Origin of the sequence: Achromobacter arsenitoxydans SY8 (genome assembly GCF_000236785.1) — a bacterium.
GTDB classification, from domain to species: domain Bacteria; phylum Pseudomonadota; class Gammaproteobacteria; order Burkholderiales; family Burkholderiaceae_B; genus Achromobacter; species Achromobacter arsenitoxydans.
Window position 1 is genome coordinate 1 of sequence record NZ_AGUF01000060.1, and the last position, 47,398, is coordinate 47,398.

The window sequence follows — 47,398 nt, forward strand, 5'->3', positions numbered from 1 at the left end:
GAAGCTGCGCTTGGGCGTGAGGGTGGGCAGCGGCTGGGCAGGTTCGGGCGACTGGACGCGCGAACCGGTCGCCGATCCTGGCGACTGCGCGTGCGCGGCGCCCGCTGCGGCAGCGGCCAATGCCGCGGCCACAAGCACGCGGGAGAAGCTGTCGATTCGAGGGCGAATGGAACTCTGGCGCATGGCTTTCCTGAAAAATCGAAGTCAGCAGGGATCGTACCGCGACCGGCAGCCGAAATCGAACCGCCCCGGGGACGCGCCGGTCCGCGCTATCCCGCGCGCGGCGCGAAATCGGCGGGCGGCGCGCGCAGCACCCGCCGGCACAGCACGATCGCGACCAGGCTGAACAGCGCGAAGCCGCCCATCTGGCCCAGCATCACGCCCTGGGGCCCGCCATAGTGCGCACCCAGCCAGACGAAGGGCACTGTGCCCACCGTGGCGCGCAGCCAGCCGATGACGGTGGAATACGTGGCGTATCCCAGGTTATTGAAGACGGAGATGGACACGAAGAACAGGCTGTTCAGCGCCCACGCGAAGCTGCCATATCGGCAGAAGAAAATGACCAGGTCGCGGCCGGGCCCGGTCACCTGGAAGAGGTCCGGCATCCACGGCGCCAGCACCGCCAGCACCGCCGCCGCCGAAAAGCCGTACAGCAGCGCCCAGCGCATGGTCAGGGCCGCGGTCTGCTGCACGCGGTCCCATTGGCCCGCGCCCAGGTTCTGGCCCAATATTGGCCCGATGGCGCCGGGCAGTACGAAGAACAGCGAATAGGCCAGCTGCAGCAGCCGGTCCACCACCGTCGCGCCCGCCAGCACGCTGGGACCGAAGCTGGAATACGTGGACACGGTGAAGATCACCGACGCGGGCGTGGCCAGCGTGGTCAGCGCCGCAGGCAAAGCGATGTTTCCGATTGCGGCCAGGTGTTCGCGCAGGTCCCGCCTGGCCGGCCAAGCCACCAGCCGATGCTTGCGGAACACTAGCCAGCCTCCTAGCGCCAACGTGGCCACGCGCCCCACCCCGCCGGCCCAGGCGATGCCCTCCATGCCGCCGTCCAGCACGAAGATGACCAAGGGGTCCAGCACGGCGACGGTCGCCGTCCCCGCCAGCAGCACCCACATGGATTGGCGGCCCTGGCCCGCCGCGCGCAGCAGGTTCGACAGCATCATGCCCACCCCCATGACCACGGTGAACGGCGTCGTGATGAGAACATACGACAGCAGGTGCCCGCGCACGTCCTCGGCCAGCCCGATCGCCGCAGTGAACGGACCGATGGCCGCCAGAAACAGCGCGCCGGACGCCGCCGCGGCTGCCGCCATCAGGATCAGCGACGCCCCGGCCAGCGTCCTGGCGCGCGCCGCATCCTGCGCGCCCAGCGCGCGCGACACCAGGGCCGCGCCGCCCACCGTCACGCCGATGCAGATCGACGTGATGGTGAATTGCGTCATGGAACCGAAGCCCACCGCGCCCAGCACGGCCTCGTCCTGGAGCGTGCCCAGGTACAGCAGCGACAGGAACTCCACGGCGAACACGGCCAGCATGCTCGCCCAGCCGGTCAGGATCATTTCCAGCACATGGCCGCCCAGGGGGCCAGACACGAAGCGGGCGTGTTGCGCGGGCGCGTTCAAGGCAGGGGTGTCTATTGCGCGGCGGGCGGCGTCTCCCGCAACTGCCGCAGCCGTTCGATGGACAGTTCGTAGCCCTGTGCGGCGGCGGCCTCGTGCCAGCGCAGCGCTTCCTTCATGTCCGAGAATTCCATGATGGTTCCCTGCATGTACTGGGCGCTCGGGTTGCCGCGCTTGGCATCGGCCAGCAGCGCCCGGTCGGCCTCGCGGTCAAGACGCGGCGATTCGCCGTAGATATGAACGTCTTCGCCCACGGGCGTGCCGCCCAGGTCGCGCAGCGAGCGCGGGGTCCGGTCAAACAGCTGACGCCAGAATAAGGCCGTCAGGGCCACGAACAGCGCGAAGAACAGGGTCCAGATGAAAAGTCGCTTGGCGGTCATGCTGCAGTTTCTCTTTAGCGTAAAACGCGGGCGAGCCCGCGGGATTCAGGGATGGTCGGCCGCGGGGGCAAACCAGTATTGGGCCTGACTGCTGTCGTTGGTGTACCAGGGCAGCAGCATGCCGATGGTGTCGGATTCGCGCTGGACGGTCACCAGCAGGCCGCCCGACTCCTTGCGCAGGATCGCGACGTGGCGCCGCACGCCCGTCGATTCGTGCTGCCGCCAGTCATGGCGCACGCTGACCCACAGCCGGCCCTGCGTGCAGCCGGCCTCGCGGCGGAGCGCGTCGCCGGGCCGCCGCAAGCTCTCGTCCTCCGGAGCCCCATCCGCGGCGGCCAGCAGCGGCAGGCGCCCGGCGGCGCGCGCCCCTTGGCCGTCCAGCGCCAGCACATCCCATCCGTCGGCGGCCCGGGAAAAGGCGACGGTGGCGGCCGGCGAAGAGCGCCATGCCGGCTCGGACGTGGCGCGCAGGCCCGGCAGGTCCAGCGGATATAAAAGAAAGTCGTGCAGGTCCTTGAGCAGCGCGGCCTGCGGGTCGCCTTCGCGGCGCTCGCCCTGGGCGCGGTAGACGCCGGCAAGGTCCGGGCATTGCGCCAAATCCGACGGCAGCGCCACCAGCGTCCCGTCCTTGAATGGGGGCCACTTCACGGAGACCTCGTCCACCCGCGACACGCCGCAGGCGGCCAGCGCAGCGCACGCCAGCGCGGCCGCGGCATAGCGGATAGCGCGCCCCGCGCGCGGCGCCTCTGGAATCATGGCTGTTTCTCCCGTTGCAGGCCGCGCCGCCCCCGCGCGCGCAGCCTGGCGACGAACTATATCCGAATCCCGCGATTGCGTTGCCAAGCGCCGGGACGCGGAGAATAATCAGCACATCGCCCCCGTCTCCCGCGCCATGACTCCCTTCCGAGGCAAACTCCGCATCCGGCACCTGGAAATCGTGCTGACCGTCGCCGAACTGGGCAACCTGTCCAAGGCGGCGGCCCAGCTGCACAGCACGCAATCGGGGCTGTCCCGCGCCATCGCCGAAATCGAGGAACTGGTGGGCGCGCGGCTGTTCGAGCGCACTGCCAAGGGCACCACCTGCACCCCGCTGGGCGAAGCCATGTGCCGCCATGCGCGCCAGCTGCTTACCGGCTTTCGCAAAGCCGAGGTCGATCTGGCCGCGGTGTCGCGCGGCGATGAAGGCAGCTTGGCCGTGGGCTGCTTTTCGATGTTCGCGGGCTGGCCGCTGGCCGAGGCAGCGCGCGCCTACCGCCAGGCCTATCCGCGCGTCACGCTCACCATCGAGATCGGCTCGCACGAACGGCTGATCGAAGACCTGGACGCCGGCGCGCTGGACGTGCTGATCAGCCGCTTCACGTCCGCCGTCAATCCGCAGATCTATCGGTCTACCACCTTGCTCGAAGATCCCGTGGTGCTGGCCTGCGCCACGCACCATCCGCTGGCCGGACTGCCCGGCGCGACGCTGGCCGATTACGTCGCCTACCCCTGGATCACCGCGCTGCCCGGCAGCCGCATTCGCGGCGAACTCGAAAACTCCCTGCGCCAGGCCGGCCTGCCGATTCCGGATATGATCGGCGCCCTGTCGCTGGAGTTCGGCCGCGAAATGCTGCTGGGCGGACAGTACCTGTGGATGCTGCCCGGCAGCGTCGCGGCCGTGCGCCAGGCGCGCGGCGAACTCGCCATCCTGCCCGCCCGGCCCGCGCTGCGCAGATCGCCCCTTGCCGCGATCTGGCGCCGCGACCGTCCCAGCACCCGGCAGGCGCGCGCCTTCGCGGACCACCTTGAACAAACCATCCAGGCGGACGGGATCGCCCTGGCCGCCTGAACCCGCAACACCTGAAGAATCGGAGCACCCATGTACGACTGGCTCAACGCATTGCCCAAAGCGGAACTGCACCTGCACCTGGAGGGTTCGCTCGAACCCGAGCTGCTGTTCCGGCTGGCTCAGCGCAACGGCGTCGCCCTGCCGTGGCCCGACATTGATGCCCTGCGCGGCGCCTACAACTATCACAACCTGCAGGAATTCCTGGACCTCTACTACATGGGCGCGGATGTGCTGCGCACCGAGCGGGACTTCTACGACCTGACCTGGGCCTATCTGCAAAAGTGCCGCGAGCAGAACGTGGTGCACACGGAACCCTTCTTCGATCCGCAGACCCACACCGACCGCGGCGTGCCGTTCGAGGTCGTGGTGAACGGCATCAGCCAGGCGCTGGAAGACGGCCGCAAGCAGCTGGGCGTAACCAGCGGCCTGATTCTCAGCTTTCTGCGCCATCTTCCTGAAGAACAGGCGATGCGCACCCTGGAGGCCGCGCTGCCCTACCGCGATGCGTTCATCGCCGTGGGCCTGGACAGCAGCGAACAGGGCTTTCCGCCACGCCTGTTCCAGCGCGTGTTCGACCGCGCGCGCGCCGAAGGCCTGCCCGCCGTGGCCCATGCGGGCGAGGAAGGCCCGCCCGAATACATCTGGGAGGCGCTGGACCTGTTGAAGGTGCTGCGCATCGACCACGGCGTGCGCGCCGCCGAAGACCCCGAACTGATCGCGCGCCTGATCGACGAACAGATCCCGCTGACCGTCTGTCCGCTGTCCAACACCCGCCTGCGCGTGTTCGACCACATGCGCGACCACAACATCCTGTCGCTGTTGGACGCGGGTGTGAAGGTCACCGTCAATTCCGACGACCCGGCGTACTTCGGCGGCTACGTCAACGAGAACTTCCACGCGCTCTACGAGCACCTGGGCATGTCGCAGGCGCAGGCGCAGGCCCTGGCGGACAACAGCCTGGACGCGCGCATCGCAAAGTAGGCCTGCCTGCCCGTTGATCGCGGCCATGCGCGTTGCGCATGGCTTCGTTCAAAACCGGAATGCCCGGCGCGCCCCAATCCTCCCTACCATAGTCTGCGTCCGGCGGCCGCTGCGTCCGCCGCGGCCGGACGGCAGACAACGATACAAGGGGCAGGACATGAGTGAACGCGTGAAGGCGGCCCTGCGGGCCGGCACGCTGACCGGCGTGCGCGACGGCGGCGTGTGCCGCTACAGCGCCATACCCTATGCGCAGGCGCCTATGGGCAGCCTGCGCTTCGCGCCGCCGGAACCCGCGGCGTGGCGCGGCGAACTCGACGCGACGCGGCCGGGCCCGGTCGCGCCGCAACTGCCGTCGCGCCTGCGCGGCGCCATGGGCGACTTCAGCGCCGACCAATCCGAAGACTGCCTGCACCTGACCGTATGGACGCCCGCGGCCGACGGCAAGCAGCGTCCGGTCGTGGTGTGGCTGCACGGCGGCGCCTGGCAAAGCGGCGGCGGCGCGCTGGACTGGTACGACGGCGCCCGCCTCGCGCAGTGCGGCGACATCGTGGTCGTGGCCGTCAACTACCGGCTGGCCGCCCTGGGCTGGCTGTACGTTCCCGGACAGGCGGCCAACGCCGGCCTGCTCGACCAGGAGGCCGCGATCGACTGGGTGCTGGACAACATCCAGGACCTGGGCGGCGATCCTGAACGGATCACGGTCATGGGGCAGTCCGCCGGCGCGTCATCTATCTGCGCCATGCTGGCGCGCAAGCCGCGCTTTTCTCGCGCCATTCTGCAGAGCGCCGCGTTGGGCCGGGGCTTTCGCACCGCGCAGCAGGCCGACACGCTGGGCCAGGCCTTTCTGCAGGCGGCCGGGGCCGACTCGCTTCAGGCCGCCCGCCGACTGCCCGTGACCGCGCTGCTGGCCGCCCAGCAGGCGCCCGAGGTGATGCAGGCCCTGCGCGCGGAAGGCAGCAGCCGCAGCCTCTTTGCCCCCGTGCTCGACGGCCAGGTGCTGCCGAACGACATCGCGCCCGCGATGCTGAAGGCAGCGGGCCGCGCCGATGTGCTGGTCTGCTACACGCGCGACGAGATGGCCGCTTTTCCCGACCATGGCACCGGCGCCGCCAGCCAGGAGATGGGCGACTCGGTGTTCGGCGCGCCGTCGCGCCTGTGGGCCAGGCAGGCCATCGCCCAAGGCCGCGACGCCTGGCTTGCGCGATTCGACGTGACGCCGACCGACCGCTTCGGGGCCTGCCACTGCATCGAGCTGCCGTTCGTGTTCGACACCTTGCAGGCGTTTGCCGGCGCGCCCATGCTGGCCGGCCTGCCGCCCGCGCAGGGCGAACAGCTTGCGCGGCAGACGCAGCGGGCGTGGATCTCGTTCATCCGGGGAGACGGCCCAGACTGGCCCGCCGCGCCGCACATGCAGATCCTGGCCTGAGCCGTTAATGCGCGCCCTCGCGCGCGCCGGCGCGCACGGACCTGCCGTGCGCGACCGCACACCAACAATACAAGGGGAATTCCATGTTCAAGCAAACCGCAATCGCCTTGGCGCTGCTGATGCCGCTGGCCGCCACCGCCGCCTTTCCCGACAAGCCGGTCAAGATCATCGTATCCAACCCGCCAGGCGGTCCGGTGGACGTGATGTTGCGCGTGCTGGCCAGCAAGCTCGGCGCCGCCTGGGGCCAGCCCGTGGTGGTGGAAAACAAGCCGGGCGCGTCGGGCATCATCAGCACCGGCGCGCTGGTCAAATCCGCGCCCGACGGCTATACGCTGGGCATGGTGGTGGCGTCGTCGGTCACCATCGTGCCCTTCGCGGTGGACAGCCTGCCGTTCGATACGCAGAAAGACCTGCAGCCCATTTCGCTGGTGGCGCGCACGCCTTTCATCTTCATCGTGCCCAAGGACAGTCCGCTCAAGACCTGGGAGGACTTCGTGCGCGAGAGCCGCGCGCGCAACCTGAGCGTGGGCTCGTTCTCCATCGGCACCGCCTTTCACCTGGTCTGGGAGCAGACGGCGCGGCGCGCGGGCATCAAGGCGCTGTACGTGCCCTCGTCGTCGTCCGGCAAAACGCAGAACGACCTGATCGGCGGCCAGCTGGACGTGGGCCTGGACGCGCCGTCCAGCTCCAAGGGCCTGATCGACAGCGGCCGCCTGCGCGCCCTGGCGATCACCAGCCCGCAACGCTTCGGCGGCCTGCCCGCCACGCCCACGCTAAAGGAGTCCGGCCTGGACTATGCCCCGCAGCCGTGGATCGGACTGATGGGGCCGGCGGGCATGCCCCAGGATCGCGTGGCGCTGATCCAGAAATCCGTCTCGGACATCCTCAAGGATCCGGCGATGAAGGCGCAGATGGAGACGCTGGGCATGATCCCGATCGGCAGCTCGCCGGAGGAGCTGGCGGCCACCATCGAGGCGGACCGCGCCGAGATGGGACCGCTGATCAAGGAGCTGGGCATCAAGTTGCAATAGCGCGCTTCGGCGTCTCGGCGGCCGGCCCTGTTGCGGCGCCGGCCGCAGCTTAAATTCCACGCAAAGTAAGCGCAGGAAACAGCAACGACGCGGCCCGGGCGCTCGGGTAAGATCCTCATCAATAACAGGTTAACAACCAAGAGGAGGAGACATGCCCCAACGTAAATTCCTGTTCCGCCTGGCGCCGCTGGCCCTGGCCGCCCATCTGGCCATGTCCGGCGCGGCCGCCGCGCAAGGCGCGCCCGGCACCCAAGGCGCGGTGCAGCCCGCGGCGGACCCGGCCCTGGCCGCGCAGATCGACCAGCGCGCCAAGGCCATCGAAGACAAGCTCATCGCTTGGCGCCGCGACATCCACCAGCATCCCGAACTCGGCAACCAGGAACACCGCACGTCCAAGCTGGTGGCGGACCACCTGCGCGCCCTGGGCATGGACGTGAAGACGGGCGTCGCGGGCACCGGCGTGGTGGCCGTGCTCAAGGGCGGCAAGCCAGGCCCCGTGGTGGCGCTGCGCGCCGACATGGACGCCCTGCCGGTGAAGGAACAGGTGGACGTGCCGTTCGCGTCCAAGGCCAAGGGCACGTACCTGGGCAAGGAAGTGGACGTGATGCACGCCTGCGGCCACGACACCCACACGGCCATCCTGATGGCGACGGCCGAAGTGCTGGCCGGCATGAAGGACCAGTTGCCCGGCACCGTGAAATTCATCTTCCAGCCGGCCGAGGAAAGCCCCGCGGATTTCGAACCCTACGGCAAGAAGATCTGGGGCGCCAAGATGATGGTCCAGGAAGGCGTGCTGGACAACCCCAAGGTGGACGCCATCTTCGGCCTGCACGTGTCCAGCGCCTATCCGGCGGGCTGGCTGGCATGGCGCGGCGGCCCGGCCATGGCCGCCGCCGACCAGTTCTGGATCGACGTCACCGGCAAGCAGACCCACGGCGCACGTCCCTGGTCTGGCATTGATCCCATTGTGGTCAGTTCGCAGATCATTCTGGGCCTGCAGACCATCCCCAGCCGCCAGATCAACAGCATGCTGGAACCCGCGGTGATCACGGTGGGCGCCATCCACGGCGGCAACCGCATGAACATCGTGCCGGACAGCGTCGCCATGACGGGCACCATCCGCACCTACGACGAAGGCATGAAGAAGGACATCCACCAGCGCATCGCCCGCACCGCCGACATGATCGCGCAGAGCGCGGGCGCCAAGGCCGACGTGCGGGTGGTGGAGCTCTATAACGCCACCGTCAATCCGCCGGCGCTAGCCGAGCAAATGGGCCCCACGCTGCGCCGCGTCGCGGGCGAAGGCAACTACGGCCTGCAGCCCAAGTCCACGGCGTCCGAGGACTTTTCCTTCTACCAGGAAAAAGTGCCCGGCATGTTCTTCTACCTGGGCGTAACGCCCAAGGGCACGGACGTCGACAAGGCTGCCCCCAACCATTCGCCGCGCTTCTACGTCGACGAATCGGGTCTGATCAACGGCGTGCGCGCGCTGTCGAATCTGACCCTCGACTACATGGCAAAGGCGCAGAAAGGCGGCTAGATCCACAGCCCCGCCGCGCCGTGCGGCGGGCTGTGGGCGCGGATCCGCTTCCAGGCTTCGGGTGAAATCCGGATCGTGGAACGCTACGACGGCCAGGAATTCGCGCTGGCGTAAAAGCCGTCGTGGTACGAGACTACACCCCGCGCCGGCTGCGTGAACACCAAGGCCATGAAGTACTCGGGCGGCACGCCGGGATACGTCAGCGCGGGTTCCTGCGCAAAGCCAAAGCGCCTGTAATAGCCCGGCTCTCCCATCACCACGCAACCCGCCGCGCCCATCGCCTTGAGCCGCGACAGGCCGTCGCGGATCAGCGCTGCGCCGATGCCGCGGCCCTGACGCGCCGGCGCCACGGACACCGGTCCCAATCCATACCAGCCCGGCGTTCCATCGCTGACCGCAACGGGCGAGAACGCGACATGCCCGGCCACGTCGCCATCCACGCGCGCCACCAGCGACAAGGCCAGCGCGCCCCCCGCGCGCAGCGCATCAATGATGTAGCCCTCGGTCTGCTGGCTGTGGGGATGGTTCTGGAACGCCGCCTGCGTCACGGCGAAAATGGCGTCGCGGTCATCGGGCGTTTCGGGGCAGATCTGCATGGGCGGGTTCCGGGCGGCGTCTTGCGGGTGCACCCAGTGTAGCCGCGGCCCTGCGGGCATTCCGCATTGACGCGTGGGCATGCGCTGGCTACAGTGGCCGGCAGCTTGCGCGGCGCCATCGCCGCGCCGCTTTTCCGAACCGCCCGCACGGCTTGCGCGTGCCCAACCTTCCGGATTCCCATGAACAGCTACCGTGTCGGCATCGCCGGCTTCGGCGCCATCGGCCAAGCCGTGGCGCAATCCCTGGACGCCGGCCTGCCCGGCCTGACGCTCGCCGCGGTTGCGGTGCGCGACCCCAACGCGCCACCCGCATTCGCCTGGACCAACGGCGCGCCCAAATTCACCACCATCGGCGAACTGGCCGAGCATTGCGACGTGGTCGTCGAATGCGCGCCCGCGGCCGTGTTCCGCGACATCGCAGAACCCGTGCTGCGCGCCGGCAAGAAAATGGTGGTGCTCAGTTCCGGCGCACTGTTGCGCCACGAAGACCTGATCGACGTGGCCCGCCAGCATGGCGGCCAGATCGTGGTGCCGTCGGGCGCCATCCTGGGGCTGGACGCCATCACCGCGGCCGCCGAAGGCGTCATCCATTCGGTCACCATGATCACCCGCAAGCCGGTGCGCGGCCTGCTGGGCGCGCCTTACCTCACTGACAACAACATCGACATCGAAGGCATCACCGAACCGCGCCTGATCTTCCGCGGATCGCCGCGCGAAGCCGCGGTCGGTTTCCCGGCCAACCTCAATGTGGCGGTCAGCGTGTCGCTGGCCGGCATCGGCCCCGACCGCACCACGTTGGAAATCTGGGCAGATCCTTCGCTCGAACGCAATCTGCACCGCGTCGAAGTCGTGTCCGATTCGGCCTCGTTCTCGATGGAAATCCAGAACATCCCGTCGGCCAATCCCAAGACCGGCCGCATTACGGCGCAAAGCGTGGTGGCGGCGCTGCGCAAGATGAGCGGGCCGCTGCGCGTCGGCACCTGAATCCGCACAGGGCCGCCATGCGCGGTCCGCCGGGCGGCCCTGCGCGGGGCCGAGTTCCGGCCGAAGCCGCGCTACGCGGCTTCGCGCCGCAGCGGATCCGCACGGCGCCCCGCCCCCATTGGCCCCATCTTCCACCCGCCCGCGCCGTCCAGGTCCAGGCGGTGCGTATGGAACGCATCCAGCGTGCTGCGGTGGCCCACGCTGACCAGCATGCTGTCCGGCAAGGCGTCGCGCAACAGGCTATAGAGCATGTGCTCCAGGCCCTCGTCCGTAGCCGAGGTCGCCTCATCCAGGAATACGACCGCAGGCCGGTTGTACAGCACGCGCGCGAACGCGACGCGCTGCTGCTCTCCCAGCGACAGCACGCGCGACCAGTCCTGCACCTCGTCCAGCCTGCCGGCCAGATGGCCCAGGTTCACCTGGCGTAGCGCGTCGGCCAGCCGCGCATCTTCCTCCGGCTGCGCCAGACCCGGATAGGCCACCGCGCCGCGCAGGTCGCCCAGGGGCAGATACGGGCGCTGCGACAAGAACAATGCCGCATCGCCCAGCGGACGCCGCACGGCGCCGTCGGCATACGGCCACAGGCCCGCCAGCGCGCGTAGCAGGGTTGTCTTGCCGCTGCCCGAAGGACCCTTGATCAGCAGCGCCTGCCCCGGGAGCAAGCGCAGGTTCAGATCACACAGCAGCCGCGCGCCATCCGGCCGCGACACGCTCAGGCCCGCGATATCCAGGCCGCGAGCCCCGGCTTCGGTTTGCACGGAGGGCAAGGCGCGCGCGGCTTCGTTGGCGTCCAGGAAGCCGTTCAGGCGATCCAGCGTGGCGCGGTACTGCGCAAAGGCGTCATAAGAGCTGCGGAAGAACGACAGCGAATCCTGCACCTGCCCGAAGGCCTGCGAGGTCTGCATGACGTCGCCCAGCTTGATCGCGCCGCTGAAAAATCGCGGCGCTTGCAGGATGAACGGGAACACCACCGCGATCTGGCTGACCGACAGGTTGAACCCGTCGAACTTCAGGCCCCGGTACACGCGCGCCCACAAGTTGGCGATGTAGGCCGTGAACCGCGTCCACAAGGTGGCGCGCTCTACCTCTTCGCCTCGGTAGAACGCCACGTTCTCGGCATTTTCGCGCAGGCGCACCAGCGCATAGCGGAAGTTCGCCGTCAGGCGTTCGGACAGGAAATTCAACTTGATCAGCGGCCGCCCGATCTTGAACGCCAGCCACGTCGCGACGATGACGTATAGGTAGACCATAAACACCATGGCGCGGGGAATCTCAACGCCGCCGACCGCCAGCGGGCCAGACAGGCCCCACAGGATGATGGTGAACGCCACCAGCGACACGATCGCGCTGAGCGCGCCGATGGCCAGCGTGCGCGACCCGGTCACGAATTGGGCAATGTCCTGTTCGATGCGCTGGTCGGGGTTGTCGACCGGCTCCTGCAGAAAATGGCCGCGGTAATAGGCTCCCGCCCCCAGCCAGTCGCGCGTCAGGCGCTCGTTGAGCCACACGCGCCAATGGATGTCGAAGGCCTGGCCCGCGTAGCTGTCGGCCAGGCTGCGCACCACATGCACCGTGGCCAGCACCGCGAAGATTCCCAGGAAACGCCAGAACGCCGTCTGGTCCAGTGCCTGCAGCGAACTGTAAAAGCCGTTGTACCAGAACGAAAACAGCACGGTCATGCGCACCGCGAACATCGCCAGGAACAGCAGCAGGGCCAGCGTGAGCAACGGCCGCCAGCTGCGGCGGGGCGTCAGGTACGGCCACGCCAGCCGCCAGAACTTGCGCCCCCAGTCGGTGCAGCGGGCCAGCACGAAGGCGGCCAGGGCCATCGCCAAGGCGGACAGGGCGAATGCGCGCGCCATCCAGAGGGCGCTTTCCGCAAGCTGCTGCTGCCAATTCAGATCCATGGGCCGGGAACCTCGCAAAGACGTTCCTGGTTAGACGGGACGGCAACCCCAAGTTCCGGCGAAAAACGGCCCTTAAGCCTGGCTTAAGGATATTTGCGGGATGTTGAATGCAGATTGAAAGAAGATGACCTAATCAATCTGTCCCCAGGTCCAGGTTGGCGAACAGATCCGCCAGCGTCGGCACGCTGCGGGCCGGCCAGATCGCGCTCAGGTCGAAGCTGGGCAGACGCTCGCCGTCGCGCACCTCGCAGAAGCGTACGCCGCGAAAGTCCATGGACCGGATCCAGCTGGGCAGCAAGGCCACGCCGCAACCGCCCGCCACGCAGGACAGCACCGTGAGCGTGCGGTTGGCCTCCTGCGCCACGTGGGCGTCATGGCCGCCCTTGCGCATGGCGTCCAGAATCCCCGCATAAAACGCCGGCAACTGCGCCTGCGGATACATCACCAGGCCCGCCTGCGCGATCTGCGCCATCGACACCTGGCCATCGGCGCCGACGTCGAATTCGTCGGGCACCGCCGCCACCAGGCGATCGCGCAACAGCTGGCGTTCCCGCATGCGCCCGCCCACCGCCACGGGCGTATGCATCAGGCCGATGTCGATTTCTCCGGTCTGCAGCGCTTCGGCCTGCTCGGCATTGCTCATCTCGCGCAAGATGATGCGCACGCCGGGCGCCTGCCGGCGCATTTCACGCAGCGCGCGCGGCAGGGTGTCGAACAGCGCCGATGACACCAAGCCTACCGTCAGCTGGCCCGCGCTGCCGCGCCCGATCTCGCGCGCGCGCCGTGCCGCCGCGTCGATGCGCGCCACGCTGGCGCGCACATCCTCCAGGATGGCCGTGGCGGCCGGCGTGGGCGTCGTGCCCTGGCGCGAACGCTCGAACAGCCGCACGCCCAGGTCCTTTTCCATGCGGGTCAGCGCCTGGCTGAGCGCCGGCTGCGCGATACCCAGCCATTCCGACGCGCGGCTGACGCTGCCCTGGTCCACGACCGCCAGGAAGTACCTCAGGTGCCGGGTTTCCATATCAATTCAATATATAAAAAGCAGTTTTACAGAATGGAAAACTATACATCGCCTACCTAGAATTCCGGCTATCAGAAGAACATCGCCGCCGCATGCCCGGCGCGCATCACGAGGAGACCGTTTTGCCCCCGCCCGTCACCGGCGCCGCCGTCGACACCCACGCCCACGTATTCCGGCAAGGCCTGGCGCTGGCCGACACGCGCCGCCACACGCCCGATTACGACGCCACGCTGGCCGATTACCTGGGCCTGCTGGACGCGCACGGACTGAGCCACGGCGTGCTGGTGCAGCCCAGCTTCCTGGGCACCGACAACAGCCACATGGTGGAGGCGCTGCGCGCCGCCCCAGAGCGCCTGCGCGGCGTGGCCGTCGTGAACCCGGACGTCTCCGAGGCCGGACTGCGATTGCTGGCCGATGCCGGCGTGGTCGGCATCCGCCTGAACCTGATCGGCCTGGACCTGCCCCTGCTGCAGACGCTCGCCTGGCGAACGCTGCTGGAACGCGTCAATGCGCTGGGCTGGCACGTGGAAGTGCACTTGCAGGCGGCGCGCCTGGAAGGCCTGATGCCCGCTTTGCTGGCGGCCGGCTGCCGCGTCGTGGTGGACCACTTCGGCCGGCCCGATCCCGCGCTGGGCGTATCCGACCCCGCCTTCCAGTACCTGCTGCGGCAAGCCGGCAGCGGCCAGGTCTGGGTCAAGCTGTCCGCGCCGTACCGCAACTGGAGCGCCCCCGCCTGCGCCGCGTCGGGCCGCCTGGCCGCGCAGCAGCTGCTGGACGCCTACACGCCTGAACGATTGATGTGGGGCAGCGACTGGCCCCATACCGAGCACCGCCATCTGGCGTCCTACCCCGCCGCCACGCAGTGGCTGGACGCCTGGATCGACGACCCCGCGCAGCGGCGCGTCCTGCTTGCCGACACCCCGCTGCGGCTATTCAAATTCCAAGGAGACACACCATGACCCCTATGTTCAAACGCCTGGCGCGCCGCGGCGCCCTGCTCGCTGCCGCGGGCATTTTGGCCGGCGCGGCCGGCGCGGCACACGCCGCCTACCCCGAGCGCGCTGTCACGCTGGTGGTCACCTATCCGCCCGGCGGCACCGTGGACGTGGTGGCCCGCCTGATCGGCCCCAAGCTCGCCGCCGAACTCGGCCAGCCCGTGGTCATTGAAAACCGCGGCGGCGCAGGCGGCATGATCGGCGGCGCCGTGGTCGCCAAGGCCAAACCCGATGGCTATACGCTGATGCTGGACGCGTCCAACCACGCCCAGAATCCCGCCCTGCACAGCAAGATGCAGTTCGACACGCTGGCTGATTTCGCGCCTGTGTCGCTGCTGCTGCGCGTGCCCAACGTGCTGGTCGTCACGCCCTCGTATGAAGTGAAGTCGGTGGCCGACCTGATCAAGCTGGGCCAGCCTGGCGCCAAGGACCACGTCTACTTCGCGTCGGCTGGCCCCGGCTCCGCCCAGCACCTGGCCGGCGAACTGTTCAACCTGCTTGCCAAGACCCAGCTCCAGCACGTCGCCTACAAAGGCGGCGGCCCGGCCATGATCGACGTGATGTCGGGCCAGGTTCCGGTGATGTTCGCGAGCATGGGCTCGGCCTGGCAGCACGTGAAAAACGGCAAGCTGCGCGCCGTGGCCGTCGGCGGCCTGGAACGCTCCAAGACCGCGCCCGACCTGCCCACCATCGCCGAGTCCGGCGTGCCGGGCTACGAGACCTATGAATGGAACGCCGTATTCGCGCCCGCCGGCACCCCGCCCGCCATCGTCGAGCAGGTGTCGCAAGCGCTGGCCAAGGTGTTGAAGGATCCCGCGATCGCCGAGCAGCTGGCCGGCATCGGCGCTGAACCCATCGGTTCCACCCCCGCCGACCTGGACGCCTTCCGCCGCGCCGAGATCGACAAGTGGCAGCGCGTCGTGAAGGAGGCGGGCCTGAAGCTGGATTGAGTACTGCCGGGCTTGCCAGCCCGGTTGCCGCGTAGCCGGTCCTGCGGCGCTCTTCGGAGCGCCGTTTTTTTTTGCCTGCCGCGAACGCGCAAAGACGCGGGAAGCTGGCGCGCTGGCGGGCGCGGCTATCATGGATGCCTCAGACAGTTTTCCGCAGGAACCCGCAGGATGGACAAGATCCGACTCGACAAATGGCTTTGGGCGGCACGCTTCTACAAGACGCGCAGCCTGGCCTCGCAGGAAATCGGCAAGGGCCGCGTTTTCGTCAATGGACAGCCCGCCAAGCCCGCGCGCGAAGTCGCGGCGGGCGACGTGATCGCCGTGCGCAAGGAAGACCCCGCCGTGCAGGTGCGCGTCGTGGCGGTCAGCGGAGTGCGCGGCCCGGCTCCGACCGCCCGCCTGCTGTACGAGGAAACGCCGGAAAGCATCGCCGCGCGCGAACGCGCAGCGGAAATGCGCCGCCTTGCGCCCGAACCGGCGCTAGGCATCGAGGCGGGACGCCCCACCAAGCGCGACCGGCGGCTGATCGACCAGATGCGGGGCAAGCCGCAATGAAGCGCGCCTCGACGGGCGGGCTGGTCTACTCCACCGAGACCGGCCGCATGTGCCCCGTATGCCGGCAGCCGATCGCGCAGTGCGCATGCAAACAGGCCGCGCGACCGGCGCCCGCCGGCGACGGCGTAGCGCGCGTATCGCGCGAGACCAAGGGCCGCGGCGGCAAGAGCGTAACGCTGGTCAAGGGGCTGGCGCTGGACCCCGTGGCGCTGGGCGTGCTGGGCAAGCAGCTGCGCACGGCCTGCGGCTCGGGCGGCACGGTGAAGGACGGCGTCATCGAGGTGCAGGGAGACCACTGCGACCGCATCATCGACGCGCTGACGAAACAAGGCCACCGCGCAAAACGCGCGGGCGGCTGAACCAGGTGAAACACATGACTGATCTTGCCGTGACGGATGTCGCCAGCTGGCACGCCCACGTGTACTTCGACGCGGACAGCCGCGATGCCGCGTTCGCGCTGCGCGAACGGGTGATTGCGCAATTCGGCGACAAAATGGAAATGGGGCGCTTTCATGAGCGCCCCGTCGGCCCGCATCCGCAATGGAGCTACCAGATTGCCTTCGCGCCGGAACAACTGGCCGCGATTGCGACGTGGCTGACGCTGAATCATGGCGCGCTGGACGTCTTCATGCATCCCAACACCGGCCATTCACTGCGCGACCACCGCGACTGCGCCGTGTGGATCGGGCGCAGCCACGTGCTGAACCTGGCGGCGCTGGGCGGCTGAACGCCTACAGCGCGCGTCCCACGATCAGCGAATCCAGCGCCATCTGCGCATCGTCGCTCTTGCCTTCATACGGGATGCGGCTGAGCACGTAGCGCATGGCGTTGAGCCGCGCGCGCTTCTTGCAGTCTGACTTCACGACGATCCAGGGCGCGTCCGCGGTATCGGTGTGCGCGAACATGGCTTCCTTGGCGCGGGTGTAATCGTCCCATTTGTCCAGCGACGCCAGGTCCACCGGGCTCAGCTTCCATTGCTTGAGCGGATGCACCTTGCGCTGCAGGAAACGGCGGCGCTGTTCTTCCTGGCTGACAGAGAACCACAGCTTGATCAGGATAATGCCGCTGGTGACCAGGTGGCGTTCGAAATCGGGCGTCTGGCGCAGAAAGGCCAGGTACTCATCCTGCGAGCAGAAGCCCATGACGCGCTCGACGCCCGCGCGGTTGTACCAGGAGCGGTCGAACATGACGATTTCGCCGGCGGTGGGCAGGTGCTGCACGTAACGCTGGAAGTACCACTGGCCCTTTTCCGTGTCCGACGGCTTTTCCAGCGCGACCACGCGCGCGCCGCGCGGGTTCAGGTGTTCCATCATGCGCTTGATGGTGCCGCCCTTGCCCGCCGCGTCGCGGCCCTCGAACAGGATGACCACGCGCTGGCCCGTCGCCTTGACCCAGGCCTGCAGCTTCAGCAATTCGACCTGCAGCTTGTACTTCTGCTTTTCGTAGTTCCGGCGCAGCATGCGATGGCGGTACGGGTAGATGCCCTCGCGCCAGTCCACCGCCAGCTCATCGTCGGGATTGCGGCGAATGCGCGCCGACTGCGTGTTGGCCTCGAGCAGCGCGCGATGCACGGCTTGCGCATCGTCCGGAGACAGTTCGTCGATGACGCAACGCAAGGCCTCGTGCGCCTCGCCGGGCGCGCCCACCTTGTAGCGGCGCGCGATATCGGACAACACTGCCGCAGTCTCCTGCCGGGCCGCGTCCTGGCGCGCCACCACGCGCTTGCGGATCTCGGCCGCGGGTTCGACGAAGGGCTCGGCTGCAGCCGTGGCGACGGGTTCGGCGACGGGCTGGACGGCAGCAAGCGGAGCGGCCTGTGCGGCCTTCCGGGCCGGAGCGCGACGCGCGACAGCCGTGCGCTTGGCGGCGCCCGTGGCCCGCTTTGCGGGCGTGGCGGCAACGTCTTGTTCGGTGGCTTGCGATGTCTTGTCTGTCATGGATCCTATCCTTGCTGCGCTGGTTCGCCAGGTCCGCGTCTGCCGGCCAGTCGCCGGCGACCCGTCAGGCAAAAACGACTACCCTAACTTGCGCCAGGGCGCGCCAGATTGATGAGAATCAACGGTTGTAACATTTTTACACTGACCTGACCCCATTACACTGGGCCTTTGTCTCCCTCTTTAGAAACCATGTGGTCATTCTTCAAGCGGCTGCTCGCCGGACCGCCGGCGCCCGAGGATCCCTTGCGGGAAACGGTGGGCTTCGACGATGCCGGTTTCACGCGCACCGGCGAACTGGCGCGCGCCATGGGCCTGCGGGAGTTCTGGCCGTGGAGCGAGATTCATGAATTCGGATTTCGCTACACGCAGGCCCTCTACCCCGATCCGTGGGCGGGCGACTACATGGAAAGCCTGTGGTTCGTGCGGGTTCCGTCCGACGGCGGCGGATTGATGACGATGGATTTCGACGCGTCCGTGCTGGATATCGACCATCTGCCGCCCGCCCTGCTGCGCAACTTGCCTGGCCTGGACCTGGACATGCTGCGGGCGGGACTGGCCGCAGCCGCGCGGGGCCGGCGCCATGACCAGGCCGAAGGCGAATGGGTGGGCTGGCGGCGCGCCGGCAGCCCACCGCCGCCGGCCTAACGCGCTACACCCGGTCCAGGCCCTGCTTGAGGTCCGCCAGGATGTCCTCGGGCGTTTCCAGGCCCACCGACAGGCGCAGCAGCCCTTCGGACAGGCCATAGCGCTCGCGGTCCTCGGCCGAGTAACTGGCGTGCGTCATCGACGCCGGATGCTGGATCAGCGTTTCCGGATCACCCAGGCTGACCGCGATGCGCGCCAGCTTCAGGCTGTTGAGCAGCGTCCTGCCCGCGGCCAGGCCGCCTTTCAATTCAAAGGCCACCAGGCCGCCACCCGCCGCCTGCTGGCGCAGCGCGATATCCGCGCCCGCGGTCCCGGCAAGGCCCGGGTAGAACACGTCGGCCACCGCCGGATGCTCGCGCAGCAGCTTGGCCACCTTCAGCGCGGATTCGCTGTGGCGCTGCACGCGCAGCTCCAGCGTCTTGATCCCGCGCAGCACCAGGAATGCGGTGAACGGCGACAAGGTGGCGCCGGTGAAATAGCGCAGCCCCTGCAGGCGGATCGCGTCGATGTGTTCTTTGCGGCCCAGCACGGCGCCGGCCAGCAGGTCGCCATGGCCGCCGAGGTACTTGGTGGCCGAGTGCAGCACGATGTCGGCGCCATGCTCCAGCGGGCGCTGCAGCACCGGCGTGGCGAAGGTGTTGTCGACGATGGTGAGCAGCCCCTTCCCGCGCGCAATGGCGGACACCGCCGCGATGTCGACCAGGCGCAGGTTCGGATTTGCGGGTGTCTCGAAGTAGACCGCGCGCGTCCTGGGGCCGATGGCGGCGGCCACCGACTGCGGCCGCGTGAAATCGGCGAATACGGCGCGCACGCCAAAGCGTTCCAGCCCCTGCGTGAACAGCGTGAAAGCGGTGCCGTAGACGATCTGGTCGACGACGATTTCATCGCCGCTGCGCAGCAGCGAGAACAGCGTGGCCGATATGGCCGCCATGCCCGACGCCGTCACGACACCTGCCTCGGCCCCTTCCAGCGACGCCAGGCGTTCCTCCAGCAGGGCCTGCGTGGGATTGCGCGTGCGGCCGTAGACGTAGCCCTGCTTTTCTCCCAGGCGGATCTGGTCGAAGGCTTCGATGCTGTCCTGCGTGTACGTGGAGGTCAGGTAGAGCGGCGGCGACAGCGCGCCCTGCTCATCCAGCGGGTCGTAACCCAGGTGAATGGCGCGCGTAGCGAAACCGTGTTGCCGGGTGTCGGACATGTTGAAACTCCTGTCATGGATGGACGCGAGGGCGCGATCGCCCTTGCCTTGAAATCGTGGTGGGCCTTTGCGGCGCGGCATTGACGGGGCGCGGGCGAGTCTTTACATTCGAAAGCCACTTCCCCCGTTTTCCTGGCGCGCCATGACTGACCCGCAAGAGCCCGCGTCGCCCCTGGCCGGCACACCCGCGGCCGCAGCGCCTTCGGATATGCGCGGACCCGCCGCGCCGCCGCCCCAGCCCGGCTGGGCGCTCAAGGCGGCCACCGCCGTGGTCTATGCCGCGATCCTGGCCTGGAGCGTCTTCAGCAGAGGCCCGGAGGGACTGCAGGCCGTCGCCATGCTTGCGCTGGGCTACGCGGTGATCCTGGGCCTCATCGTGTTCGCCGCGCTTGCCTTCTTTTCGCTGTGGCGCCGCTTCAGGACGCCCCGCAACCGCGCCCGCGTGATGCTGGGCCTGGGCGTGTTCCTGCTGGCCGCCGTCGTGCCGCCCTTCGCCGAACACAACGACGACAACCGCCAGCGCGACATCGCCAACGCCGAGATCCGCAAGGCCATCGACACGCTGCGCCAGCAGGCTGCCGGCGGCAGCGGCGCGCCAGAGGACGTGCCTGCCATCGACCCCGCGCCCCGGGCGTCGGGGCCCTACGGGGAAATGGAACGCGTCATGAAGACCGTGGCCGGCGCGCGTCTGGCGCAGCACCGCGCCTATCTGCAGGAACTGCAGGAAATCGGCCTGCCGCGGCTGTTCGACGCCAGGCGGCTGGCGCGCGACACCGGCCTGATCGAAAGCCGGCTCATCCTGGAGCAGGCCGAACGGCTTGTGCCCGGTTACCGCCGCCAAAGCCTGGACGTGCTGAACGGCATGCCGGCGCTGGTGCGCTCGCTGACCATCGCCGACGCCGAAAAGGACAAGATCCTGGCCGCGCTGCAGACGTCCAATGCGGCCAGCAACGCCAAGCTGACCCGCCTGTGGGATCTGGAATCGCAGATCCTGCGCGAATTCGGCCAGATGATCACATTGCTGGACGACAATCGGCAGTACTGGTACGCGGACAAGAACGAGCTGATGTTCGGCCGCGACGGCGACCTGCGCCGCTTCCGCCAGCACCAGGAGTCCGTCAGCCGGATGGTCGGCGAACAGGAGCAACTGGGCGTGCAATCGCTGGCAGCGGTGCCACAGGCGCCGCTGCGCTGAACCGCCCGCCGAACCTCCCGCTGAACCTCCATTTGCGCCGCGCATCGCCCGTTGCCTGTCCACGCTGCAGCCCGCCCCGCCTAACGCTTGTGGTCGGCCCGGCGCGACAGCCATTCGCCGGTGAACTGCACGATCGACACCAGCGCGATCAGGATAACGATCACCTCGAACATGACGCGGGTCTCGTAGCGTTCGTAGCCGTAGCGGATGGCCAGGTCGCCCAGTCCGCCCGCCCCCACCGCGCCGGCCATTGCCGACGCATTGATCATGGCGATCACGCTGACGGTCATGCCGCCGATGATGCCCGGCAAGGCCTCGGGCAGCAGCACGTGGCGCACGATGTGCCAGCGCCGGCAGCCCATGGCGCGGGCAGCTTCCACCAGGCCGTGGTCCACGTCGTTCAGGCTGACCTGCGCGATGCGCGCGAAAAAAGGGATCAGGTTGGCGGACAGCGGCACGATCGCCGCCCAGGTGCCCAGCGTCGTGCCCACCAGCAAGCGTGTGAACGGCAGCATCGCCACCAGCAGGATGATGAACGGGATGGCGCGGAAGGTGTTCACCGTGACGGACAGCGCCTTGTTCAGGCGCGGCCTGGGATACAGGTTTCCGGGCGCGGTCACCGTCAGCACCACCGCCAGCGCCAGTCCGGACACGATCGCTATGACCGCGGAAATGCCCACCATCGTGAGGGTCTGCAGGAAGGCCTGCAGGTACTTATCAAGCATCGGCAACGACATAACCCAGCACCTTTATCTGATCGGCCACCAGCGCGGCGCGCGCGGCCTCTTCCTGCAGGACGTCCGCCGGCACCGACACCAGCAGGCTGCCTTGCGCATGGCCGCGCAACCGGTCCAGCCCGCCGTGCAGCAAGGTCGCGCCCGGCCCCACGGCCGCCAGCGCCTGCAGCGAAACTCCGTCCGGGCGTCCTTGCCCGGTGAATTGCAGGCGCAGCACGGCGACGCCGGGACGGCCGTACAGGTCCGGCACCAGCCGGGCGGCCAGATCCGCCGGCAGGTCATGCTGCAGGGGCCGCAGCAGCGCGCGCGTGGCGTCCGCCTGGGGGTTGCCGAACACGCGCCAGACCTCGCCCAGTTCCACCTTGCGGCCGGCGTCCAGCACCAGCACTCGGTGGCAGACTTCGCGGATCACCGCCATGTCGTGCGTGATCAGCACCACTGTCAGCCCAAGTTTGCGGTTGATGTCGCGCAGCAGCGCCAGGATGGATTGCGTGGTCTCGGGGTCCAGCGCAGACGTGGCTTCGTCGCACAACAGGATTTCGGGTTCATGGACCAGCGCACGCGCGATGCCCACGCGCTGCTTCTGGCCGCCTGACAGTTTCGACGGATACACGTCCGCCTTGTCGCGCAGCCCCACCATGTCCAGCAGCGCCTCCACCCGCGCACGCGCGGCGGCCGGCTTCACGCCCGCCACGCGCAGCGGCAATGCGACGTTCTCAGCAACCGTCTTCGCGGACAGCAGGTTGAAGTGCTGGAAGATCATGCCGATGCGGCGGCGCAGGCCCACCAGCGCGTTCTCGTCCAGCCCGCCCACGTCCACGCCGTCCACCAGCACGCGGCCCGCGCTGGGGCGCTCCAGCATGTTGATCGAGCGCAGCAGCGTGGACTTGCCCGCGCCGCTGCGTCCGATGATGCCGAAGACCTCGCCGCGCGCGACCGGGAACGACACGTCGGACAGGGCGGCGACGGGGCCGGCGGGGCCCTGGTACTGCTTCTGCAGCCCCTCGAAAACAATGTGCGCGTCCGGGGCCGCGGACGCCGGCGCAAGGCCGCCGCCCGGAATGGAAAGCTCGCGTTGCATCATGGCCTAGAAGACGGGGATGACGGAGCCTTCGTACTTGCTCAGGATGAACTGGCGCACTTCCTCGGAGTGGTACGCCTTGACCAGCGCGGGCACCCAGGGCGCGTCCTTGTCCTTCTCGCGCACCGCGATGATGTTGACGTAGGGATTGTTTTCCTTCTTCTCCACAGCGATGCCGTCGCGCGTAGCGATCAGCCCGACCTGGTAGGCGAAGCTGTTGACGATGGCCGCGGTGTCCACGTCCGGCAGCGACCGGGCCAGCACCACCGAAGCGCTCTCCACGAAGTTGAGCTTCTTGGGGTTGGACGTCACGTCGGCCAGCGTGGCGGTGCCCGTGGCGGGGTCGAAGCCGTCCTTCAGCGTGATCAGGCCATGGTCGCGCAGGATCACCAGCGCGCGGGTCTGGTTGCTGGGATCGTTGGGAATGCCCACCTTGGCGCCTTCCGGCAGGTCCTTGAGCGACTTGTACTTCTTCGAATAGAACGCGATCGGCGAGATCAGCGTATTGGCCACCGGCACCAGCTTGTAGCCGCGCTGCTTGATCTGGTCGTTAAGGAAGGGAATGTGCTGGAAGGCATTGGCCTCCAGGTCGCCGTTGTTCAGCGCCTCGTTGGGGCTGGCGGTGCCGGTGATCACCACGGGCTCGACGGCCAGGCCATTCTTTTTGGCCACCTGGGTCACCACTTCCCAGATCTGCTCGTCCACGCCCCCGCGCACGCCAACCTTGAGCGGCTTCGGATCGGCCGAGAACGCCGGGCCATGGAACATGGCGGCCGACGCCAGCACCGCGCCCAGCAGGCGCTTGAGAACCGGCGCCCAAGCCGTGCGCGACTGGCGCGCGCCGCGCGCAACGCTTGGATCCCCGGACGTCCCGGCGGCAGGAATACGGATAGTCATGATGGAATCGCCTCTAAGTCAACGCAGTTATGAGAGAGACGATTCTAGGGACGGGACTTATGCGCGCGAACGAATAGTTGGTTGAGTCGTTATTACAGGCATCTTTGGATATGGCGGCGCGGCATATGCCGCGTCCCGTAGCGTGCGGCGCGCGGCAGAATGCGCCACGCTAGAACGGCTTGACCACCACGAGCGTCACGATGGCCGCGGCCGCCAGCACAGTGAACGGCGCATACAGGTCCACCATCGGCGGACGGCGGGCGCTGCCGCCGGCCATGCGCCGCAGCGATGCGCTCTGCATGCCCAGCAAGGCGGACAGGCCGAGCGCGCAGGCCACCTTGATCCAGATCCAGCCCATGGCGAACCAGCCGAACGTCATGGCCAGGTGCAGGCCGATAAGCCAGGTGACGACCATGGCGGGCGTGGTGACGAACAGGGTCCAGCGGCGCAGCGCATGGAGCATCTTGCGCTCCTTGGGCGCATCGTCGCCATCCTGCGGCTGCGAGGTCAGGAGAAACAGGGAGACGAACAGCGAGCCCACGAGCCAGGCCACGGCGGCCGCGACGTGGGCCATTTTCAGGAATTGGTAGGTCATGGCCGGCATTATCGCCGGTCGCGCATGGCCTGGCGCGACGGACCGACGCCGGCGATTTGCGCTACGGCAAACTCCCCGGCGTTCGGCTTGGCGCCGCCTGCGTCAGTTGCCGGCTTGCGGCGCGGCAGGTGCGGCGGACTCTGCGGCGGCAGGGGCCGGCGTCGCCGCAGGCTTGTCCTGGGGCGCAGCGGGTTTGTCCGCCGTTGCCGCCGGTGCAGGGTTCGCGGAGCCGGTAGCGGCGCCCGTTCCCGATTCGCCGCTAGCGGCCGGCGCAGGCTTGTCGCCGCCCGCCGCCGCAGGATTCAGCGTGTCTGCGGGCGCGTTGGGCGCGACCACCGGATCCGCCGGCACGGGCGGCGCCTTGGGTGCGGCGCTCTTGCCGCGCGCGGGCGCCGGTTCATGCGGCGCGGCGGCAGCCTGCGCATCGGGCAGGTAGCGCTGCAGCAGCTGGAAGAAGCCGTCATAGAACTTGGGCCGGGTCACGGTTTGGCTGCCCGTCTTCACCAGCGAATCGTCGCTGCCGCCGAAAGGCATGGAAACCTGCCCCAGCACGCTCACGCCCACGCTGGCGGAGTTGCCGGTGCGCTTGATCGAATAGCGGTCCTGCACGGCATTGGCGAACACGGTCGCGCGCTCATTCGAGCTGGCGTCCGACGCGCATTCGATATTGAAGCTGATCTGCGTGTGCTGCCCGTCCTCGCCCTGGAAATTCTTGTGCCCGGTCACGCGCGACGCATCGAACTTGTCGATGTTGTAGCCCTGGCTGAGCAAGGCGCGCCGCCCGGCGTCGCAGGCCGCGTTGCTGGCGGCGGGAAAGCTGCGCGAGAACGTGTCGCTCTGCGCGAAGTCCTCTCTTTCATAGGCGGGCTTGGGCGACGAGCATCCGGCCAGAACGGCCGCCAGCGTGGCAAGCAGGGGAAAAGCGATACGGCGGGTAATGCAGGGCATGACAGGTCCGGCTTTGGGCAACGACCTGCATTATCGGCCAAGAAAAAGGAAGGTTTATTGGGGACGGGTTTTGACGGTGATAGGTTGAAACAGTTTTGGGGTTCGGCGTCCTGGCGGCGCTTGTCCCAAACGCCGCCCAACGTATCGCACACGGCTGGCCTCACTGTGCCGTTTAGCTTGTCTTCAGGCGCCCTGATCCTTTGTGCCGGCACCGGTCTTGACGCGCTCGAACTCGGCACGCCGCGCTACGGCAAGCGCATCGCGCAGATTCAGTAGCAGCATGGCCTGCCCCCCTACATATCCGCCCAGCGCACTCTGCGCACGCCGCTCGATTTCATCTGCCGAGGTCAAGCCAAGCCGAACCAGCGCCGCAATGTCTTCTTTGTCGTTATCTGCCAGACGCGAAACCTTGCTGACCGCGAGGTCGACCGGGGAAAGGACTCGCAGCCGGAGATAGCCCGCGCCCAGATCAACGGGTATGGAATCTTCCTGATAGTCCTCGTGCATCAACGCAAAAGTGGAGTTGTAATTGGTATCGAAATAGATAACCTGCGGCGAACCATCCTCGAGGGTCACCTCCACCATCAGGTCATTGGGTAGAAATATGCGGCCCCCAAATTCTGCATCGACATCAGTTGTTACCCGACTGGCGGTATACAGGTGCACGGCCATGCCGCCTGCCAGGTAGACATTGACCGCGCGCGACAGCGAAAGCCGCTGTTCCAGCTGGCGAAGCAGATCGCGCAAGCCCTCGGCCAACGCCGTGTGAGTATGAAACAGTTGCTGTCCCGCCATGACTTCAGCGCGCCTCCAACTGGCTGCTCAACATGTCGCGCAGGCGCGGCAAACTGAAGATCCAGCCACTTTTCACGACGTCCGCCGGAGGCAGCCGTTCATCGGGGTGGGTGGAAAAATAGCGCTCGCTTGCCCCCATCAAACGCTTGGCTTCGCGCGGAAATCGGGATTGGACAACCATCGCCGCCAGCCGGAAGACATTGGCTTCGCGCTGATCCAGGGCGCTCGATTGCGCTTCCCGCGCCGCCAGGGCGCAACGGGCGAGCAACGCGGTTTCAAGTTCTCGTGCTGTCATGGCCTTCGCCCTTTGTGGCGGAGTGCTGTCGGTTTCGCTTCAAGGAATGTACCCCGAAACAAGCGCGAAGCGCACCGCCATGCCATCAAGCCGCCACCGCCCGTTCCACCAGAACGCAGCGCACCTCGTGCCCCCGCGCAACTGGCACGATGTCGGGAACGGCCTCCCGGCACCGCGGCTGGGCGTGGCCGCAGCGCGGCGCGAATGAGCAGCCGGGCGGCAAGGCGGCCAGGTCGGGCGGCGAACCCGGGATGGTTTCCAGGCGCTGGCCTTTCTGCATGGCGCCGTGAGCCCGGCCCTTGAGCAAGGCCTGGGTGTACGGATGACGCGGCGCCCGCAGCAGGTCGACGAGTGCGCCCTGCTCCACGATCCGCCCGCCGTACATGACCGCCACGCGGTCGGCGATTTCGGCGGCCGCGCCGATATCGTGCGTGACAAAGACGATGGACAGCCCCAACTCGCGCTGCAATTCGCGCAACAGCAGCAGGATCTGGATCTGCACGGTGGCGTCCAGCGCCGTGGTGGGTTCATCGGCCAGCAGCACCTTGGGCGAGCACGACAGGGCCAGCGCGATCATCGCGCGCTGGCGCATGCCGCCGGACATTTCGTGCGGATACGCCTGCAGCCGCCGTTCGGGGCTGGGAATGCGCACCCGCTCGAACAGCGACAGCGCCTGCGCGCGCGCCTCGGCGGCGCTCTTGCCGGTGTGCCGGCGCACCATTTCCTCGATCTGCCGGCCCACCGTGTACACGGGATCCAGCGCCAGCAGCGGCTCCTGAAACACCATGGACACCACCGGTCCGCGCAGCGCGGCCAGTTCGCGCGGATTCATGCCCAGCACGTCGCGGCCGTCCACCAGCATCTCGCCACGCATGCGGGTACGGCGCGGCGGATGCAGCCGCATCAGAGCGCGCAGGGTGACGCTCTTGCCGGAGCCGGATTCGCCGATCAGCGCCACGGCCTCGCCGCGTCCCACGTCCAGGCTCACGCCGCTGAGCGCCTGCACGGTCTTGGCGCCCGCCTGAAAGGCGACTTCCAGGTTGCGGATGCTGACCAGGGGTTGCGTCGCGGCCGTCATGACAGGGCTCCAGAGGCGGCATAGCCGGATTCGGGTTGATGGATCAGGCAGCGCACGGCGTGGCCGTCGCGCTGCGTCATGGCCGGCGCTTCCCGAGCGCACGCCGCCCGCGCCTGGGCACAGCGCGTATGGAAGCGGCAGCCCGCGGGCGGATCAATGGGATTGGGCGGATCGCCAGACAGCGGCGCGGACTCGGTGCGCACGCCGGGTTCCATCGACGGCATGGACCGCAGCAGCGCCTGCGTGTAGGGATGGCGCGGCGCGTCGAACACCTGGTCCACCGGCCCCAGTTCGACCACCTGGCCCAGGTACATAACCATGACGCGGTCCGAGATGTAGCGCACCACGTTCAGATCGTGGCTGATGAACATGTAGGTCAGGCCGAAATCGTCCTTCAGGTCCAGCAGCAGGTTCAGGACCTGCGCCTCGACGGACTTGTCCAGCGCGGACACGGCTTCGTCCAGGATGACCAGCCGCGGGTTCAGCGCCAGCGCGCGCGCGATGTTGACGCGCTGGCGCTGGCCGCCGGACAGCTCGTGCGGATAGCGGCCGGCGAAGCGCTGCGCGTCCAGCCCCACGCGGCCCAGGAGCCCGCGCGCCGCCGCGATGGCCTCGCGCGCCGGGCTGCCGTGCACCCGCGGCCCGAACGCGATGGAATCCTCGATGGTCATGCGGGGATTGAGCGACGAATAGCTGTCCTGGAACACCATCTGCGTCTGGCGGCGGAACTCGCGCAGGGCCAGCGCGCGCGAGCCGACGGCGACGCCGTCAAAGACCAGTTCGCCGCGGTCCTGGCCGATAAGCTGCATCACCAGCCGCGCCGTCGTGGACTTGCCGCAGCCAGACTCGCCCACCACGCCCAGGGTTTCGCCTTTTTTTACGTCGAAGTCCACGCCGTCGACGGCGCGCACCGCGTTGCCGCCCTGCCGCCGCGACAGCGGATCGCGCTTCAGGGGAAAGTGCTTGACCAGGCCGCGCACGCTCAACAGCGGCTGGGCCGGTCCGCCCAGGTCTTCGTGCCCGGGACGACGGATTTCCGTGACGTCGTTCATTCCTTGACCTCCATGGCGGAGCGCAGCCCGTCGGACAGCAGGTTGAAGGACATGGAGGTGATGAAAATCATCACGCCCGGCAGCGCCGCCACCCAGGGCTGCGTGTAGATCGCGGTGCGCAGGGTGTTCAGCATCAGGCCCCACTCGGGCTCCGGCGGCCGCACGCCCAGTCCCAGGAACGACAGCCCGGAAGCCAGAATCATCGACACCGAAATGAGGCTGGTCGAATACACAAAGATAGGGCCCAGCACGTTGGATAGCACATGCGCCCGCACGATGGTCAGCGGCCGCGCGCCGGACGCCCTTGCCGCGTCCACGTAGTCGCTGCGCCGCACCTGCGTGGTGACGCTTTCGGCCACGCGCACGATCTGCGGGATGAAGACGATGGTGAGCGACAGGATTGCGTTGAAGATGCCCGCGCCCAGCGTGCCCGACAGCGCGATGGCCAGCAGCACCGACGGGAACGCGTAGAACACATCCACCACCCGCATGATGATGGTGTTGGTCCAGCCGCCCGCGTAGCCCGCCAGAATGCCGATGGCGCTGCCCACCACGAAGGCGGCGATGACCGGCACGATGCCCATGAACAGCGACAGGCGTGCGCCCAGCATCAGGCGCGACAGCATGTCGCGTCCCAGCTCGTCCGCGCCCAGCGGATAGCCTTCAGTGCCGATGGGCCGCAGGCGCTTGAGCATGGAGGCCTGGAAGGGGTCGGCCGGCGTGATCCACGGCGCCAGGATCGCCATGACGATCAGCGCCAGGATAACGGCGCCTGCCGCCAGCGCCACCGGGTCGCAACGCAGCCGGCGCAGCACGTTGGACCAGTAGCCCGGGGACCTTGCCACGGGGGCCTGGGGCGCAGGCGCGGCCAGGCTTGCAACGGATTCGGTCATGATCTCAGTTCCTTTCGATGCGCGGGTCGAACAGGCCTTGCAGGATGTCGACCACCAGGTTCAGGACCACGAAGAACAGCGCCAGCACAAGAATCGTTCCCTGCAGCAGCGGCAGGTCGCGCTGGAAGATGGCCGCGTTGAGCAAAAAGCCCGTTCCTGGCCACGAGAACACGGTCTCGATGAGGATGGAGCCGCCCAGCAGATAGCCTAGCTGCAGTCCCATCACGGCCAGCGCCGTGGGCGCACAGTTTTTCACTACGTGCAGGAACACGCCCAGGTCGTTCAGGCCGCGCGCGCGCAGGCCCACCACGAACTCCTGCGACAGGGTCTCGGCCACCAGCGCGCGCACGGTGCGGGCGATGATGCCCATCGGGATCACGGACATGGTGACCGCCGGCAGGATCATGTGGCGGAAATGCGCCCAGTCGGCCACCCATTCGCCCGAACCGCCCGGCCCCGCGCCGGTTGGCGGCAGCCACATCAGCTGCGTCGAGAAAATGATGACCAGCACCATGCCCAGCCAGTAGTGCGGCACGCTCACGCCGACGACGGACACCAGCGACGCCGCCCGGTCCATCGGCGAATTGCGGTAATAGCCGCCCACGAATCCCAGAAAGGCGCCCACGACAAAGCCCAGCAGCGTCGCCAGACAGGCCAGCCGCAGCGTGTTGCCCACGGCGTTGAACACTTCGGCGGCGACGGGCCGGCCGCTGGCGATCGACGTACCCAAGTCGCCATGCAGCGCACGCCACAACCAGCCCGCGAATTGCTCAAACAGCGGACGGTCAAAGCCGTAGAGCTGCATGAGCTGGCGCTGCAGGTCGGCAGACGCGTCGGGCGGCAGGATGGACACCAGCGGATCGCCGGGCGCCAGGTGAATCAGCAGGAAACAGAGCAGCGCGACCCCCACCATGATGGGCAGGGCGTACACCACGCGCCGGAAGATATAGGACAGCATAGGCGTCACCGGCTAGGGTCCGTAGACCGCGGAAGGAGCCACGCGCGGGCCCCGAAAAGCGCCGGACGCCTCGCACGGAGGCCTCCGGCGCGTTCAAGATCAGTCCATAGACATCGTGGCGATGTCGATGAACCAGCTCTTGGGCTGCACCACGCCCTTGACCTTCGGCGAGATGGCGCGCGGACCCACGTCGTGCGCGATCCAGACGAACGGCGCCTCTTCCACCACGCGCGCGTGCAGCTTGGCCAGGGCGGCGTCGCGTTCGGCGGGCGTGAAGGTGGTGCGGGCGTCCTTGATCAGGCCGTCGATTTCGGCGTTGCCGAAGTAGCCCCAGTTGTTGGACGCGGGCGGGAAGGTCTTGGTGCTGACGAAGCGCACGATGGCGAAGAACGGGTCCATGGCGGCGAAGCTGACGTTGATGGCGTCGCTGCCGTTAGCGGACGGGTCTTTCGCGCCCTTGCGCCAGTTGGTGAACAGGGTGTTCCACTCGACCACGTCGAAGCTCACGTCGAAGTAGCAGTCCTTCAGGTTCTGCTGCACGAACTCGTTCATGGGCAGGGGCTGCATCTGGCCGGAGCCGGACGCGGACGTCTGCACCTTCACCTTCACCGGTTTGGCCTTGGAATAGCCCGCGTCGGCCATCAGCTTGCGCGCCGCGTCCGGGTCGTACTTGATGGCGAACTTGGGATCGCCCCACCACGGATGGCCGGGAGGCACCGTGCCCTTGGGCTCGCCCATCATGCCGCCCAGCAACTGCTTGAGTTCGCCGCGGTTCACGCACAGGTTGGCGGCCTGGCGCACGCGCTGGTCCAGCCAGGGCGAGCCTTCCTTGAACGAGAGCTGCCACGGCCACACGTGCGGCTGCTCATTGGAATAGATGACAAAGCCGCGGCTCTTGATAGCCTCGAACGCGTCCGGGGCCGGCGCCTCGATCCAGTCGACCTGGCCCGACATCAGCGCCGCCGTGCGCGAATTGGCCTCCGGCAGCGGCAGCATCACCACGCGGTCGATCTTCGGGCGGCGCTTTTCATCCCAGTACGCGTCGTACTTGACGACTTCCAGGCGTTCGCGCGGCACGAACTTCGACATCTTGAAGGGGCCGGTGCCCGAAGCGTCCGCCGCGAACGCGGCCCAGGCCTTCTGCGAGCGCTCGGCCGGGTCGGTCACCGACGCCGGCACCTCGGCCAGCTTCTTGTTCCACTGCGCGGGCGACGCCATGTACAGATTGGTCAGGTTGATGGGCAGGAACGAATCCGGCTCGGACGTCGTCAGCTCCACCGTCAGATCGTCGATCTTCCTGGCCGACTTCAGCGTCGGCATGCGCGAGGCCGTCACGCCGACCTGGCTCGCGTCGAACTGCGGCGCGCTCTTGTCCAGGACCTTGCCGACGTTCCACACCACCGCATCGGCATTGAAGGCCGACCCGTCATGGAACTTCACGCCCGGGCGCAGCTTGAACACCCACTTGGTCTTGTCCGCGCCGTCCACCTCCCATGACACCGCCAGGGCGGGGATCAGCACGCTGGCCTCGTCCTTCTTGGAAAGGTCCCATTGCGTCAGGCCGTCGTACATCGGGATGCCGGTGAAGCGGTTGCCCTCGAAGCCCTGGTCGGGCTGGCCCAGGGTGCGGGGAATGTCCCCCGCCGTCATGGCGATGCGCAACACCTTTTCTGCGTGCGCCGCGCCGGGCGCGACGGCCCCTGCGCCCGCGGCTGCCAGCGCGATGGCGGCGGCCAGGGTTTTGATGCGGATACTCCGTGTCTGCATTGTGGTTCTCCAATGTCTTGCATGGGGTAAAGCCGGGGAGGAAACCAACCCTGGACTTGCGCGTCCCCGCGAAGGCGCGTCGCAAGTGCACAGAGTTAGTACACAAAATTTGTGTAAGCAATATCCATGCCAATCGGGAACGCGGCAAAGCGTCCCGAGGCAAGGCAGACAAGGAGGCAGGGAATACCAGAACGGCGGGCGTGGCCGGCGCTGGCACCAAAGCGGCGCAGCATGCGCCGCGCTGGTGCAGCACGGCTTCAGCGGGCGATGCCCGCCTGCGCCAGCATGGCGCGCAGCAGGACATTGCATCCCGCTTCCAGGTGATCGGGACGGGCGTCCTCGATCTCGTTGTGGCTGATGCCGTCCTTGCACGGCACGAAGATCATGGCGGTCGGCGCCACGCGCGCCAGATAGACCGCGTCGTGCCCGGCGCCGCTGACCACGTTCATCGCCGACAGCGACAGGTCGCGCGCGCCCTCGCGCACCGCCTGCACCAGACCGGGCGCGAACGGCTGCGGCGCGAAATACACAACCTGCTCCACCTGCACGGTCACGCCCCCGGCTTGCGCCGCCGCGTCCGCCGCCGCGCGCAGGGCGGCATCCATCGCCGTCAGCGTGGCGTCATCCGCCGCGCGCAGGTCCACCGTCATGCGCACGCGTCCCGGAATCACGTTGCGCGAATTGGGGAACACATCCATCCAGCCAACGGTCCCGCGCGCGTCGGGCGCGTGCGCCAGCGCGATGTCGTTCACGGCCCGCACCAGATCGGACGCGGCCAGCAGGGCATCGCGCCGCAGCGGCATCGGGGTCGGGCCGGCATGCGCCTCCACGCCCGTCAGCACCACGTCATACCAGCGCTGGCCCAGGGCGCCCGTCACCACGCCGATGACCGTATCCGCAGCCTCCAGCACCGGACCCTGTTCGATATGGGCCTCGAAGTACGCGCCCACGCCGTCCGGACGCGCAGGCGGCACGGCCTCTTTGCCGTCGTAGCCGATGGCGGCCAGCGCGTCGCGCACGCTCACCCCTTCGCGGTCCTGCTGGTCCAGGGCATGCGCCAGCGTGAACGCGCCCGCGTAGACGCCCGACCCCATCATCACAGGCACGAAGCGCGAGCCCTCTTCGTTGGTCCATACCGCCAATTCCAGCGGCGCCTCGGTCTGCACATCCGCGTCGTTCAGGGTGCGCAGCACTTCCAGGCCCGCCAGCACGCCGTAGTTGCCGTCGAACTTGCCGCCCGTGGGCTGGGTGTCGATGTGGCTGCCGGTCATCACGGCCGGCAACGCGTTGTTGCGCCCCGGCCGCCGGGCAAAGATATTGCCGATGGCGTCCACCCGGACCTCACAGCCGGCGTCTTCCACCCAGCTCACGAACAGGTCCCGGCCCTGGCGGTCCAGGTCGGTCAGCGCAAGACGGCACACGCCGCCTTTTTCGGTGCCGCCGATGCGGGCAAGATCCATCAGGGACTGCCACAGACGCGCACCGTCGACGCGCAGGTCGGCCAAGGTTTCGGAAGCGGGGGCAAGGCTCATGTGAACTCCTGGTAAGGGAACGGCCGCGGCGCCGCGGCCAGGCGTGCGCACGATTCTGTGCTGTGTACCAGCGCCGCGCAATGGCGGCTTGCACCGCGTCCGGCTCACTGTACAGGTCCACCGGACGCGTCTGTACAGGCGCCCCGCCCTGCCCCCGTCCGCCTATTTGTCCAGCTCGGCCAGCAGCCGCGCCGCCAGCCTGACCCGCGCCTCGTTCGGATAGTTGCGATTGGCCAGGATGACGATCCCCATCTTGCGCGCCGGCACGAACGCCACATACGCGCCGAACCCGTTGGTGGTGCCCGTCTTGTTGATCCATGCGTCGGCCTGCGGCGCCAGCGGCGGCGTCAGGGCTGTGACCGCATGGCTCTGGCTGAAGAGCGTGCCGGCATTGGCCGCCAGCAGCGTGTCCAGCTTCACCGGATACGGAACCTGCTCCCAGACCATGTCCTGCGTCATCCCGCCCACCTGGTAGTAGCCCACGTGCGTATCGGCGATGGCGCGCCGGATGTCCTTGTCCAGCACGTCCATGTCCATGCTGGCCTCGACGTAGCGCAGCATGTCGCGCGCGCTGGACTTCGCGCCATAGGCTTCGGCCGCAAGCACGCCGGGGTTCAGGCGCACGGGCGCACCCTGCTTGTTGTAGCCCTGCGCGTAGCGCGATGCCTTGGCCGCGGGCACGTCGATGTACGTGCTGGACAGCCCCAGCTTCGGAAACAGCTCTTTTTCCATCGCCTGCGTGAAGGGCTGCTTCATGCTCGCGGCGGCGACCACGCCCAGCATTCCGATGCCGGGATTGGCGTAGCTGCGCTGCGTGCCCGGCGGGTGCTCGGGCTGCCACGCCTTCAGGTAGGCCATCAGCTCCGCGTCGTTGCGCACGCTGTCCGGAACCTGCAGCGGAAAGCCGCCGGTGGTGTGCGTGGCCAGGTTCAACAGCGTCAGCTTCGCGAATTCGCTGCCGGCCAGTTCGGGCAGGAACCGGGCCGGGCTGTCGGTCAGCGCCAGCAGGCCCTTGGCCTGGGCATAGGCCGCCAGTGTGGCCGTAAAGGTCTTGCTGATGGATCCGAGTTCGAACAGCGTGTCCCGCGTGACCGCCCGCCGCGTCTGCAGCGATTCCACGCCGTAGGTGTAGAAGCGCTGCCTGCCCTGGTGCGTGATGGCGATCGCCAGCCCGGCGATGTCGTGCTCGCGCATGACCTCGCGGGCCGCTTCGTTCACGACGCTGTCGATATACGGCAGTTCGGAACGCGCGAAGGCGGCGCCGGTCGCGCCGGCGAACATGCCGGTGAAAAGCAGGCTCGCGCAGAGCCTTCGTCGAATGTGCATGGTGTGTCCTTGATGTATCGGTCGAATGCCGGGCCGCCGCCGCACGCTATGCCTCGCCACACTCCCAACGCACCACCACGTCGAACGTTTCGTCGTCGACTGGCGGCAGGAGGGCCTCGGCTGCAAGCACGGCGTCCGGGCCGGCCAGCGCGCCCGGCTCGCCCGTCGCGCAACGCGCGGCATCTGCCAGCAGGCGATCCAACCCGGCCCGCATGGCATCGGGCAAGTATGCCTTCACGACATGGATGTTCTCCCTGACGCATGTCACGCTTTCTTCCGGGCTGAAGCCGTCCTCGATCAGATGCGTGCATTCCTGCGCGCTGCGCAACAGCGCGTCGAAGACGAAGGCATCAAACGACGCCCATTCGATGCGCGCGTCGTCGCTGTCGTGCCAGACCAGCGCAACGCCGATGCCGCCATCGGCGGTGGGTGTCAGGCAATAGGCGTCGCCCGCGCCCGTTTCCGCAAACGGCAGGAAACGCCTGCCATGCTGGTAGGCAGGGTTCAGCCATTCCTGCACGGTCTCGCTGGCCTGTCCGGCGTCGATCCATTCCAGGTCGGCCATGCACGACAGCACGGGCCTCGCGGCCAGCGTGTTGCCCTTCCAGTCCGAGCGCCAGGCCTCGATGTCGCCGTAGCCCGTGAGGCCCGCGTCGATCAGTTGGCGCAGCGCGCCGGGCAGGGCAATGCCGCTGGCTTCGGCCAGTTCAGCGTAGGTCGCCATCCGTCAATTCCTTCTTTAAAACTCGATGGTTTCCAGGAAGATCTCCGCTTCCTGTTCGTCGCCCAGCACGCGGGCCAGGTCGCGCAGTGCGCGCTCGCGATGCGCGGGCTTGATCTCCCAGTCGTCGTCGTGCAAGTCTTCGTCGGCCTCCAGACACACCAGCCCGACCGCGGCCAGCGCCGCCGCCAGCGTGGGCAGGTCCGGCGCCAGCTCGTCCGGGTTCCAGGCGCCCGCGCCGTGCATGGCGTACAGGATCCGCCCGCTATCGGTTTCCAGGATGAACGGATCCGCATTCCGGTCCGCGATAACCAGCCAGTTGTCCTGCCACTGCGGCACGCGCTGGCCGTTGGAGGCGTCCCAGCGATAACCGGCCTGCAGGTTCCACAGGCGGTGCAGCGGAGGGAAGCTGATATTGGTTTCCGACAGCGTGATGCCGACTGGGCCCACGTTCTCGTGGTAGGTCGAGCCCCACGGGCCCACCTGCTCGTAGAAGTCGGCCAGCACCGGCGGCAGCGGGATGCCGCCGTTCCACTGGTTGCGCGGCTGCGGGCGCAGTTCGCCGAACCGGGCGAACTGGCCGCGGAGTTGGGGGAAGCTTGTCATTGTCGCAAGGGGATCTGTTCAAAAATAAAGCGCGCCGCGCGCGCGGCGCCAGACCGCATTTTGCTACAGTTGAGGCCCCGACCCGGATCCCACGTCCGCCCGGTTCCACACCCGCGGACGGTTTGGGCAACCTGCTCTCGACCACGGAACGACCATGCGCACAACGACCGCTGTTTCCGCCCGCCCTTCCCGGATACGGGGCCTGACCGCCCGGCTGGCCCTGGCCGCCGCGGCCAGCCTTGCCGCCGGCGCCTGCGCCCAGGCGCAACAATGGTTCGACGTGCCGCCCCACCGCGACCTGCCCAACGCCTCCATTCGCATCTCGGGCCAGCCGGATTCGCGGCAGGCGTCGGGCACCGCCAAAGGGAAAATGGAATTCAGGTACGCCTCGCCCCAGGCCATCCCGGGCGCGAACAAGAATAGCGGACGCTACAACCGTTCCGTGACGGACGTGATGTTCAGCTGCCGGCGCACCCAGGTGGGCTTTCTGCCGGCCACCAGCTATTACATGAACGACAAGCTTATCGCCTCTGTGGGCGACGAAACCCCGGATGAGCGCCAGGTGCAGTTCGTCCGGTTTCCGGAAGACAGCCCGCAGATGAAGGCGTTGCGGGTAGCCTGCGGCAAGTAGGCAAGCGCGGCGCCGCTAAGATCATCCTGGCATCCCTTTGCGCTGACACCGCGCTGGAGGCAAACGATGAAACCCCTGGACAATGGCGTGACCGTCGCCTTGGCGACGCAAGCGGACGACAAGCTGGTGCAGGCCTTCGCACGGCTGCTGCCGCAACTGTCCAAGAGCGCACCCGCGCTGTCGAAGGCCGACCTGGACGAAATCATCCGGGCGCCCAGCAATCACGTATTCGTGGCCACGATGGAACCCGATCAGCGCATCGTGGGCACGCTGACGCTGGTGCATTTCCGCATCCCGACGGGTGTGCGCGCCTGGATCGAGGACGTGGTGGTGGACGAGCAGGCGCGCGGGCTGAAGGTGGGCATGGCGCTGACGCATGCGGCCATCGTGAAGAGCCGCGAACTGAAGGCGCGGACGCTGGACCTGACGTCCAACCCCAGCCGCCTGTCCGCGCACCACCTGTATGAATCGGCCGGCTTCGTCATGCGCGATACGCGCGTGTACCGCCATCAGGGCTGATGCCCGCCGGCGCTACTGGTAGCGCTCGCGGTACCCCACCGGCGACATACCGCAGTACTTGTTGAAGATGTCGCGGAACGCCTTGGTGTCGTTGTAGCCGACTTCGTACATGACTTCCGCGACGCTCTTGCGCGAGGTCTCCAGGCGCTGCTTGGCCGCTTCCACGCGCACGCGCTGCACGTATTCGACGATGCTGTTGCCGGTGGCCTGGCGGAAGCGCCGTTCCAGCGTGCGGCGGCCCAGCGCGTGGCGGTCGGCCAGCTCTTCGACGGTGATCTTTTCCGTGTAGCGTCCTTCGATGTAGTCCTGCACGGCCCGCACAATGTCGTCCGCGTGGGCCTTTTGGCCCATGAAGACGCTGAACGGCAACTGGCTCTGGCGGCTCCAGTCCAGCTGGAAGTACTTGGCGCACCAGATCGCGGTGTCGCGGTCGGTGTACTTTTCGATCAGGTGCAGAACCAGGTGCGCCGCCGAAAACGCGCCCCCGCTGGTGTAGACGCCGTTTTCCGCCATGACGACGCGGTCGCTGATCCACTGCACGCTGGGGAACAGGCTGGCGTACAGGTTCTGCGCGACCCAGTGGACCACCGCCTGCTGGCCGTCCAGCACCCCGCCTGCGGCCAGCAGCGCGGCGCCCATGCACAGGCTGGCGACTTCGCCGCCATCGCGGTGGTGGCGCGACAGCCATTCGATGAGCTCACGGTTGGTCAGGACGGCGTCGGACACCGAACCCAGCAGCGGCGGCGCAATGGCGATGTGGATGTCGCGCGCGTCCGCCAGCACCATGTCGGCCTGCACCTTGATACGGCCGTCGTCCAGGCTGACCTCGCGCGTCAGGCCCAGGGTCCGGACGTGGAACCTGGGCTCGCGGCCATGTGCGGCGAGGTATTCATTGGCGACCAGGAAGCCATGGCGCGCGGTTTCCAGCGCGGCGATATTGGCCCCCTTGGGCAGCAGGAACGCGACGTTTTTCATGTCGCCAAGCATACGCCTGCACGCTGACGCAATCTACCCGCAAGATTGTCGCAATCGCCTATCTGAAACACGCCGGGATCCCGATACAGTGACATCTGCCGGCCCTGAATCCGGACGGCTGCCGGGGCGGCTCGCGGGCGTCCTGGCGCAAAACAGAACAACACGGACCCAAGGAGTGACTGATGGAAAAGTACATAGATGGTTTCCTCTTGAGCGTGCCCACGGCCAACCTGGACGCGTACAAGAAAATGGCCCAGCGCGCAGAAGGAATCTGGCGGGAACACGGCGCCCTCGACTACCGGGAAGGCGTCGCGGATGAAATCGACGGCGAAGGCTTCGCGTCGTTCAGCGCGGCGGCCGGAGCGCGCGAAGGTGAAACAGTGGTATTCGCCTGGATCCTCTACCCCAGCAAGGAAGAACGCAACCGCATCAACGCCAAGGTCATGGCGGATCCTCGCCTGGCGGACATGTGCTGCGACGGCGTGTTCGACGTCAAGCGCATGTGCTGGGGAGGGTTCGCCACCCTGGTCGGAAACTAGGGCTGCGCCACAAGCGCCGCCCTCTGGAAAACTGGAGACACAACATGGCTACCAATGCAGTCAAGTACATTCCCGAAGGCATGCATACGCTGACCCCGCACATCGTGTGCGAAGGCGCGTCCGATGCCATTGCTTTCTACAAGAAGGCGTTCAACGCAGAAGAAATCGTGCGACTGCCCGGCCCCAACGGCAAGGTCATGCACGCGGCCATCCGTATCGGCGATTCCGTGCTGATGATGATGGACGATTTTCCGGAATGGGGCAGCCTGGGGCCGAAGGCGCTCAAGGGCACGCCGATCTGCCTGCACCTGTACGTAAAGGACGTGGACGCCGCGCTGCAGCAAGCGGTGGCCGCCGGGGCCCAGATCACGATGCCCGCCGCCGACATGTTCTGGGGCGACCGCTACGGCCAGGTGGTGGACCCGTTCGGGCACCGCTGGTCCCTCGCAACACACAAGCAGGACCTGACGCCCGAGGAAATCCAGGCAAACATGGCGAAGATGGGCCCGATGGAAGGCTGCGGAGACGCGACGAAAAAATGAAGGGACAGGGAGGCGCCTGCCTCCCTGCGCCCTACGCGCCCGATCCGCCCTGCTGCGGGTACGGCCCCAGGAAATCCATCTTGCCGATCGGCACGCCCGCCTGCCGCAAAATGCCGTAGGCGGTCGTGACATGGAAATAGAAGTTCGGCAGCGCGAACGTCAACAGGTAGTCGTCGCCCTGGAATTCGGGCTTGAAGTCGCCGAAGCTTAAGGCGACCTTGCGGCTTTCGGCCCCGTCGATCTGCTCGGGCGGCACGCTCTGCACATACGCCAGGGTGTCGGCGATGCGCTGCTGCAATTGCGGCAGCGTTGTCTCGTTGTCCGGGAATTTGGGCGCCTCGTTCTGCGACAGGCGCTGCACGGCGAACTTGGACGCATCGCTGGCGCGCTGGACCTGGCCCGACAGCGGATACATGTCGGGCGCGAGCCGGGCATTGACGAGCTGGGCGGGATCAATGCCGTTCGCTTCGGCATGCGCGGCCGCTTTTTCCAGCAGTGCGGCCAGCACCTTCAGGCCGCGGATGAAGACAGGCACGGACGCCTGGTACATGGATAGGGACATGGCAGTGGTTTCCGTAATGCTTGCGTGGCCGGCGCACGGTGCGCCGGGCTGATCGGGAATGCCGCGATCTTACGCCGCGTGACGTCAATCCAGCCGCGTCCGGGGCCGACATATCCATTCATCAAGCGCCAACAATAACAAGGCGGGACAGGCCTCCCTGCGCCCTACGCGCCCGGGCGGAATCACCCCGCGGCGGCCTCGTCCCCGGCCGCCTGGGCGGCCCCGACGCGGCGCTGTCCCTGGAAAAACCGCCACACCAGCGCCGACGCATCCGGGCCGCTGCGCGAGTGATACCGGACCGATTCATCGCCGCCGCTCCACGCGTGCTCCACCCGCGCGATTTCGCACAGGCGCAGCACGGTCTTGCGGCCGCGCAGGATGTCCACCCGGCGGTACGCCTTTTCGGTGCCCAGGCCCAGCACGCGCTCGACGGGCAGCGCTTCGGGATTCGGGTTGTTCACCGCGCGGAACTGTTCGAACAGCTGACGGGCGTTGCGCGGCGCGACGGCCGGATCCAGCAGTCCCTGCAGGATCAATGCGGGCATGCCCAGCCGGAAGACGGCCGGGTCCGCCACCGACTCCAGCAACGGCACGATCGGCTTGACGCTGCCCCGGCGCATCGTGGCGATGCCGGCGGCGGCGCTATGGGCGTCGCCCACCACCGGACCGGAATGCATGGCCACCGCGGCGACCAGTCCGGGATGCCGCAAGGCCACCAGCGCCGCCATGCCGGCGCCCGCTGACAGGCCGGCGACGTAGACGCGCTCGGGGTCCAGGCCATGGCGCACGACCTCCGACCGGATCAGGGCGGCGATCAGGTCGGCCTCGGCCCCGCCGTGATCGTCGTCCGGCTGGAACCAGCGCCAGCAGCGCTGCACCTGCCGCGTCATCGACTGCTGCGGATACAGCACCATGAAGCCGCCAGCATCGGCCCATTGGTTCATGCGCGAGCCCCGCGCGAACGCCGCCGACGTCTGCCGGCAGCCATGCAGCATCACGACCAAGGGCATGCCCGCGCCGGGCGCGGATTCCGGGGTGTAGCGGGAAAAGGCCAGCCTGCGGCCCGAGCCGTCGACGAACTGGCGGGAGGCCTCCCAGCGCCCCAGGCCCAGCGGCGGCGCGACAGCCGCGGCGGCGGCGACCTTGGCCGCCTTGATGGCCTTGGCCGCGCGCGTCGCCTCGGCAGCGCTCTTGCGCGCCTTCGCCGTGCGCTTGCGGGCGGCCTTCGGCGCCGCCATGCGCAACGCCGCACGCTGCAACTTGGTGATTTTCTTCGCCGCTTTGAAAAACAGACTGCTGAAACTGCGCGCCATGGCTGGGGCCTGTTCGGTAGATCCTGTTTGCGCCACCGCCAGCGTCCGACGCAGGGGGAGGAACACGGGCGTGGCGGCGATGCCGCCCCGAAGGGAAGATGCGTGTCGTCAGCAGCGGGCGGGCGGACGCGCGGCGGCGCCTGCGAGCGGATCCAGACAGGAGACCAGCGCCACGGCGGACGTGGGGATGGGACGAACCTCGACCACTTTACTGGAAGCCATAAGGCCGATTGCCGGAATCATCGGTACTTCCCCTGAGAATGGCCGTCGCATCGGCGCGGGCGGTCCGACGGCGGTGTATGCCCGGAAAGAGAAAAGCAAGCCGCCTCTGAGGGCGGTTGTTTAGCGCGTTAAATGTATCACACAGTAACTATTCCGGCCCGATTTTTCCCCGGCTGCGCGCCCGCTTGCACAAGATCAAAGCCGTCCCGGATTGCCGTCCGCGAAACCCGTCTGGCGCTTGAGCCCGCCCCCTAAAACGCCTATTGTGGAAGCCTTGCCTCGATAAGAATCATTCATGTTTCCCAACGACCGTCCCCAGACCCTGGGCGAAGAAATCGCCAACAGCATCAGCCATGGGGTGGGCGCAGCCGGGGCGCTGGCCGGGACGCCGCTGCTGATCGCGGCCGCGGTGCGCCAGGGCGACGCGGCCTTCATCGCAGGCGCGGCGGTGTTCGCCGCCTCCATGTGCCTGCTGTACCTGGCTTCCACCATCTATCACGCCCTGCCCCGCTGCCGCGCCAAGCAAATCTTCAACGTGCTGGACCACTCCGCCATCTACCTGCTGATCGCGGGCACCTACACGCCGTTCGCGCTGGGCGCCTTGCGCGGTCCGTGGGGCTGGACGCTGTTCGGACTGGTGTGGGGGCTGGCGCTGCTAGGCGTGGGCCTGAAGGCCAGCAAGCGGCTCAACCGGCCGGCCTTGTCCACCGGACTGTACCTGGCGATGGGCTGGATCGTGGTCATCGCCGTCAAGCCGCTGCTGGAACTGGTGCCGGCCGGCGGCCTGTGGTGGCTGGTGGCGGGCGGGCTGGCCTACACGGGCGGCGTCGTGTTCTTCGTGTTCGATAACCGCTGGCGCTACAGCCATTTCATCTGGCACCTCTTTGTGCTGGCGGGCACCGCCTGCCATTTCTTCGCGGTGTTCTGGTACGCCGCCTGACGCCCGCGCCCGCCGGATCAGGCGGGCCGCTCCGGGTCCCGCCTCAGGTATTCCGTCGGCGGCATGCCCAGCACCCGCCGGAACATCGTGGAAAACGCCGCCGGGCTCTGGTAACCGAAATCCAGCGCGATGGCCGTAACCGGCTCGCCCGCGGCCAGGCGGGCCAGCGCCAGCACCACGCAGGCGCGCTGCCGCCATTCTGAAAACGCCATGCCCGTTTGCCGCCGAAAGTAGCGGGTGAAGGTGCGCAGGCTCATGTGCAGGCCGTCCGCCCAGACTTGCGGCGGCAGACGGGCGTCGGGCGCGGCGATGAAGGCGCGGCACAGCGGCGCCAGGCGCGCATCGCGCGGCAGCGGAATATGCAGCGGCAGCACCGGCGCGCGCTCGACCTCGTGCAGCAGCAAAGCGGCCAGCGCGCCGTCCCGGCCGTTCCGGTCGTAGTCGGCAGGCATGTCTACGGCCTCCAGCAGCAACTGGCGCAACAGCGGCGACACGTCGACGACCTCGCAGGCATGGCGGTCCGCGCGCGCCGCGCCGGGCTCGATATACGCGCTCCGGGTGCTCACGCCCAGCATGCGGACCTGGTGTGTCACGCCCGCGGGTATCCAGACGGCCCGCTGCGGCGGCACCACCCAATTGCCGTCCCGCGTAACCACATGCATGACGCCGGTGGCGCCGTAGAGCAGCTGGGCGCGGCGATGCGCATGGTCGGGCAGCAGCTCGCCTGGCGGGTAGTCGTTGCCGATGGCGACCACCGCGCGGTCCACGTGGTCGTAGCGGTCGATATGGGTATTGCGCATGGCGCCGGGCGTCAGGACGGGTTGGCCGAAACAAAAACATTATTGTCCAGACCTGGAAAGCAGGCCAAGCCCGCCCGCCGTATCGTGGCGGCTTTCCCGCATTGGATGGACGGCATGATCTACCTGGTTCTGGCCTTGTTCGGCGCCCTGAGCGGCGTCACCACCGTACTGTTCGGATTCGGCGGCGGCTTCGTGGTGGTGCCGGTGCTGTATGGCGTACTGACCGCTGCCCACGGCGCGCACGACGCCATCGGCCAGTCGGCAATGCACATCGCGGTGGCCACCTCCACCTGCGTCATGATCGTCAATTCGGTGGCGGCGACGCGCAAGCACCAGCGCGCCGGCAACATCGTGCACGCCTACGTCTGGCCGCTGGCCGGCTATATCGCGGCTGGCGCCCTGCTGGGCGCGCTGGCCGCCACCCGCACGGACGCAAGCCTGCTGCGGTACGCCTTCATTGCCTACCTGGGCGCAACGATCCTGGATTGCCTGCTGCGCCAGGGTTTTCTGGCGCAGCGCGACGGGCAGGCGCCCGGGCCCCTGGGGCGGGCGGCCACGCTAGGCGGCGTGGCCATCGGCGCGGTCGCGGCGTTTCTGGGGGTGGGAGGCAGCGTAATGACGGTGCCGCTGCTGCGCCGCCGCGGCCTGCCCATGGCCAAGGCCGCCGCGATGGCCAACCCGCTGACTTTGCCGGTGGCCATCGCAGGCACAATCGCCTACATCGCCGCAGCCAGTGGGCTGCCGGCCGCGCTGGCGCCATGGATCGTGGGCTATGTGGACCTGCTGGCCTTCGCCCTCCTCGCGCTGGGTTCGCTGGCCGGCATCCGCCTGGCCGCCCCGCTGATCCCCCGCATTCCCGACCGGCTGCACGCCCGCGTGTACGTGCTGCTGCTGGCCGCCGTGATGCTCGCCATGCTGATCGTGTAGCGGAGGTGGATGGCGCCGCCGCCCGCAAACCTAAGGTCACATCGCGGCCAGCAGCGACTACGAAACCGCGCAAAACGTTTCCGTGACGCTCCCTGGGGCCGTCCTCCCGGCGCGCCGGCGCATATCGTGGCCTGCCGACACAGGAAAACACATCGCGAAACTTGTCCCGGGGCGGGTCGCGTCGTCATCATGGACGCACATTCAACCGGAACATGGAGGTTTCATGCAGCGTTCCACTTACGCATTCCTATCCGCCGCCATCCTGACGACGGCGCTGTCCGGTGCACCTGCCCTGGCGCAACAGGCCGCCCAGCCCCAAGGACAGTCCCAGGCGCAGCCCGGCATGGCGCCCGCCGCCGTGAAGCCGTCTGACCAGCAATTGCAGCGCTTTGCCTCGGCATCGCAAAAGATTTCGGGCGTCGTGGACGAATACCGTCCCAAGGTCGACGCCGCCAAGACCAACGAAGCCAAGCAGAAGGTCGTGCAGGAAGCCGACGCCAAGATGGTTCAGTTGGTGCGCGCCGACGGCCTGACGGTCGAGGAATTCAACGGCATCGGCCAGGCCGTTCAGCAGGATCCCCAGCTCAAGCAGCGCGTGATCAACATGAGCCAGGGCGCCCCGGCCCCGCGCTGATCCGCTTCCCCCGCTGTCGCGGCGGCAGTCTGGCCGCGGCAAAACGCCACGCCCCTTCACGGGAGCGTGGCGTTTTTTTACGATGGCCGCCTTGCGCGGGCCGGTCTACGTCTTCAGGCGATAGCCCGTCTTGAAGATCCAGCGCACGCCGATGAGGCAGGCGATCAGGAACGCCACGGTCATGCCCACGCTGATTTCGACGCTGACGTCGGCCACGCCGAAAAAGGCCCAGCGAAAGCCGCTGACCAGGTACACCACCGGGTTGAATAGCGTAACGGTGTGCCAGAACGGCGGCAGCATGTTGATGGAATAGAACGTGCCGCCCAGGAAGGTCAGCGGCGTGATGATCATCAGCGGAATGATCTGCAGCTTTTCGAACCCGTCGGCCCAGATCCCGATGATGAAGCCGAACAGGCTGAAGGTGACGGCGGTCAGCACCAGGAACCCCAGCATCCAGAACGGATGCGCCACCTCGAACGCCACGAACAGGCGCGCCGTGGCCAGCATGATGAGGCCCAGGATGATGGACTTGCTGGCGGCGGCCCCCACGTAGCCCATGACGATCTCGACGTAGGAGATGGGCGCTGAATGGATTTCGTAGATGGTCCCCGAAAAGCGCGGCATGTAGATGCCGAACGAGGCGTTGGCGACGCTTTGCGTCAGCAGCGACAGCATGATCATGCCGGGCACGATGAAGGCGCCGTAGCTCACGCCGTCGATCTCGACCATGTGCGAGCCGATGGCCGACCCGAACACCACAAAATAGAGCGAGGTGGAAATCACCGGCGACAGCACGCTCTGCATGAGCGTGCGCCAGGCCCGGGCCATTTCGAACAGATAGATGGCGCGTATGGCGTAGAAGTTCATGATTGACCGTGTACCAGGCTGACAAAGATGTCCTCGAGCGAGCTTTCGGATGAATTCAGATCGGTGAATTCGATCTGCAGCCTGCTAAGGTCGTGCAGCAGCCGCGAGATATCGCCGCCGCCCTGGTTGTCGTAGGAGTAGACCAGCTTGTAGCCGTCGGCGGACAGATCCAGCTGATAGGCGTCCAGCGCGGTCGGGATGCCCGGCAGCGGCGCTTTCAGCGTCAGGGCGAGCTGGCGTTTGCCCAGCTTGGCCATCAGCGCATCCTTTTCCTCGACCAGGATGATCTCGCCCTTGCGGATCACGCCGATGCGGTCGGCCATTTCCTGGGCTTCCTCGATGTAGTGCGTGGTCAGGATGATGGTCACGCCACTTTCCCGCAGGCGCCGCACCATTTCCCACATGCCGCGGCGCAGTTCGACGTCGACGCCCGCGGTGGGTTCGTCCAGGAACAGGATGGCGGGCTCGTGCGACAGCGCCTTGGCGATCATGACGCGGCGCTTCATGCCGCCGGACAAGGCCATGATGCGGCTGTCTTTCTTGTCCCACAGCGACAGGTCGCGCAGGACCTTTTCGATGTAGGCCGGGTCGGCCGGCTTGCCGAACAGGCCGCGGCTGAACGTGACCGTGTTCCACACGCTTTCGAAGGCGTCGGTGGAGATTTCCTGGGGCACCAGCCCGATCTTGGACCGCGCCGCGCGGAAATCCGACACGATGTCGTGGCCGTCGGCCAGCACCTTGCCGTGCGTGGGATTCACGATGCCGCAGATGATGCTGATCAGCGTGGTCTTGCCCGCGCCGTTCGGCCCGAGCAACGCGAAGATCTCGCCGCGCTGGATGTCCAGGCTCACGTTCTTGAGCGCCTGGAACCCCGAGGCGTATTGTTTGGATAAGCCTTGAACTGAAATGACCGGCTGCACGCGAGCCCCCAACTAAACTGATAGCCGAGGATTTTACCCGCCGCACCGTTACCGCTTGTTCAGTCTGGCGGAACGGTGTGTTTGGATTTCGGGAATTAACGGCCTGGGCGCGACTTGTGGGCACGTATACTTGCGCGTTGCGCGATCAGCGCGGTTTTCATGAGGTTCCAACGTGAGCGCACTGCCCTCCTGCCCCCAATGCCAGTCGGAATTCACCTACGAAGACGGTGCGCTCTTCGTCTGTCCGGAATGCGCGCATGAGTGGCCGGCGCAAGCCGACACCGCGGCGGACGATGCGACGAAGATCTACCGCGACTCGGCGGGCAACGTCCTGCAGGACGGCGACACCGTCACCGTCATCAAGGACCTTAAGCTCAAGGGTTCGGGCGGCGTGATCAAGATGGGGACCAAGGTCAAGGGCATCCGCCTTGTCGACGCCGACCACGACATCGACTGCAAGATCGACGGCTTCGGCCCCATGAGCCTGAAGTCCGAATTCGTCAAAAAGGCCTGAGCCTCAGAAGTCCTCGTCCTCTTCCACCTTCGGCATCAGGTAAGCCGTGAGGGCGCTGGACAGGCCCGCCATCACCCACAGCACGAAGAAAGACACGGTATAGAAGCCCACCCGACCCGACGGGACGTGCCCGAAAATGGCGACGTCCAGCGGGTCGATCAAGGCGAAGATCAGTGCGCTACCCGCGGCGGCAGCCAGAAACGACGGCCACAGGATCCACATCAACGATCGCATTCCCATGCGTGCACTCCCCCGGTCAAGGTTTGGCGGGCGCGGCGACGGCGTTCAACGCCCCCGGGGCCTCGCCGGCTTTGGAAGCGGCCTGCTCGATAACCAGGCCGCGCTTGACGATGCCTTCCTGGATGGGCTGGTTGCCGAACTGCGTCACTGCGAAGTAAATCGTGATGAAGCAACCCACCATGGC

The 47,398-nt window shown here is 67.5% G+C and carries 52 protein-coding genes and 1 pseudogene; 21 read left to right on the forward strand and 32 right to left on the reverse strand.

Translation table 11 applies throughout. The annotated features are described in order from the left end of the window. The 4 genes and pseudogenes from KYC_RS19350 to KYC_RS19365 form a co-directional block, all read right to left on the reverse strand. A pseudogene (locus KYC_RS19350) lies at window positions 1-183 on the reverse strand (lytic murein transglycosylase); the annotation flags it as partial. Between the two features lie 86 nt (window positions 184-269). Next, window positions 270-1,595 (reverse strand): MATE family efflux transporter, encoded by a 1,326-nt coding sequence (locus KYC_RS19355; RefSeq protein ID WP_238531963.1) that lies wholly within the window; start codon window positions 1,593-1,595, stop codon window positions 270-272. 41 nt (window positions 1,596-1,636) lie between these two features. Next, on the reverse strand, window positions 1,637-2,002 hold the full coding sequence (locus tag KYC_RS19360; protein WP_008165491.1) for a hypothetical protein: 366 nt from the start codon (window positions 2,000-2,002) through the stop codon (window positions 1,637-1,639). A gap of 45 nt (window positions 2,003-2,047) precedes the next feature. Further along, window positions 2,048-2,758 (reverse strand): hypothetical protein, encoded by a 711-nt coding sequence (locus KYC_RS19365; RefSeq protein ID WP_008165493.1) that lies wholly within the window; start codon window positions 2,756-2,758, stop codon window positions 2,048-2,050. A gap of 136 nt (window positions 2,759-2,894) precedes the next feature. On the opposite strand from KYC_RS19365, the gene KYC_RS19370 reads away from it, so the two are divergent. The 5 genes from KYC_RS19370 (at window position 2,895) to KYC_RS19390 (ending at window position 8,808) form a co-directional block, all read left to right on the forward strand. Further along, window positions 2,895-3,830, forward strand: coding sequence for a LysR family transcriptional regulator (locus KYC_RS19370; protein WP_008165496.1), 936 nt, complete (start codon window positions 2,895-2,897; stop codon window positions 3,828-3,830). Window positions 3,831-3,860: 30 nt separating this feature from the next. Continuing rightward, window positions 3,861-4,811, forward strand: a complete 951-nt coding sequence (locus KYC_RS19375) for an adenosine deaminase (protein WP_008165497.1) — start codon at window positions 3,861-3,863, stop codon at window positions 4,809-4,811. 157 nt (window positions 4,812-4,968) lie between these two features. Then, window positions 4,969-6,237, forward strand: a complete 1,269-nt coding sequence (locus KYC_RS19380) for a carboxylesterase/lipase family protein (RefSeq protein ID WP_008165499.1) — start codon at window positions 4,969-4,971, stop codon at window positions 6,235-6,237. An 83-nt stretch (window positions 6,238-6,320) separates the two neighbouring features. Then, complete coding sequence (locus KYC_RS19385) at window positions 6,321-7,268, forward strand: Bug family tripartite tricarboxylate transporter substrate binding protein (protein ID WP_008165500.1); 948 nt, start codon at window positions 6,321-6,323, stop codon at window positions 7,266-7,268. Between the two features lie 151 nt (window positions 7,269-7,419). Next, window positions 7,420-8,808 carry an amidohydrolase gene (locus tag KYC_RS19390; protein ID WP_008165503.1) on the forward strand — a complete coding sequence of 463 codons (1,389 nt, stop codon included), beginning with the start codon at window positions 7,420-7,422 and terminating at the stop codon, window positions 8,806-8,808. Window positions 8,809-8,891: 83 nt separating this feature from the next. On the opposite strand, the gene KYC_RS19395 is transcribed toward KYC_RS19390, so the two are convergent. Beyond that, entirely contained in the window at window positions 8,892-9,404 is a 513-nt protein-coding gene (locus tag KYC_RS19395; protein WP_008165505.1) for a GNAT family N-acetyltransferase, read from the reverse strand. 180 nt (window positions 9,405-9,584) lie between these two features. On the opposite strand from KYC_RS19395, the gene KYC_RS19400 reads away from it, so the two are divergent. Then, the gene (locus KYC_RS19400; protein WP_008165506.1) at window positions 9,585-10,388 is read left to right on the forward strand and encodes an aspartate dehydrogenase; all 804 of its coding nucleotides are present in this window, start codon (window positions 9,585-9,587) and stop codon (window positions 10,386-10,388) included. Between the two features lie 71 nt (window positions 10,389-10,459). Here KYC_RS19400 and KYC_RS19405 read toward each other — a convergent pair whose 3' ends face one another. Continuing rightward, window positions 10,460-12,295, reverse strand: coding sequence for an ABC transporter ATP-binding protein/permease (locus KYC_RS19405; protein WP_008165508.1), 1,836 nt, complete (start codon window positions 12,293-12,295; stop codon window positions 10,460-10,462). A gap of 133 nt (window positions 12,296-12,428) precedes the next feature. Next, on the reverse strand, window positions 12,429-13,316 hold the full coding sequence (locus tag KYC_RS19410; protein WP_008165510.1) for a LysR family transcriptional regulator: 888 nt from the start codon (window positions 13,314-13,316) through the stop codon (window positions 12,429-12,431). A gap of 92 nt (window positions 13,317-13,408) precedes the next feature. On the opposite strand from KYC_RS19410, the gene KYC_RS19415 reads away from it, so the two are divergent. The 5 genes from KYC_RS19415 (at window position 13,409) to KYC_RS19435 (ending at window position 16,543) form a co-directional block, all read left to right on the forward strand. Further along, entirely contained in the window at window positions 13,409-14,275 is an 867-nt protein-coding gene (locus tag KYC_RS19415; protein ID WP_008165512.1) for an amidohydrolase family protein, read from the forward strand. Next, window positions 14,272-15,261 (forward strand): tripartite tricarboxylate transporter substrate binding protein, encoded by a 990-nt coding sequence (locus KYC_RS19420; protein WP_043518952.1) that lies wholly within the window; start codon window positions 14,272-14,274, stop codon window positions 15,259-15,261. Before KYC_RS19415 ends, KYC_RS19420 begins: the two co-directional genes overlap by 4 nt. Before the next feature lie 168 nt (window positions 15,262-15,429). Beyond that, window positions 15,430-15,816, forward strand: coding sequence for an RNA-binding S4 domain-containing protein (locus KYC_RS19425; RefSeq protein WP_008165515.1), 387 nt, complete (start codon window positions 15,430-15,432; stop codon window positions 15,814-15,816). Further along, complete coding sequence (locus tag KYC_RS19430; protein WP_008165518.1) at window positions 15,813-16,175, forward strand: translation initiation factor Sui1; 363 nt, start codon at window positions 15,813-15,815, stop codon at window positions 16,173-16,175. The genes KYC_RS19425 and KYC_RS19430 overlap by 4 nt, the downstream gene beginning before the upstream one ends. Window positions 16,176-16,189: 14 nt before the next feature. Then, window positions 16,190-16,543: a DOPA 4,5-dioxygenase family protein gene (locus KYC_RS19435; protein ID WP_008165520.1), complete on the forward strand. Its 354-nt coding sequence runs from the start codon at window positions 16,190-16,192 to the stop codon at window positions 16,541-16,543. A 4-nt stretch (window positions 16,544-16,547) separates the two neighbouring features. On the opposite strand, the gene ppk2 is transcribed toward KYC_RS19435, so the two are convergent. Continuing rightward, window positions 16,548-17,753 carry a polyphosphate kinase 2 gene (gene ppk2, locus KYC_RS19440; protein ID WP_008165521.1) on the reverse strand — a complete coding sequence of 402 codons (1,206 nt, stop codon included), beginning with the start codon at window positions 17,751-17,753 and terminating at the stop codon, window positions 16,548-16,550. A 189-nt stretch (window positions 17,754-17,942) separates the two neighbouring features. Between ppk2 and KYC_RS19445 the strand changes: the two genes are divergently transcribed. Further along, window positions 17,943-18,398 (forward strand): hypothetical protein, encoded by a 456-nt coding sequence (locus tag KYC_RS19445; RefSeq protein ID WP_008165522.1) that lies wholly within the window; start codon window positions 17,943-17,945, stop codon window positions 18,396-18,398. A gap of 4 nt (window positions 18,399-18,402) precedes the next feature. On the opposite strand, the gene KYC_RS19450 is transcribed toward KYC_RS19445, so the two are convergent. Next, complete coding sequence (locus KYC_RS19450) at window positions 18,403-19,593, reverse strand: trans-sulfuration enzyme family protein (protein WP_008165523.1); 1,191 nt, start codon at window positions 19,591-19,593, stop codon at window positions 18,403-18,405. A 142-nt stretch (window positions 19,594-19,735) separates the two neighbouring features. On the opposite strand from KYC_RS19450, the gene KYC_RS19455 reads away from it, so the two are divergent. Next, window positions 19,736-20,788 carry a MerC domain-containing protein gene (locus tag KYC_RS19455; RefSeq protein ID WP_238531964.1) on the forward strand — a complete coding sequence of 351 codons (1,053 nt, stop codon included), beginning with the start codon at window positions 19,736-19,738 and terminating at the stop codon, window positions 20,786-20,788. 80 nt (window positions 20,789-20,868) lie between these two features. Here the strand turns inward: KYC_RS19455 and KYC_RS19460 are convergent, their stop codons facing one another. The 16 genes from KYC_RS19460 to KYC_RS19535 form a co-directional block, all read right to left on the reverse strand. Then, window positions 20,869-21,525, reverse strand: a complete 657-nt coding sequence (locus KYC_RS19460; protein ID WP_008165525.1) for a methionine ABC transporter permease — start codon at window positions 21,523-21,525, stop codon at window positions 20,869-20,871. Further along, window positions 21,506-22,609 (reverse strand): methionine ABC transporter ATP-binding protein, encoded by a 1,104-nt coding sequence (locus KYC_RS19465; protein ID WP_043518953.1) that lies wholly within the window; start codon window positions 22,607-22,609, stop codon window positions 21,506-21,508. Before KYC_RS19465 ends, KYC_RS19460 begins: the two co-directional genes overlap by 20 nt. A 3-nt stretch (window positions 22,610-22,612) precedes the next feature. Then, window positions 22,613-23,374 (reverse strand): MetQ/NlpA family ABC transporter substrate-binding protein, encoded by a 762-nt coding sequence (locus KYC_RS19470; RefSeq protein WP_238531967.1) that lies wholly within the window; start codon window positions 23,372-23,374, stop codon window positions 22,613-22,615. Window positions 23,375-23,672: 298 nt separating this feature from the next. Beyond that, window positions 23,673-24,098, reverse strand: a complete 426-nt coding sequence (locus KYC_RS19475) for a CopD family protein (protein ID WP_238531965.1) — start codon at window positions 24,096-24,098, stop codon at window positions 23,673-23,675. A gap of 102 nt (window positions 24,099-24,200) precedes the next feature. Further along, complete coding sequence (locus tag KYC_RS19480) at window positions 24,201-25,046, reverse strand: DUF2242 domain-containing protein (protein ID WP_008165529.1); 846 nt, start codon at window positions 25,044-25,046, stop codon at window positions 24,201-24,203. A 183-nt stretch (window positions 25,047-25,229) separates the two neighbouring features. Beyond that, window positions 25,230-25,841, reverse strand: a complete 612-nt coding sequence (locus KYC_RS19485; protein WP_008165530.1) for a DUF6036 family nucleotidyltransferase — start codon at window positions 25,839-25,841, stop codon at window positions 25,230-25,232. Between the two features lie 4 nt (window positions 25,842-25,845). Beyond that, a complete protein-coding gene (locus KYC_RS19490; protein ID WP_043518954.1) occupies window positions 25,846-26,136 on the reverse strand; it encodes a hypothetical protein in 291 nt (96 codons plus the stop codon). Between the two features lie 85 nt (window positions 26,137-26,221). Continuing rightward, window positions 26,222-27,214, reverse strand: a complete 993-nt coding sequence (locus KYC_RS19495; protein ID WP_008165533.1) for an ABC transporter ATP-binding protein — start codon at window positions 27,212-27,214, stop codon at window positions 26,222-26,224. Next, window positions 27,211-28,266 carry an ABC transporter ATP-binding protein gene (locus KYC_RS19500; RefSeq protein ID WP_008165534.1) on the reverse strand — a complete coding sequence of 352 codons (1,056 nt, stop codon included), beginning with the start codon at window positions 28,264-28,266 and terminating at the stop codon, window positions 27,211-27,213. Before KYC_RS19500 ends, KYC_RS19495 begins: the two co-directional genes overlap by 4 nt. Further along, entirely contained in the window at window positions 28,263-29,159 is an 897-nt protein-coding gene (locus KYC_RS19505; protein WP_008165535.1) for an ABC transporter permease, read from the reverse strand. Before KYC_RS19505 ends, KYC_RS19500 begins: the two co-directional genes overlap by 4 nt. Before the next feature lie 4 nt (window positions 29,160-29,163). Next, window positions 29,164-30,117, reverse strand: a complete 954-nt coding sequence (locus tag KYC_RS19510) for an ABC transporter permease (RefSeq protein WP_008165536.1) — start codon at window positions 30,115-30,117, stop codon at window positions 29,164-29,166. Window positions 30,118-30,216: 99 nt separating this feature from the next. Next, on the reverse strand, window positions 30,217-31,884 hold the full coding sequence (locus tag KYC_RS19515; protein ID WP_008165537.1) for an ABC transporter substrate-binding protein: 1,668 nt from the start codon (window positions 31,882-31,884) through the stop codon (window positions 30,217-30,219). Window positions 31,885-32,141: 257 nt separating this feature from the next. Continuing rightward, window positions 32,142-33,416 (reverse strand): Zn-dependent hydrolase, encoded by a 1,275-nt coding sequence (locus tag KYC_RS19520; RefSeq protein ID WP_008165538.1) that lies wholly within the window; start codon window positions 33,414-33,416, stop codon window positions 32,142-32,144. 162 nt (window positions 33,417-33,578) lie between these two features. Next, on the reverse strand, window positions 33,579-34,742 hold the full coding sequence (ampC, locus tag KYC_RS19525) for a class C beta-lactamase (protein WP_081478069.1): 1,164 nt from the start codon (window positions 34,740-34,742) through the stop codon (window positions 33,579-33,581). 46 nt (window positions 34,743-34,788) lie between these two features. Further along, the gene (locus tag KYC_RS19530) at window positions 34,789-35,466 is read right to left on the reverse strand and encodes an SMI1/KNR4 family protein (RefSeq protein ID WP_008165540.1); all 678 of its coding nucleotides are present in this window, start codon (window positions 35,464-35,466) and stop codon (window positions 34,789-34,791) included. 15 nt (window positions 35,467-35,481) lie between these two features. Beyond that, window positions 35,482-36,069: an SUKH-4 family immunity protein gene (locus KYC_RS19535; protein WP_008165541.1), complete on the reverse strand. Its 588-nt coding sequence runs from the start codon at window positions 36,067-36,069 to the stop codon at window positions 35,482-35,484. Window positions 36,070-36,223: 154 nt separating this feature from the next. On the opposite strand from KYC_RS19535, the gene KYC_RS19540 reads away from it, so the two are divergent. Further along, window positions 36,224-36,700 (forward strand): hypothetical protein, encoded by a 477-nt coding sequence (locus KYC_RS19540; RefSeq protein WP_008165543.1) that lies wholly within the window; start codon window positions 36,224-36,226, stop codon window positions 36,698-36,700. 66 nt (window positions 36,701-36,766) lie between these two features. Beyond that, window positions 36,767-37,219, forward strand: a complete 453-nt coding sequence (locus tag KYC_RS19545; RefSeq protein WP_008165546.1) for a GNAT family N-acetyltransferase — start codon at window positions 36,767-36,769, stop codon at window positions 37,217-37,219. Window positions 37,220-37,231: 12 nt separating this feature from the next. Here the strand turns inward: KYC_RS19545 and KYC_RS19550 are convergent, their stop codons facing one another. Further along, the gene (locus tag KYC_RS19550) at window positions 37,232-38,206 is read right to left on the reverse strand and encodes a GlxA family transcriptional regulator (RefSeq protein ID WP_008165547.1); all 975 of its coding nucleotides are present in this window, start codon (window positions 38,204-38,206) and stop codon (window positions 37,232-37,234) included. Window positions 38,207-38,376: 170 nt separating this feature from the next. Here KYC_RS19550 and KYC_RS19555 point away from each other — a divergent pair, with 170 nt between their 5' ends. Beyond that, on the forward strand, window positions 38,377-38,733 hold the full coding sequence (locus KYC_RS19555; protein WP_008165549.1) for a DUF1428 domain-containing protein: 357 nt from the start codon (window positions 38,377-38,379) through the stop codon (window positions 38,731-38,733). A 44-nt stretch (window positions 38,734-38,777) separates the two neighbouring features. Continuing rightward, window positions 38,778-39,275, forward strand: coding sequence for a VOC family protein (locus KYC_RS19560; RefSeq protein ID WP_008165551.1), 498 nt, complete (start codon window positions 38,778-38,780; stop codon window positions 39,273-39,275). A gap of 31 nt (window positions 39,276-39,306) precedes the next feature. On the opposite strand, the gene KYC_RS19565 is transcribed toward KYC_RS19560, so the two are convergent. Both KYC_RS19565 and KYC_RS19570 read right to left on the reverse strand, forming a co-directional pair. Beyond that, complete coding sequence (locus KYC_RS19565) at window positions 39,307-39,837, reverse strand: DUF1993 domain-containing protein (RefSeq protein ID WP_043518955.1); 531 nt, start codon at window positions 39,835-39,837, stop codon at window positions 39,307-39,309. 182 nt (window positions 39,838-40,019) lie between these two features. Then, entirely contained in the window at window positions 40,020-41,075 is a 1,056-nt protein-coding gene (locus KYC_RS19570) for an extracellular catalytic domain type 1 short-chain-length polyhydroxyalkanoate depolymerase (protein WP_238531966.1), read from the reverse strand. A gap of 592 nt (window positions 41,076-41,667) precedes the next feature. Between KYC_RS19570 and trhA the strand changes: the two genes are divergently transcribed. Beyond that, window positions 41,668-42,312 carry a PAQR family membrane homeostasis protein TrhA gene (trhA, locus tag KYC_RS19575; RefSeq protein ID WP_008165557.1) on the forward strand — a complete coding sequence of 215 codons (645 nt, stop codon included), beginning with the start codon at window positions 41,668-41,670 and terminating at the stop codon, window positions 42,310-42,312. A 17-nt stretch (window positions 42,313-42,329) separates the two neighbouring features. On the opposite strand, the gene KYC_RS19580 is transcribed toward trhA, so the two are convergent. Further along, complete coding sequence (locus KYC_RS19580) at window positions 42,330-43,112, reverse strand: AraC family transcriptional regulator (RefSeq protein WP_008165558.1); 783 nt, start codon at window positions 43,110-43,112, stop codon at window positions 42,330-42,332. 114 nt (window positions 43,113-43,226) lie between these two features. Between KYC_RS19580 and KYC_RS19585 the strand changes: the two genes are divergently transcribed. Both KYC_RS19585 and KYC_RS19590 read left to right on the forward strand, forming a co-directional pair. Beyond that, complete coding sequence (locus KYC_RS19585) at window positions 43,227-44,039, forward strand: sulfite exporter TauE/SafE family protein (RefSeq protein WP_008165560.1); 813 nt, start codon at window positions 43,227-43,229, stop codon at window positions 44,037-44,039. 223 nt (window positions 44,040-44,262) lie between these two features. Further along, the gene (locus tag KYC_RS19590) at window positions 44,263-44,673 is read left to right on the forward strand and encodes a DUF4168 domain-containing protein (RefSeq protein ID WP_008165562.1); all 411 of its coding nucleotides are present in this window, start codon (window positions 44,263-44,265) and stop codon (window positions 44,671-44,673) included. A 105-nt stretch (window positions 44,674-44,778) separates the two neighbouring features. On the opposite strand, the gene KYC_RS19595 is transcribed toward KYC_RS19590, so the two are convergent. Both KYC_RS19595 and KYC_RS19600 read right to left on the reverse strand, forming a co-directional pair. Beyond that, the gene (locus tag KYC_RS19595; RefSeq protein ID WP_008165564.1) at window positions 44,779-45,540 is read right to left on the reverse strand and encodes an ABC transporter permease; all 762 of its coding nucleotides are present in this window, start codon (window positions 45,538-45,540) and stop codon (window positions 44,779-44,781) included. After that, the gene (locus tag KYC_RS19600) at window positions 45,537-46,460 is read right to left on the reverse strand and encodes an ABC transporter ATP-binding protein (protein WP_008165566.1); all 924 of its coding nucleotides are present in this window, start codon (window positions 46,458-46,460) and stop codon (window positions 45,537-45,539) included. Before KYC_RS19600 ends, KYC_RS19595 begins: the two co-directional genes overlap by 4 nt. Window positions 46,461-46,632: 172 nt before the next feature. Here KYC_RS19600 and KYC_RS19605 point away from each other — a divergent pair, with 172 nt between their 5' ends. After that, window positions 46,633-46,974: a zinc ribbon domain-containing protein YjdM gene (locus KYC_RS19605; protein ID WP_008165568.1), complete on the forward strand. Its 342-nt coding sequence runs from the start codon at window positions 46,633-46,635 to the stop codon at window positions 46,972-46,974. Between the two features lie 3 nt (window positions 46,975-46,977). Here KYC_RS19605 and KYC_RS19610 read toward each other — a convergent pair whose 3' ends face one another. Next, the gene (locus KYC_RS19610; RefSeq protein WP_043518956.1) at window positions 46,978-47,214 is read right to left on the reverse strand and encodes a hypothetical protein; all 237 of its coding nucleotides are present in this window, start codon (window positions 47,212-47,214) and stop codon (window positions 46,978-46,980) included. Window positions 47,215-47,398: the final 184 nt, after the last annotated feature.

Bases quoted from the DNA above. Each gene is read 5' to 3' on its own strand.
- KYC_RS19595 (WP_008165564.1), bottom strand. From the start codon at position 45,540: ATGAACTTCTACGCCATACGCGCCATCTATCTGTTCGAAATGGCCCGG.
- KYC_RS19375 (WP_008165497.1), top strand. From the start codon at position 3,861: ATGTACGACTGGCTCAACGCATTGCCCAAAGCGGAACTGCACCTGCAC.
- KYC_RS19505 (WP_008165535.1), bottom strand. From the start codon at position 29,159: ATGACCGAATCCGTTGCAAGCCTGGCCGCGCCTGCGCCCCAGGCCCCC.
- KYC_RS19385 (WP_008165500.1), top strand. From the start codon at position 6,321: ATGTTCAAGCAAACCGCAATCGCCTTGGCGCTGCTGATGCCGCTGGCC.
- KYC_RS19475 (WP_238531965.1), bottom strand. From the start codon at position 24,098: ATGACCTACCAATTCCTGAAAATGGCCCACGTCGCGGCCGCCGTGGCC.
- KYC_RS19530 (WP_008165540.1), bottom strand. From the start codon at position 35,466: ATGGCGACCTACGCTGAACTGGCCGAAGCCAGCGGCATTGCCCTGCCC.
- KYC_RS19500 (WP_008165534.1), bottom strand. From the start codon at position 28,266: ATGAACGACGTCACGGAAATCCGTCGTCCCGGGCACGAAGACCTGGGC.
- KYC_RS19395 (WP_008165505.1), bottom strand. From the start codon at position 9,404: ATGCAGATCTGCCCCGAAACGCCCGATGACCGCGACGCCATTTTCGCC.
- KYC_RS19545 (WP_008165546.1), top strand. From the start codon at position 36,767: ATGAAACCCCTGGACAATGGCGTGACCGTCGCCTTGGCGACGCAAGCG.
- KYC_RS19540 (WP_008165543.1), top strand. From the start codon at position 36,224: ATGCGCACAACGACCGCTGTTTCCGCCCGCCCTTCCCGGATACGGGGC.
- KYC_RS19590 (WP_008165562.1), top strand. From the start codon at position 44,263: ATGCAGCGTTCCACTTACGCATTCCTATCCGCCGCCATCCTGACGACG.
- KYC_RS19495 (WP_008165533.1), bottom strand. From the start codon at position 27,214: ATGACGGCCGCGACGCAACCCCTGGTCAGCATCCGCAACCTGGAAGTC.
- KYC_RS19485 (WP_008165530.1), bottom strand. From the start codon at position 25,841: ATGGCGGGACAGCAACTGTTTCATACTCACACGGCGTTGGCCGAGGGC.
- KYC_RS19365 (WP_008165493.1), bottom strand. From the start codon at position 2,758: ATGATTCCAGAGGCGCCGCGCGCGGGGCGCGCTATCCGCTATGCCGCG.
- KYC_RS19480 (WP_008165529.1), bottom strand. From the start codon at position 25,046: ATGCCCTGCATTACCCGCCGTATCGCTTTTCCCCTGCTTGCCACGCTG.
- KYC_RS19470 (WP_238531967.1), bottom strand. From the start codon at position 23,374: ATGTTCCATGGCCCGGCGTTCTCGGCCGATCCGAAGCCGCTCAAGGTT.
- KYC_RS19490 (WP_043518954.1), bottom strand. From the start codon at position 26,136: ATGACAGCACGAGAACTTGAAACCGCGTTGCTCGCCCGTTGCGCCCTG.
- KYC_RS19510 (WP_008165536.1), bottom strand. From the start codon at position 30,117: ATGCTGTCCTATATCTTCCGGCGCGTGGTGTACGCCCTGCCCATCATG.
- KYC_RS19400 (WP_008165506.1), top strand. From the start codon at position 9,585: ATGAACAGCTACCGTGTCGGCATCGCCGGCTTCGGCGCCATCGGCCAA.
- KYC_RS19370 (WP_008165496.1), top strand. From the start codon at position 2,895: ATGACTCCCTTCCGAGGCAAACTCCGCATCCGGCACCTGGAAATCGTG.
- KYC_RS19435 (WP_008165520.1), top strand. From the start codon at position 16,190: ATGACTGATCTTGCCGTGACGGATGTCGCCAGCTGGCACGCCCACGTG.
- KYC_RS19415 (WP_008165512.1), top strand. From the start codon at position 13,409: ATGCCCGGCGCGCATCACGAGGAGACCGTTTTGCCCCCGCCCGTCACC.
- KYC_RS19430 (WP_008165518.1), top strand. From the start codon at position 15,813: ATGAAGCGCGCCTCGACGGGCGGGCTGGTCTACTCCACCGAGACCGGC.
- KYC_RS19580 (WP_008165558.1), bottom strand. From the start codon at position 43,112: ATGCGCAATACCCATATCGACCGCTACGACCACGTGGACCGCGCGGTG.
- KYC_RS19610 (WP_043518956.1), bottom strand. From the start codon at position 47,214: ATGGGAATGCGATCGTTGATGTGGATCCTGTGGCCGTCGTTTCTGGCT.
- KYC_RS19360 (WP_008165491.1), bottom strand. From the start codon at position 2,002: ATGACCGCCAAGCGACTTTTCATCTGGACCCTGTTCTTCGCGCTGTTC.
- KYC_RS19585 (WP_008165560.1), top strand. From the start codon at position 43,227: ATGATCTACCTGGTTCTGGCCTTGTTCGGCGCCCTGAGCGGCGTCACC.
- KYC_RS19465 (WP_043518953.1), bottom strand. From the start codon at position 22,609: ATGATGCAACGCGAGCTTTCCATTCCGGGCGGCGGCCTTGCGCCGGCG.
- KYC_RS19410 (WP_008165510.1), bottom strand. From the start codon at position 13,316: ATGGAAACCCGGCACCTGAGGTACTTCCTGGCGGTCGTGGACCAGGGC.
- KYC_RS19460 (WP_008165525.1), bottom strand. From the start codon at position 21,525: ATGTCGTTGCCGATGCTTGATAAGTACCTGCAGGCCTTCCTGCAGACC.
- KYC_RS19515 (WP_008165537.1), bottom strand. From the start codon at position 31,884: ATGCAGACACGGAGTATCCGCATCAAAACCCTGGCCGCCGCCATCGCG.
- KYC_RS19450 (WP_008165523.1), bottom strand. From the start codon at position 19,593: ATGTCCGACACCCGGCAACACGGTTTCGCTACGCGCGCCATTCACCTG.
- KYC_RS19420 (WP_043518952.1), top strand. From the start codon at position 14,272: ATGACCCCTATGTTCAAACGCCTGGCGCGCCGCGGCGCCCTGCTCGCT.
- KYC_RS19405 (WP_008165508.1), bottom strand. From the start codon at position 12,295: ATGGATCTGAATTGGCAGCAGCAGCTTGCGGAAAGCGCCCTCTGGATG.
- KYC_RS19560 (WP_008165551.1), top strand. From the start codon at position 38,778: ATGGCTACCAATGCAGTCAAGTACATTCCCGAAGGCATGCATACGCTG.
- KYC_RS19550 (WP_008165547.1), bottom strand. From the start codon at position 38,206: ATGCTTGGCGACATGAAAAACGTCGCGTTCCTGCTGCCCAAGGGGGCC.
- KYC_RS19425 (WP_008165515.1), top strand. From the start codon at position 15,430: ATGGACAAGATCCGACTCGACAAATGGCTTTGGGCGGCACGCTTCTAC.
- ppk2 (WP_008165521.1), bottom strand. From the start codon at position 17,753: ATGACAGACAAGACATCGCAAGCCACCGAACAAGACGTTGCCGCCACG.
- KYC_RS19535 (WP_008165541.1), bottom strand. From the start codon at position 36,069: ATGACAAGCTTCCCCCAACTCCGCGGCCAGTTCGCCCGGTTCGGCGAA.
- KYC_RS19455 (WP_238531964.1), top strand. From the start codon at position 19,736: ATGACTGACCCGCAAGAGCCCGCGTCGCCCCTGGCCGGCACACCCGCG.
- KYC_RS19445 (WP_008165522.1), top strand. From the start codon at position 17,943: ATGTGGTCATTCTTCAAGCGGCTGCTCGCCGGACCGCCGGCGCCCGAG.
- ampC (WP_081478069.1), bottom strand. From the start codon at position 34,742: ATGCACATTCGACGAAGGCTCTGCGCGAGCCTGCTTTTCACCGGCATG.
- KYC_RS19520 (WP_008165538.1), bottom strand. From the start codon at position 33,416: ATGAGCCTTGCCCCCGCTTCCGAAACCTTGGCCGACCTGCGCGTCGAC.
- KYC_RS19380 (WP_008165499.1), top strand. From the start codon at position 4,969: ATGAGTGAACGCGTGAAGGCGGCCCTGCGGGCCGGCACGCTGACCGGC.
- KYC_RS19390 (WP_008165503.1), top strand. From the start codon at position 7,420: ATGCCCCAACGTAAATTCCTGTTCCGCCTGGCGCCGCTGGCCCTGGCC.
- KYC_RS19555 (WP_008165549.1), top strand. From the start codon at position 38,377: ATGGAAAAGTACATAGATGGTTTCCTCTTGAGCGTGCCCACGGCCAAC.
- KYC_RS19565 (WP_043518955.1), bottom strand. From the start codon at position 39,837: ATGTCCCTATCCATGTACCAGGCGTCCGTGCCTGTCTTCATCCGCGGC.
- trhA (WP_008165557.1), top strand. From the start codon at position 41,668: ATGTTTCCCAACGACCGTCCCCAGACCCTGGGCGAAGAAATCGCCAAC.
- KYC_RS19570 (WP_238531966.1), bottom strand. From the start codon at position 41,075: ATGGCGGCGCCGAAGGCCGCCCGCAAGCGCACGGCGAAGGCGCGCAAG.